Source organism: Blautia intestinihominis (assembly GCF_040096655.1).
Lineage (GTDB): Bacteria > Bacillota > Clostridia > Lachnospirales > Lachnospiraceae > Blautia_A > Blautia_A intestinihominis.
The window spans coordinates 1-57,671 of record NZ_JBBMEI010000016.1; the positions used below are offsets into that span (position 1 = coordinate 1).

47 protein-coding genes and 1 pseudogene (1 of these 48 running past the window's edge) are annotated in these 57,671 nt (G+C 43.4%); 35 read left to right on the forward strand and 13 right to left on the reverse strand.

Annotation, left to right across the window (positions count from 1 at the left end; translation table 11 throughout):
- Window positions 1–156: 156 nt before the first annotated feature.
- From WMO75_RS06675 to WMO75_RS06685, 3 genes are all read left to right on the forward strand, one after another.
- Complete coding sequence (locus tag WMO75_RS06675) at window positions 157–1,161, forward strand: DHH family phosphoesterase (protein ID WP_349077807.1); 1,005 nt, start codon at window positions 157–159, stop codon at window positions 1,159–1,161.
- Window positions 1,162–1,644: 483 nt separating this feature from the next.
- A complete protein-coding gene (locus WMO75_RS06680; protein ID WP_022213757.1) occupies window positions 1,645–2,124 on the forward strand; it encodes a DUF2284 domain-containing protein in 480 nt (159 codons plus the stop codon).
- Window positions 2,125–2,230: 106 nt separating this feature from the next.
- Window positions 2,231–2,878, forward strand: coding sequence for an L-rhamnose mutarotase (locus WMO75_RS06685; protein WP_118699063.1), 648 nt, complete (start codon window positions 2,231–2,233; stop codon window positions 2,876–2,878).
- Between the two features lie 92 nt (window positions 2,879–2,970).
- Here WMO75_RS06685 and WMO75_RS06690 read toward each other — a convergent pair whose 3' ends face one another.
- The gene (locus tag WMO75_RS06690; protein WP_349077810.1) at window positions 2,971–3,558 is read right to left on the reverse strand and encodes a TetR-like C-terminal domain-containing protein; all 588 of its coding nucleotides are present in this window, start codon (window positions 3,556–3,558) and stop codon (window positions 2,971–2,973) included.
- 311 nt (window positions 3,559–3,869) lie between these two features.
- On the opposite strand from WMO75_RS06690, the gene WMO75_RS06695 reads away from it, so the two are divergent.
- From WMO75_RS06695 to WMO75_RS06715, 5 genes are all read left to right on the forward strand, one after another.
- On the forward strand, window positions 3,870–5,378 hold the full coding sequence (locus WMO75_RS06695; RefSeq protein WP_349077811.1) for a YhgE/Pip domain-containing protein: 1,509 nt from the start codon (window positions 3,870–3,872) through the stop codon (window positions 5,376–5,378).
- Window positions 5,375–7,105 carry a YhgE/Pip family protein gene (locus WMO75_RS06700; RefSeq protein WP_349077813.1) on the forward strand — a complete coding sequence of 577 codons (1,731 nt, stop codon included), beginning with the start codon at window positions 5,375–5,377 and terminating at the stop codon, window positions 7,103–7,105. The genes WMO75_RS06695 and WMO75_RS06700 overlap by 4 nt, the downstream gene beginning before the upstream one ends.
- Window positions 7,074–7,496, forward strand: coding sequence for a GGDEF domain-containing protein (locus WMO75_RS06705; RefSeq protein ID WP_349077814.1), 423 nt, complete (start codon window positions 7,074–7,076; stop codon window positions 7,494–7,496). Before WMO75_RS06700 ends, WMO75_RS06705 begins: the two co-directional genes overlap by 32 nt.
- 192 nt (window positions 7,497–7,688) lie before the next feature.
- On the forward strand, window positions 7,689–9,194 hold the full coding sequence (locus tag WMO75_RS06710; RefSeq protein ID WP_022213752.1) for a S1C family serine protease: 1,506 nt from the start codon (window positions 7,689–7,691) through the stop codon (window positions 9,192–9,194).
- Between the two features lie 168 nt (window positions 9,195–9,362).
- Window positions 9,363–10,322: a 3'-5' exonuclease gene (locus WMO75_RS06715; protein ID WP_349077817.1), complete on the forward strand. Its 960-nt coding sequence runs from the start codon at window positions 9,363–9,365 to the stop codon at window positions 10,320–10,322.
- Here the strand turns inward: WMO75_RS06715 and WMO75_RS06720 are convergent.
- A complete protein-coding gene (locus WMO75_RS06720; protein WP_349077818.1) occupies window positions 10,305–11,585 on the reverse strand; it encodes a D-alanyl-D-alanine carboxypeptidase family protein in 1,281 nt (426 codons plus the stop codon). The two genes, WMO75_RS06715 and WMO75_RS06720, sit on opposite strands and share 18 nt — an antisense overlap.
- A 521-nt stretch (window positions 11,586–12,106) precedes the next feature.
- Here WMO75_RS06720 and ileS point away from each other — a divergent pair.
- Window positions 12,107–15,259 carry an isoleucine--tRNA ligase gene (gene ileS, locus WMO75_RS06725; RefSeq protein WP_303217495.1) on the forward strand — a complete coding sequence of 1,051 codons (3,153 nt, stop codon included), beginning with the start codon at window positions 12,107–12,109 and terminating at the stop codon, window positions 15,257–15,259.
- 96 nt (window positions 15,260–15,355) lie between these two features.
- On the forward strand, window positions 15,356–17,812 hold the full coding sequence (locus tag WMO75_RS06730) for a glycogen/starch/alpha-glucan phosphorylase (protein WP_118252583.1): 2,457 nt from the start codon (window positions 15,356–15,358) through the stop codon (window positions 17,810–17,812).
- A gap of 208 nt (window positions 17,813–18,020) precedes the next feature.
- Here WMO75_RS06730 and WMO75_RS06735 read toward each other — a convergent pair whose 3' ends face one another.
- Together WMO75_RS06735 and WMO75_RS06740 are read right to left on the reverse strand one after the other, a co-directional pair.
- Window positions 18,021–18,800, reverse strand: a complete 780-nt coding sequence (locus tag WMO75_RS06735; protein WP_298090207.1) for an HD domain-containing protein — start codon at window positions 18,798–18,800, stop codon at window positions 18,021–18,023.
- Entirely contained in the window at window positions 18,797–19,696 is a 900-nt protein-coding gene (locus WMO75_RS06740) for a helix-turn-helix transcriptional regulator (protein ID WP_022215670.1), read from the reverse strand. Before WMO75_RS06740 ends, WMO75_RS06735 begins: the two co-directional genes overlap by 4 nt.
- 264 nt (window positions 19,697–19,960) lie before the next feature.
- Here WMO75_RS06740 and WMO75_RS06745 point away from each other — a divergent pair, with 264 nt between their 5' ends.
- Complete coding sequence (locus WMO75_RS06745) at window positions 19,961–21,196, forward strand: galactokinase (protein WP_173907004.1); 1,236 nt, start codon at window positions 19,961–19,963, stop codon at window positions 21,194–21,196.
- A gap of 52 nt (window positions 21,197–21,248) precedes the next feature.
- Here WMO75_RS06745 and WMO75_RS06750 read toward each other — a convergent pair whose 3' ends face one another.
- Window positions 21,249–21,989: a lysophospholipid acyltransferase family protein gene (locus tag WMO75_RS06750; protein WP_022215672.1), complete on the reverse strand. Its 741-nt coding sequence runs from the start codon at window positions 21,987–21,989 to the stop codon at window positions 21,249–21,251.
- Window positions 21,990–22,139: 150 nt separating this feature from the next.
- Between WMO75_RS06750 and WMO75_RS06755 the strand changes: the two genes are divergently transcribed.
- From WMO75_RS06755 to WMO75_RS06795, 9 genes are all read left to right on the forward strand, one after another.
- Window positions 22,140–22,589 (forward strand): protease complex subunit PrcB family protein, encoded by a 450-nt coding sequence (locus WMO75_RS06755; RefSeq protein WP_227222566.1) that lies wholly within the window; start codon window positions 22,140–22,142, stop codon window positions 22,587–22,589.
- 20 nt (window positions 22,590–22,609) lie between these two features.
- Complete coding sequence (locus tag WMO75_RS06760; RefSeq protein WP_022215674.1) at window positions 22,610–24,166, forward strand: DUF3794 and LysM peptidoglycan-binding domain-containing protein; 1,557 nt, start codon at window positions 22,610–22,612, stop codon at window positions 24,164–24,166.
- A 109-nt stretch (window positions 24,167–24,275) separates the two neighbouring features.
- A complete protein-coding gene (ispE, locus tag WMO75_RS06765) occupies window positions 24,276–25,139 on the forward strand; it encodes a 4-(cytidine 5'-diphospho)-2-C-methyl-D-erythritol kinase (RefSeq protein WP_118252581.1) in 864 nt (287 codons plus the stop codon).
- Window positions 25,140–25,167: 28 nt separating this feature from the next.
- Complete coding sequence (locus WMO75_RS06770) at window positions 25,168–25,848, forward strand: GntR family transcriptional regulator (protein WP_118699059.1); 681 nt, start codon at window positions 25,168–25,170, stop codon at window positions 25,846–25,848.
- Between the two features lie 97 nt (window positions 25,849–25,945).
- Window positions 25,946–27,499 carry a spore germination protein gene (locus tag WMO75_RS06775; RefSeq protein WP_118252580.1) on the forward strand — a complete coding sequence of 518 codons (1,554 nt, stop codon included), beginning with the start codon at window positions 25,946–25,948 and terminating at the stop codon, window positions 27,497–27,499.
- Window positions 27,496–29,157 carry a GerAB/ArcD/ProY family transporter gene (locus tag WMO75_RS06780; protein WP_298090213.1) on the forward strand — a complete coding sequence of 554 codons (1,662 nt, stop codon included), beginning with the start codon at window positions 27,496–27,498 and terminating at the stop codon, window positions 29,155–29,157. Before WMO75_RS06775 ends, WMO75_RS06780 begins: the two co-directional genes overlap by 4 nt.
- A 68-nt stretch (window positions 29,158–29,225) precedes the next feature.
- The gene (locus WMO75_RS06785; protein WP_118252578.1) at window positions 29,226–29,471 is read left to right on the forward strand and encodes a hypothetical protein; all 246 of its coding nucleotides are present in this window, start codon (window positions 29,226–29,228) and stop codon (window positions 29,469–29,471) included.
- Between the two features lie 84 nt (window positions 29,472–29,555).
- Window positions 29,556–30,377: a glutamate racemase gene (murI, locus tag WMO75_RS06790; protein ID WP_022215680.1), complete on the forward strand. Its 822-nt coding sequence runs from the start codon at window positions 29,556–29,558 to the stop codon at window positions 30,375–30,377.
- A 14-nt stretch (window positions 30,378–30,391) separates the two neighbouring features.
- Window positions 30,392–30,838, forward strand: coding sequence for a YwiB family protein (locus WMO75_RS06795; RefSeq protein WP_022215681.1), 447 nt, complete (start codon window positions 30,392–30,394; stop codon window positions 30,836–30,838).
- Between the two features lie 56 nt (window positions 30,839–30,894).
- Here WMO75_RS06795 and WMO75_RS06800 read toward each other — a convergent pair whose 3' ends face one another.
- Entirely contained in the window at window positions 30,895–31,344 is a 450-nt protein-coding gene (locus WMO75_RS06800; RefSeq protein WP_022215682.1) for a hypothetical protein, read from the reverse strand.
- Window positions 31,345–31,573: 229 nt separating this feature from the next.
- Here WMO75_RS06800 and WMO75_RS06805 point away from each other — a divergent pair, with 229 nt between their 5' ends.
- The 11 genes from WMO75_RS06805 to WMO75_RS06855 all read left to right on the forward strand — a co-directional run bounded on the left by WMO75_RS06805 (window position 31,574) and on the right by WMO75_RS06855 (window position 47,805).
- Window positions 31,574–33,094 (forward strand): polysaccharide deacetylase family protein, encoded by a 1,521-nt coding sequence (locus WMO75_RS06805; protein WP_298090216.1) that lies wholly within the window; start codon window positions 31,574–31,576, stop codon window positions 33,092–33,094.
- 28 nt (window positions 33,095–33,122) lie between these two features.
- A complete protein-coding gene (locus WMO75_RS06810) occupies window positions 33,123–34,523 on the forward strand; it encodes a polysaccharide deacetylase family protein (protein ID WP_349077824.1) in 1,401 nt (466 codons plus the stop codon).
- A 30-nt stretch (window positions 34,524–34,553) separates the two neighbouring features.
- Entirely contained in the window at window positions 34,554–35,867 is a 1,314-nt protein-coding gene (locus WMO75_RS06815) for a trigger factor (protein WP_022215685.1), read from the forward strand.
- A 122-nt stretch (window positions 35,868–35,989) separates the two neighbouring features.
- Entirely contained in the window at window positions 35,990–37,489 is a 1,500-nt protein-coding gene (locus WMO75_RS06820) for a polysaccharide deacetylase family protein (RefSeq protein WP_118252575.1), read from the forward strand.
- 240 nt (window positions 37,490–37,729) lie between these two features.
- Window positions 37,730–39,616: a 1,4-alpha-glucan branching protein GlgB gene (gene glgB / locus WMO75_RS06825; protein ID WP_022215687.1), complete on the forward strand. Its 1,887-nt coding sequence runs from the start codon at window positions 37,730–37,732 to the stop codon at window positions 39,614–39,616.
- A gap of 105 nt (window positions 39,617–39,721) precedes the next feature.
- Window positions 39,722–39,955 carry a polya polymerase gene (locus WMO75_RS06830; protein WP_303217506.1) on the forward strand — a complete coding sequence of 78 codons (234 nt, stop codon included), beginning with the start codon at window positions 39,722–39,724 and terminating at the stop codon, window positions 39,953–39,955.
- A 155-nt stretch (window positions 39,956–40,110) separates the two neighbouring features.
- Complete coding sequence (locus WMO75_RS06835) at window positions 40,111–41,250, forward strand: CobW family GTP-binding protein (protein ID WP_349077827.1); 1,140 nt, start codon at window positions 40,111–40,113, stop codon at window positions 41,248–41,250.
- A 21-nt stretch (window positions 41,251–41,271) separates the two neighbouring features.
- A complete protein-coding gene (locus WMO75_RS06840; RefSeq protein WP_303218627.1) occupies window positions 41,272–42,225 on the forward strand; it encodes a TIGR03943 family putative permease subunit in 954 nt (317 codons plus the stop codon).
- A 14-nt stretch (window positions 42,226–42,239) separates the two neighbouring features.
- Window positions 42,240–42,818 (forward strand): aminoacyl-tRNA hydrolase, encoded by a 579-nt coding sequence (pth, locus tag WMO75_RS06845; protein WP_022215691.1) that lies wholly within the window; start codon window positions 42,240–42,242, stop codon window positions 42,816–42,818.
- Complete coding sequence (gene mfd / locus WMO75_RS06850) at window positions 42,815–46,135, forward strand: transcription-repair coupling factor (RefSeq protein WP_349077830.1); 3,321 nt, start codon at window positions 42,815–42,817, stop codon at window positions 46,133–46,135. Before pth ends, mfd begins: the two co-directional genes overlap by 4 nt.
- Window positions 46,136–46,260: 125 nt before the next feature.
- Window positions 46,261–47,805: a peptidylprolyl isomerase gene (locus WMO75_RS06855; RefSeq protein WP_022215693.1), complete on the forward strand. Its 1,545-nt coding sequence runs from the start codon at window positions 46,261–46,263 to the stop codon at window positions 47,803–47,805.
- 59 nt (window positions 47,806–47,864) lie between these two features.
- On the opposite strand, the gene WMO75_RS06860 is transcribed toward WMO75_RS06855, so the two are convergent.
- The 3 genes from WMO75_RS06860 to WMO75_RS06870 form a co-directional block, all read right to left on the reverse strand.
- On the reverse strand, window positions 47,865–49,016 hold the full coding sequence (locus tag WMO75_RS06860; RefSeq protein ID WP_349077833.1) for a DUF4317 domain-containing protein: 1,152 nt from the start codon (window positions 49,014–49,016) through the stop codon (window positions 47,865–47,867).
- A 77-nt stretch (window positions 49,017–49,093) separates the two neighbouring features.
- Window positions 49,094–49,735: a hypothetical protein gene (locus WMO75_RS06865; protein WP_022215695.1), complete on the reverse strand. Its 642-nt coding sequence runs from the start codon at window positions 49,733–49,735 to the stop codon at window positions 49,094–49,096.
- Window positions 49,736–49,757: 22 nt separating this feature from the next.
- Entirely contained in the window at window positions 49,758–50,144 is a 387-nt protein-coding gene (locus tag WMO75_RS06870) for a DUF6483 family protein (RefSeq protein WP_022215696.1), read from the reverse strand.
- Window positions 50,145–50,597: 453 nt separating this feature from the next.
- Between WMO75_RS06870 and WMO75_RS06875 the strand changes: the two genes are divergently transcribed.
- The 3 genes from WMO75_RS06875 (at window position 50,598) to WMO75_RS06885 (ending at window position 54,372) form a co-directional block, all read left to right on the forward strand.
- On the forward strand, window positions 50,598–51,692 hold the full coding sequence (locus tag WMO75_RS06875; RefSeq protein WP_227223025.1) for a D-alanyl-D-alanine carboxypeptidase family protein: 1,095 nt from the start codon (window positions 50,598–50,600) through the stop codon (window positions 51,690–51,692).
- Window positions 51,693–51,788: 96 nt separating this feature from the next.
- Window positions 51,789–53,909 carry a diguanylate cyclase gene (locus WMO75_RS06880; RefSeq protein WP_349077835.1) on the forward strand — a complete coding sequence of 707 codons (2,121 nt, stop codon included), beginning with the start codon at window positions 51,789–51,791 and terminating at the stop codon, window positions 53,907–53,909.
- Between the two features lie 112 nt (window positions 53,910–54,021).
- On the forward strand, window positions 54,022–54,372 hold the full coding sequence (locus WMO75_RS06885; protein WP_118252570.1) for an Hpt domain-containing protein: 351 nt from the start codon (window positions 54,022–54,024) through the stop codon (window positions 54,370–54,372).
- 64 nt (window positions 54,373–54,436) lie between these two features.
- On the opposite strand, the pseudogene WMO75_RS06890 reads toward WMO75_RS06885, so the two are convergent.
- The 4 genes and pseudogenes from WMO75_RS06890 to WMO75_RS06905 all read right to left on the reverse strand — a co-directional run.
- Window positions 54,437–55,468: pseudogene (locus tag WMO75_RS06890) on the reverse strand (iron-containing alcohol dehydrogenase family protein); the annotation flags it as partial.
- Window positions 55,469–55,698: 230 nt separating this feature from the next.
- Window positions 55,699–56,388, reverse strand: coding sequence for a FadR/GntR family transcriptional regulator (locus WMO75_RS06895; RefSeq protein WP_227223021.1), 690 nt, complete (start codon window positions 56,386–56,388; stop codon window positions 55,699–55,701).
- 28 nt (window positions 56,389–56,416) lie between these two features.
- Window positions 56,417–56,743 (reverse strand): branched-chain amino acid transporter permease, encoded by a 327-nt coding sequence (locus WMO75_RS06900; RefSeq protein ID WP_303223861.1) that lies wholly within the window; start codon window positions 56,741–56,743, stop codon window positions 56,417–56,419.
- 2 nt (window positions 56,744–56,745) lie between these two features.
- Complete coding sequence (locus WMO75_RS06905; RefSeq protein ID WP_227223019.1) at window positions 56,746–57,444, reverse strand: AzlC family ABC transporter permease; 699 nt, start codon at window positions 57,442–57,444, stop codon at window positions 56,746–56,748.
- A gap of 101 nt (window positions 57,445–57,545) precedes the next feature.
- On the opposite strand from WMO75_RS06905, the gene WMO75_RS06910 reads away from it, so the two are divergent.
- Window positions 57,546–57,671 carry the 5' portion of a PadR family transcriptional regulator gene (locus WMO75_RS06910; RefSeq protein ID WP_022215702.1) on the forward strand. Its footprint extends 192 nt past the window's final position, so only the first 126 of its 318 coding nucleotides appear in the window; its start codon is at window positions 57,546–57,548; the stop codon falls past the right edge of the window.

Below are 57,671 nucleotides of genomic sequence, written 5' to 3' on the forward strand. Positions count from 1 at the left end.
GTCACTTTCATTATACAACATAATCAGATTTAAGGTGTCTTTCTTTTATGCAAAATCACGAACTTGCTCATTTATAGTACTAAAGATAAAATCTGAGATACAGTAGTACTTGTGTCTTAGATTTTCTTTTTTACCGAAAAGAAGAGGAGGAGAAATATGCCAAAAGAATTTGATTTTGACAAAGAATTCGAAAACATGATGACCAGTAATAAACTGGATACAGTTGTATTACTGGGACATATAAATCCGGATGGGGATGCGGCAGGATCTGTCATGGGATTAGCACATTACATAAAGGTAAACTATCCTCAGTATGAAGTGCTTCCATATCTGGCGGATACAATAGATAAAGGCCCTAATAAGATCATAAAGACAGATAAAGTATTTAATCCATTTGAAAAACCGAACGTAGAAGGAAAAAAGTTTGCAGTTATTGTGTGCGATAATGCAGTGATCGTGCGTATGGCAGGAAGAGAATATTATGAAGCTGCTACGGCATCAATGGTTATTGATCACCATGCATCTAATGAAGGATATGGAAACATTAATTATACGAAAGTTTCAGAAGCCTGTGCAGAGAATGTTTTTTATATACTGGACAAAAATAGTCTAGAAAAAGCGACGACTTTAGAACTTCATCCAACAGCTGCTGATTATATCTACCTGGGAATCATACAGGATACAGGAGGTCTTGCCAGGGCAAAGGAAAGTACTCTGTATGCGGTAATGACATTGCAGGGAATTGGCGTAAAACACAGTGATATTATGAAAACGATGCATAATGATATGCTGGAAAGCTTACAGAAGAAAGCCCTTTTATTAAATAAGGCGTTTTGTGTACTGGATGGCAAAGTAGCGTATGTTTGTGTAGATCAGAAAGAGAGCAAAGAAAAAGAAATCCGTTATGAAGATATCCATCCAATTGCAGAAATTCTTCGGGATTGCGAGGATATAGAGCTGAGCTTTACCATGTATGAGGAAGCTGAGAATAAATGGAGATGTTCTTTCAGATCTGATGGTGAATGGATTGACGTCAATGAATTGCTGACTCCTTTTGGCGGTGGAGGACATGCCGCTGCCGCGGGACTGAAAAAGACAACGGATGATGTGGAAAAACTAAGGGAAGCTATTTTTGAACGGATCAAGGATTTGAGAGAATAAATGTGAAAAATAGTATAAGAAATGAAACGAGCCGGTGCTTATTGCTGCTGCGATAGGCACCGGCTTTTTTGCTCTCATAAATGACGGTTTAAGCTGAAAATACCAAAGATATCAAAAGAGTGAAAGAAAAACTTTGCACATGATTATAGTGAAAAAAATAACTGAGGCTTTTTTGAAAATTCGACAATAAAGTACTATAAATAGTATTATAAAAACTTATATGTACGATAAATGGGATGTAATATAAAAAATTATATATAAAAAAGAAAGACGAGAAAAGAAGTGCGATATAATGCACGCATAAAAGACGAGAAATAAAACGAAATACAAAATAATGCACAGACCCAAGAGCTTACTTTATCTGAATAGCTTATTTGATATATTTTATGTGGGATATAGTTGACCTATGACAGATATTGGGTATAATTACTTTAAATAATAAGAAAAAGTGAGAAATTACGATAATAACAGAAGGGAGATTTTATGATGGATCTTATGCAGGAAGCTATTCTTCTGGGATTTTCCGGGGCGGCTGTCATGGATACGAAAGAGCTTGTCTTTGTGCCGGAATACCGGACATTTTGTGAAGAAAATTTATGCGGCTGTTATAATGTAAATCCAGCCTGTCCACCCGAAAGTGGAACCGTGGAAGAGATGAAACAGCGTGCATTAAGTTATGAAAAAACACTGGTGCTGCAGACAATGCAGGAGGATCTGCACGATCCGGCGGAATACAAAAAAGCAAAACTGCTGCAGAATAAAATGACAGAAGAACTCGCAGAGAAGATGAAAGCAGACGGAAAGACAGATCTGCTGATCATGAGTGCCGGTCCGTATAAACATAATTCCTGTATGTCGGCATACTGTGTGGACGCACAGAAAATGGCAGATGCGGCGGGAATGCTTTGCTGGACAGATGACGGAATGGTGCGCTATTTTTCCCAGATCCTCTTTCATGAATAAAATTGTATTATAAATACAGATGTGATAGAATCAGTATCAGAAAATAAAAGCTTGCAGATGCAGACAGCAATGTCTGAAAAGCACAAATGACAGGAGGGTTTTTACCATGGAAAGACATGCATTTGCAATGAAAGTAAAAGAAGGCAGGATGAATGACTACCGCAAAAAACTTGGAGAGATCTGGCCGAAACTGACAGCATTTCTTGATCGTAATAAGGTAAAGAATTTCAGTATCTGGAATGCAGAGGATCTGATCTTTGGTTATTATGAGAACGAGGATGGAGCAGCTTTAAGCGCAGAGGAGAATGCAGCGAAAGATGCCATTACCGCGAAAATCCAGGATACTTTTGACTGGATCTCCACACCGGGAAAAGATATGCGGCTGATGTATCATAACTTTGGTGTTGTAAGAGAAAACAAAGAACTGATCCGTCACAGAATGTTTATGACTAAACTCAAAGATGGCTGTGAAGAAGAATACAAGAGACGCCATGACGGTCTGATCGAACAGAGAGGTGATACTGTTGATCCGGGTCCGGACAGCAACTTCAGCATCTGGAGTGCCGGTGGTTATATTTTTGGTTATGATGAGATCGATACTACCATGGAAGTAGAAGAAACGGTTGAAGAGAGAGAGCAGACTGTTGAATGGGAAATGCGTCAGCTTGGAATCATGGACTGGATCACGAATGATGTAGACTGGATGACAGGTGATGTTCATGCAGATGTAAAACGTCTGGCATGGCATAACTGATCAGAACAGAGAATAAAATAAAGTATAAAAGGAAGCCCTGGTTACTGCATGGATGAATGCGGCAGCCGGGGCTTCTGACATTAGAATAAAAATTATTTTTTGAGCATTTCCAGATATCCCTGGGTAGTGCTTTCGATCATTTTGTAGGTAAGCTCTGCCATGTGCTCCGCAGATTTCTGCTCTGGTTCTGTGAGCCATGTGCGGATCAGGCCGACACATCCGTTCAGGATAAAGGCATAAGCGTATTTGAGATTTGGGTCATCCTCTGGAAATTTTTCAGGAAGCTGGCTTAAGAAAGTTCCTGCGATCAGCTTTTCAATCCGTTCTACGAATGCCATATCTCCATGCAGTCCAAGGAGAGCAAGACAGAGTTCCTTATTGCTGTCCAGAATATTGAAAAACTGCACGATGAAGTAAAAAGCACCTTCTGTATTATTGGAATCGATCGTGTAATTTTGCATTACCTGAGTGATTTCTTCCAGAGCATCTTCCTCGATCTGCTGCAGCATCTGATAAATATCAGTATAATGAAGATAAAAAGTGGAACGGTTGATGTCAACTTCGTCAACAAGTTCTTTTACTGTAATTTCCTTAATACTTTTCTGAAGCATCAGGCGTGCAAGCCCTTCTCTGAGCTGTGCTTTGGTTTTGCGTACTCTCCGGTCAACTTTTCCGGCCATGTTAAATCCCCCTAATCTTTTGGTCAAAAATCGTCATCTTTTAGATAAAATGTCAATTTTTGACATGTGATAGACATTAATTAAAAATATGTCTATTAATATACATGACGATATTTTTTTGTTGGTTGTATCTGCTTTTCGTGTTTAGTATAATACACCTTGCCAAGAAAAGCAACATAATGTTGATTAATAGAAACTAAAACCATTAATAGAATATTGTCTATTGTTAAGATAATATTTATTTGATGGAGAGAGTTCGTTTAAATCAGCATGTTACAATTATATTTACATTACAGGAAAGGAACATATAAATGATCAAAAACGAGTGGAAAAGTTTATGGAACAACAAGATTTTGATCATCGTAGTCATGGCGATCATTATTATTCCAGTGATCTATGCCGGCTTGTTTCTGAAATCCATGTGGGATCCATATGGAAATCTGGATCAGCTTCCGGTGGCAGTGGTCAATAATGACAAATCCGTAGAATACGATGGCAAAACGCTGAGTGTAGGCTCAGATATGGTGGATGAGCTAAAGGACAATGATGCACTGGATTTTCATTTTGTAGACAGTGAGGAAGCAGAGCAGGGATTAAAGAATGGTACTTATTATATGGTAATCACCATTCCGGGGGATTTCTCCAAAGATGCTTCTACATTGATGGACGACAATCCGAAAAAAATGGAACTGAAGTATGAGACAAATCCGGGAACCAACTATATCGCGTCCAAGATGAGCGAGAGCGCTCTGTCCAAGATCCGTGAGGCAGTTGCTTCCAAGGTGACTGAAACTTATACACAGACGGTTTTTGACCAGATTGCAACGGTTGGAGATGGAATGCAGGAGGCAGCGGATGGTTCTGAGGAATTAAAAGACGGACTCAAAACTGCTTCTGATGGAAATAAGACGATCATCAAAAATCTTAAGAAACTTGCTGACAGCACACTGACGTTCAAGAGTGGTGCAGAAACTCTGACAGAAGGCCTGAAGGAATATACAGATGGCGTTTCTCAGGTTGACAGAGGTGCTTCCCAGCTTGATGAGGGTGTTGGAACTCTGACAGCAAAACTTCCTACACTGACAAGTGGTGTAAACAGTCTTGATGAAGGGGTTAAGAGTTATACAGATGGAGTTGCAAAACTGGATGCGAACTCTGCACAGCTTACTTCTGGAGCAAATAGTCTGAGCAAAGGGGCACAGAGCCTGAAAACAGGACTGGATACTCTGAAAAGTGGTACTACACAGTATGTAAGCGGTGCAAATACACTTGCTGATGGCGTGACACAGTATGTTGCCGGAGCAGAACAGCTTGCAGCCGGAGCGCAGCAGCTTTCTGCACTGGAAAATATCGGACAGGTATCCAGTGGAATTGCACAGCTGAATACAGCCGTTTCTGAGGGAAACAGTTCTCTCAAGAGTGGAACACAGCAGCTTGAAAGTGGGCTGGGACAGTTATCCGAACAGTTACATAGTCTTTCAGACAGTGCAACGGCAGACTCAATGAAAGAACTTGCCGCAGGTCTGAACAAAGCAAAGACAGGAATGGAAACCGCAAGTCAGGGAATGGATTCAGCGGCAGCAGGAATGAATCAGGCCGCAGCGGGCATGAACTCTGCAGCGGATACGATCCGTACTGCCAGCAGTGGAATCTCACAGGCTGCTTCTCAGCTCCAGGGTGTTTCCGCGCCGGTATCAAAGGCTGCAGACAGCATGGCAGGGGTGGTACAGCAGTGTGCCCAGGATGCAAATGCACAGATTAAGCAGCAAATGGACAGATCAGTGCAGCCAACCAGCAGACAGAAGCAGCAAATGCAGTGATTACAAATGCTTCTGCAGCACTTCAGGCAATCCAGGGACAGGCAGATGAAAATGGAATGATCTCCGCCGAAAGTCTCAGTGCAGTGATCGGTTCCCTTGCCGGAGCAGATGCAGGAGCGAGCGGAGTATCTGGTATTGATGCAGATGCGTATACTGGTCAGGCACAGCAGATCGCAGCTTCTGCAGCAGAACAGATCGCAGGAGCACAGAGTACGTTAAACAGTACAGCATCGCAGCTGGAGCAGGCAGCTTCCGGTTTGAACAGTGGAGCAGATACACTTGGAAACAAAGCCGGTGAAATGAGCAGCGGAGCATCACAGATGCAGGCTGGTGCAAATGAAATGGAAGAAGGCATTTCTTCCATGCCGGAAGTTCCTTCTGATCCGATCAATGCAGTATCAGCAGCGGTGGATCAGCTTTGTGCCGGATCACAGAAAGTAAATGCAGGAACAACTTCTGTAGCTTTTGCACTTTCCACTCTGGAAAGCGGAACGAAGAATTTTCCAAAAGCAGCAGCGGGAGTTAAAGCATTAAATGCAGGGTTTGAGACACTGACAGCAAACGACGAGACACTGACATCCGGTGCGGCAAGTCTCAAAGCGGCTGGAAGCAGCGTTACAGGCGGCATCAATCAGATTACAAATGGTGGAAAAACACTTGCAGATGGTATAAATACACTGAGTGCAGGATTAAATACGTACACAGATGGAGTTTCTACTCTGGCAGAAAACAACAGTGCTCTTACAGGTGGAACTTCACAGCTTGCAGAAGGTGCAAAAACTCTTGCAAGTGGAGCCGAACAGCTTGCGAGCGGAACCAAAACACTTCATGATGGAACAAGCAAACTGGTTTCCAATAATAATAAACTGAACAGCGGAGCCGAACAGCTCTCTGATGGCGCAGGCCAGATCCAGGACGGATCCTCACAGCTTTATGATGGTTCCAAAGAACTTGGTGATGGAATGACCAAACTGGAAGATGGTTCTGATACACTGGCAACAAGCCTTGGCGACGGGGCAGCGCAGGTGAAAGAAACAAAGGCAAGTGATGATACGATCAGTATGTTTGCAACACCGATCACAGACGAAGAGACAAAGATCACAACGGTAGAAAACAATGGACATGCAATGGCGCCGTATATGATGTCAGTTGGTCTTTGGGTAGGTTGCCTGGCATTCTGTCTGATGTATCCTCTGACAGAATACAAAGGTAAACTGAAATCCGGATTCGCATGGTGGGCAAGCAAGGCTTCTGTCCTTTATCCGGTGGCAATCCTTCAGGGTGTTCTTCTGATCCTTCTGCTTCATGTATTTGATGGATTTACACCAGTGGAAATGACAAAGACGATCCTGTTTGCGGCACTGACGGGAGCATGCTTTACATCGATCATGTATTTCTTCAATATTACATTTGGTAAAGTTGGAAGTTTCCTGATGCTGATCTTCATGGTAGTACAGCTTGCCGGTTCAGCGGGAACGTATCCGGTGGAGATTTCTCCAGATTTTGTGGCAAAGATTCATTATTATCTGCCGTTTACATACACAGTAAATGCTTTCCGAAGCACGATCTGCGGCGGTGAGAGCATCCATCAGTCTGTTGTGGTACTGATCGGACTTACGATTATTTTCTCAATATTGACGATCCTTCAGTTCAATCACATGGCACGAAGGAAGAAACAGGGCAAAATGCTTCTTCTTGACTGGCTGGAAGAAAAAGGAGTCGCATAAAATAGAGAGTCACATCATTATAGATGTTGATACCTTTAAATCTGTAAATGATACCTATGGTCATGCAATGGGAGATACTATTCTTCAGAAAGTAGCTACCCTCCTCAAGAGAACCTTCCGTAGCATCGACTATGTATGCAGAATCGGTGGAGATGAGTTTGCAATCATCATGGTTGAGATGACCAGCGATCTCAAATATACGATCGAGGAAAAGATCGAAGCTGTGAATGAAACACTTTCCAAGGAAGTGGATGGAGTTCCGGCGGTATCCTTAAGTGTCGGTGTTGCATTTTCTGACCGGGATAATGCAGAGGATGATATCTTTAAAGATGCGGATAAAGCTCTTTACTATATTAAAGAACATGGAAGACATGGATGTAAGATCTTCTGATGTAATAGGATTTTTGACAGGAATTCCCTGTACTGCCCTGTAGCGGCAGCAGGGAATTTTTGTTATTCATGGAGAACATTGGGGAAATTAACAGATTCGTCACATTTTTCCCACAAAGTCAACACAAATACCCCCTATACTTCTAACCATAAAAGAAAAGAAGTAAACAGAGATTCCAAGGAGGGGATTTTGATGACAGATATGAATAATAGATCAATGAATGATAACAATGAAAATAGAAATAACGATCCGAAAGAAAGAATGAGAAAGAAAGTAAAGAAAGCAGCAGGTATTGCATTATGCGCAGTTCTGGCAGGCGGACTTGCAGCAGGTTCTTTTGAGGGTGTGAATGCACTGACTGGATGGAACAGCAGCAGTGTAGAAGCTGCTTCTTCTAACAAAGAAAATACAACTCTTCTTCAGACAAAATCAGACAAGAAGGATAAATCTGACAGCAGTGATGAAAGCGATTCCAGCAAGACAAAAGGAAGCCTGGATGTATCTGATATCGCAGCAGAAGGAATGAAATCCGTAGTAGCGATCACAACGAAATCTGTTCAGGATGTTCAGAATTATCTTGGATATTATGGATTCGGTGGAAGCCAGGGATATACAACACAGCAGGAAGTTGAAGGAAGCGGTTCTGGTATCATCATCGGAAAGAATGATGACAGCCTTCTGATCGCAACAAACTATCATGTAGTAGACGGAGCAGATACCGTATCTGTTACCTGCATTGATGGCGAGACTTATGAGGCAACCGTCAATGGTTATGATGAGGACAAAGACCTTGCAGTTGTTTCTGTAGCACTGTCTGATATTTCTGATGATACAATGGATCAGATCCAGGTAGCAACCATGGGAAGTTCTGATGACCTTAAAGTAGGTGAGCAGGTAGTTGCCATTGGTAACGCTCTTGGATATGGACAGTCTGTAACAACAGGTATTGTAAGTGCAAAGAACCGTAAACTGAACTCTGATGGTTCTGAAGAATCAGAAGATTCAGATGCAGTAAACCTGATTCAGACTGATGCAGCAATTAACCCTGGTAACAGTGGTGGTGCACTTCTGAATATGGATGGTGAAGTAGTCGGAATCAACTCTGCGAAACTTGCATCTACAGAGGTTGAAGGTATGGGATATGCAATTTCTATCTCAGATGTTACGGATACTCTGGAGCAGCTGATGAACGAAACACCAAGAGATAAAGTTGATAATCACGGTGTACTTGGAATCACAGGTATGTCTGTAAGCGAGGAAGCTTCACAGTATTATGGAGTTCCGGAAGGTGTTCTTGTTTCTGAAGTTACAGAAGGCGGAGCAGCAGACAAAGCTGGAATCAAGGCAAAATCTATCATCACAGAATTCGATGGTAAGAGAGTACGCAGTATTGATGAACTGGTAAGCCGTCTGGAGTACTATGAGCCAGGTGAAGAAGTAGACGTTACCATCGAAGTTGCAAATGGTGATTCCTATAAAGAAAAAACAGTTACCGTAACTCTTGGAGAAAATCCGGATGCTGATAGCCAGGATTCCAAGGATGAGTCCAAAGACGATCAGGATCAGGGAAAACCGGATGATCAGGGTGATGGAAACCAGGATCAGGATGAAGAACAGTTTGGTGACAGTACAGACAGTCTGCTTCAGGATTTCCTCGAAAATGGAACTTCCTATGAACGTTACTACAACGTATGGTAAACCGCAAGTTGACATAAAACAGGCAGTAATAGATTAATTATTATAAATATTATAAGCCACGAAAGGAATCGGTGCAGTTGCATCGGTTCCTTTCTTTTGCTATACTAAATGACAGAGTGCAGAAATACATCAGGTATTTTACGGAAAAGAAAGAAAAGGAAACACGGTATGAACTATATTGTTTTTGATCTGGAATGGAATCAGAGTCCAGGCGGAAAGAAATATTCAAACAGTCGCCTGCCTTTTGAAATCATAGAGATCGGTGCTGTGAAGATGAATGAAAAAAGAGAACCTGTAGATGTTTTTCAGAGGCTGATAAAGCCGCAGGTATATAACTGGATCCATGACAGTATCCATGAGGTGATCCATGTGGATTATAAGGATCTTGCAGACGGACTTCCTTTTTCGGAGGCGGTGAGGGAATTTCTGGACTGGTGTGGAGATGACTTTGCATTTTTTACCTGGGGAAATCAGGATGTCATGGAATTGCAGAGAAATATGAAATATTATGATCTGCTGTTTCTTCTTCCGGGACCGGTGAAGTATTACGATGTGCAAAAAGTTTTTGGTATGTGCTGTAAGGAAGCCGGTGGACGCAGAAGTCTGGAATTCGCGATCGATCAGCTTGATATTCCGAAGGAGCAGACATTCCACAGGGCACTGACAGATGCGCGTTATACGGCGATGGTTCTGAAATGGGTAGATGAGAAGACTCTTTTTACAAACTATTCCATGGACGTATATCAGAACCCGAAAAAAAAGAAAGATGAGCTTTTTTTATCCTATCCGGATCATGACCAATATGTTTCAAGGGAATTCACAGACCGGGACAAGATTATGAGGGACAGGGAAGTGACCAGCACGAAATGCCCGATCTGTCATTTGCCGGCGAAACGTAAGATTCGATGGTTTATGAATAATTCGAAGGCATATGAGAGCATATCACTCTGTCAGAAGCATGGATACGTGAAAGGTAAGATAAGGATCCGTCATACAGAAGAAGACCGTTATTATGTAATTAAGACGCTTAAAAATGTAGGTAATGAAAAAGCGGAAGAAATCCGTGAAAAAAGGGATTCCCTCCGCAAGAAGAGACAGATCAAAAGAAAATCAGAGAAGCAGATCTGAGATTGGATTTTTTGGATAATATCTGGCAGTTCCAACCTGATGACCATTGAAAGAATAATTGATGGTCAGAAGGGGACGACCTGCCGGATTTTTTTTAATGGTGTAATTCTTTTTGAGGGAATCCGTATCTGTTCCATTTGGAAGTGCTACGGAAGGTGTCCGCATCGAATAAAAAAGAACACAGTGCTGGTAGTCTTTGATCAGATATTTTTCTGCAGGAAGACAGGAAAAAGAGATTTCTTTTTTTTCTTTTACAGCAGCTCTGGAAAAATTGTCAAATCCGTAATCCAGGAGGGATTTGGTATCGGAGTATGCACCATTGATGGACTGCATGACGACGGAGACAAGGTACATATTTCCGCGATGAGCAAAAGTAACGAGTGTATTTCCGGCTGCCTCTGTATAACCTGTTTTGCCGCCAAGAACACCGTCATAAGCATAGGTCTGTCCGGACATCATCTTGTGGTGATTCAGAAGGTAACGGGTTTCACTGAACTTGTTGGTTGCCGGGATTTCGTAATAAACAGTTGTACAGTATTTACGGAACATCGGATTGAACCAGGCTGCACGGGCGATTTTTGCCATATCATTGGCTGTAGTGTAATGTTTCTCATCCGGAAGACCGTTAGGATTGTTGAAATGCGTATTGGTGCATCCTATCTGACGGGCTTTCTGGTTCATCAGTTCGACAAATTTCTTGACGGAACCGGAAGTCTGTTCAGCTATGGCAAGAGTCATTTCATTGGCTGACTGGAGCATAACTGCCATCAGTGCCTGTTCTACGGTAAATTCTTCCCCGGTATCTGCGTAGATACTGGAACTCTGAGTATCTGTGATTCCATGAGCTGCGGTTTCAGACATGGTAAATTTGTCTGTGGCTTTCAGATTTTCACTGCCGAGAAGGGCAGTCATGATCTTGGTGATGCTGGCTGGATACTGAGCTTTGTCTGCGTTTTTTGAATAAAGGATGCTTCCTGTTATCATATCCATGAGTACAGCGGATTCTCCCTCTATCTGAGGTCCCTGAACCCATCCCTCAATGGAATCTGTATCTGCAGGCTGTGTATAATAGTCTGTATGATAGATTTCTTCAGGAACAGGCGTTGCTGTTACGATCGGATCACCATATTCATCGGTTGCAAGGACAGGAACTGTCTGGCAGACAATGAGAGCTGCACAGAGTACGCTGCCAAGAACGCGCTTTATTGCATTGCATGTCGAGCAGGTGGCAGTAGCACGTCTGCTGATTTTTTTATTTTTCATGTAATTACCTTTCTTTATTGAATATAATTTCTATATTATACCATTCTCAACAATTATACTGTAATCATTTTTTGTATACAAGGGTGTATTTCAGCGGGAGAAAACGTAAAACCTTAAAGCGGTTTGGGTAAAATAGCCGTAAATCCCTGAAAATATCGCAAAAAGACCTTGACATAAACAAAAACAGAACCGTATAATGAAACAGCACATATAATGAAATAAAAACTGTGATGGAGACAGTAGATCGATATGAAAACCGCAGAGAGCCGGGATGAGGTGGGAGCCTGGTGTCAGTAATTTCGATGGAAGATCACTCCGGAGTTTCTTTCCTGAAATCTTAAGTAAGGAGGGACGGTGTTTCCGCCGTTAAAGGGAACATGTATCGGCGTTTGATTACTACCAGCCCGTACAATGTAACAGGTGGTGCGAATGTGGAAATTGCTTTCGTCCTTTTACAGGACGGAAGTTTTTTTATTTTTATGGAAAAATTTTCCCGAGAGAATTTAAAGGAGGAATCTGTTGTGTATCAGAAAGTAGATACGAACCTGAATTTTGTAGACCGTGAAAAACAAGTAGAAAAATTCTGGAAAGAAAACCATATCTTCGAAAAAAGTATGGAGGACCGCAAAGACGATCCTACTTACATGTTCTATGATGGACCGCCGACAGCAAACGGCAAACCGCACATCGGTCATGTACTGACACGTGTTATCAAAGATATGATCCCGAGATACCGTACTATGAAAGGTTACATGGTACCTCGTAAAGCTGGATGGGATACCCACGGACTTCCGGTAGAGCTGGAAGTAGAGAAGAAACTTGGTCTGGACGGCAAAGAACAGATCGAGGAATATGGTATGGAACCATTTATCCAGCAGTGTAAAGAAAGTGTCTGGAAATACAAAGGAATGTGGGAAGACTTTTCCTCAACCGTTGGTTTCTGGGCTGATATGGAGAATCCATATGTTACTTACCATGATGACTATATTGAGTCTGAATGGTGGGCACTGAAAGAAATCTGGAACAAGAAACTCCTGTACAAAGGATTCAAGATCGTTCCTTACTGTCCGCGTTGTGGTACACCACTTTCCGCACAGGAAGTTTCACAGGGTTATAAAACAGTCAAAGAACGTTCTGCGATCGTTCGCTTCAAGGTTGTCGGAGAAGATGCATACTTCCTGGCATGGACCACAACACCGTGGACACTGCCATCCAACGTTGCACTCTGCGTAAACCCGACAGAGACTTACTGCAAAGTAAAAGCAGCAGATGGCTATACTTATTATATGGCAGAAGCACTGCTTGACAAAGTTCTCGGCAAACTTGGTTCCGAAGAGACACCGGCGTACGAAGTTCTTGAGAAATATGTCGGAAAAGATCTGGAATACAAAGAATATGAGCCGCTCTTCGCATGCGCAGGAGAGGCAGCAGCAAAACAGAAAAAGAAAGCTCATTTTGTTACAGCAGATAACTATGTAACGATGAGTGATGGTACCGGTATCGTTCATATCGCACCGGCATTCGGTGAAGACGACAGCCGTGTAGGACGCGACTATGACCTTCCGTTCGTACAGTTTGTAGACGGCAAAGGTGATATGACAGCAGAAACTCCATATGCCGGCGTTTTTGTTAAGAAAGCTGATCCGCTTGTACTTCAGGATCTGGATAAAGAGGGCAAACTCTTTGATGCTCCGAAATTCGAGCATGATTATCCGCACTGCTGGAGATGCGATACACCACTGATCTACTATGCACGTGAGTCCTGGTTCATCAAGATGACAGCAGTTAAGGATGATCTGATCCGTAACAACAATACTATCAACTGGATTCCGGAGAGCATCGGTAAGGGACGTTTCGGCGACTGGCTGGAAAACGTTCAGGACTGGGGTATTTCCAGAAACCGTTATTGGGGAACACCACTGAACATCTGGCAGTGTGAATGCGGACATATGCATTCTATCGGAAGCCGTCAGGAACTGTTTGAGATGAGCGGTGATGAAAGAGCCAAGACAGTAGAACTCCATCGTCCATACATCGATGAGATCACACTGAAATGCCCGGAATGTGGTGGAACCATGCATCGTGTACCGGAGGTTATTGACTGCTGGTTCGATTCAGGAGCAATGCCTTTTGCACAGCATCATTATCCATTTGAAAATAAAGAACTTTTTGAAAAACAGTTCCCGGCAGACTTTATCTCTGAGGCTGTTGACCAGACAAGAGGATGGTTCTATTCTCTGCTTGCTGAGTCCACGATCCTGTTCAAGCAGGCTCCATATAAGAATGTTATCGTTCTTGGACACGTACAGGATGAAAATGGCCAGAAAATGAGTAAATCCAAAGGAAATGCAGTTGATCCGTTCGATGCACTTGAGAAATACGGTGCAGATGCGATCCGCTGGTACTTCTATATCAACAGTGCTCCGTGGCTGCCGAACCGCTTCCATGGCAAGGCTGTTCAGGAAGGTCAGCGTAAGTTCATGGGTACTCTGTGGAACACTTATGCATTCTTTGTTCTTTATGCAAATATTGACAATTTTGACCCAACAAAATATACTTTAGATTATGACAATCTTCCTGTTATGGATAAATGGCTGTTAAGCAAGCTGAATTCTGTAGTGAAGACTGTCGATGACTGCCTTGCAAACTACAAGATCCCGGAAAGCGCAAGAGCTCTTCAGGAGTTTGTAGATGAGATGAGTAACTGGTATGTAAGAAGAAGCCGTGAGCGTTTCTGGGCTAAGGGCATGGAGCAGGATAAGATCAATGCTTACATGACTCTGTACACTGCTCTGGTAACAATTTCCAAAGCAGCAGCTCCGATGATCCCGTTCATGACAGAAGAAATCTACCAGAACCTTGTAAGAAGCGTTGACAAAGACGCAATTGAGAGTATTCATCTCTGTGATTTCCCGAAAGTCGAAGAAGCATGGATCAACAAAGAGCTGGAAGACGATATGGAAGAACTTCTCAAGATCGTTGTTCTTGGACGTGCAGCAAGAAATACTGCAAACATCAAGAACCGTCAGCCGATCGGAACAATGTATATCAAAGCTGACAAAGAAATGGGTCAGTTCTACACAGATATCATTGCAGACGAGCTGAATGTCAAAGAAGTGAAGTTCGCAAATGATGTAGAGTCCTTCATCTCCTACAGTTTCAAACCGCAGCTCCGTACAGTAGGACCGAAATACGGTAAACTTCTGAACGGCATCCGTACAGCACTTGCTGAGATCAACGGAACAGAAGCGATGAACGAGCTGAGATCCACAGGTCTTCTGACACTGGATATCAATGGAAACAAGGTAGAACTTTCTGAGGAAGACTTATTGATCGAGACCGCACAGACAGAAGGTTATGTAACAGAAGCAGACGGTGATATTTCTGTAGTTCTTGATACAAATCTGACACCAGAGCTGATCGAAGAAGGATTCGTCCGTGAGATTGTCAGCAAAGTACAGACAATGAGAAAAGAAGCCGGATTTGAAGTTATGGACAAGATCCATATCTATGCAAAAGATAATGACAGAATTCTTGAACTCATGAAGAACCACAAAGAAGAAATCATGTCTGAAGTACTGGCAGAGGATATGACTCTGGGCACAACCGACGGCTATGTAAAAGAATGGAATATTAACAAAGAGCCAGTTGTCCTTGGTGTTGCAAAGATGTAATTAACTCATGCCCGGTAAATATACCGGGCATGATTCGTAAAAATTGGGGTAATCAAAGCTGCACAGCTGTTGCTGTGCGATTAAGGAGGAAACGCGATGATCGACAAGCAGTTCAAAAAAGAAGCTTTCAAAGAGAGCGTAAAGGAAAACGTTAAATTCCTTTATCGTAAAAAACTCGAAGAAGCTACACAGGAGCAGATTTTCCAGGCTGTATGCTACACTGTAAAAGACGTTATCATTGATAACTGGCTTGAGACACAGAACGCATACAAAGAGCAGGATCCGAAAACTGTTTACTATATGTCAATGGAATTCCTGATGGGTCGTGCACTTGGAAATAACCTGATCAACCTGACTGCATACAAAGAAGTCAAAGAAGCTCTGGATGAGCTCGGACTTGATATCAACGCAATTGAGGATCAGGAGCCGGACCCGGCCCTTGGAAACGGTGGTCTGGGACGTCTGGCAGCATGCTTCCTGGATTCTCTTGCAACTCTTAACTACAGCGCATATGGATGTGGTATCCGCTATCGTTATGGTATGTTCAAACAGCAGATCAAAGACGGATATCAGGTAGAAGTACCGGATAACTGGCTCAAAGACGGATATCCGTTCGAACTTCGCCGTCCGGAATATGCAAAAGAAGTTCACTTCGGTGGATATGTTGATGTTGAATATGATCCGGCAACAGGATCCAACAAATTCGTACACAAGGGATATCAGGCAGTAAAAGCTGTTCCGTTTGATATGCCGATCGTAGGATATAACAACAAGATCGTAAACACTTTAAGAATCTGGGATGCAGAGCCAATCGTAGACTTTGAGCTTGATTCCTTTGACAAAGGTGATTACAAAAAAGCAGTTGAGCAGGAAAACCTTGCCCGCAATATCGTAGAAGTTCTTTATCCGAATGATAACCATATGGCAGGTAAAGAGCTGCGTCTGAAACAGCAGTACTTCTTCGTATCTGCAAGTCTCCAGGCTGCTATCGACAAATATAAGAAGAACCACAAAGATATCATGAAACTGCACGAAAAAGTTACTTTCCAGATGAACGATACTCATCCGACAGTAGCAGTAGCAGAACTTATGCGTATCCTTATGGATGAAGAAGGTCTTGGATGGGATGATGCATGGTCTGTAACAACCAAAGCTGTTGCTTATACAAACCATACAATCATGGCAGAGGCTCTTGAGAAATGGCCGGTTGAACTGTTCTCCAGACTGCTTCCACGTGTATACCAGATCATCGAAGAGATCAACCGTCGTTTTGTTCTTGAGATTCAGGAAAAATATCCTGGAAACTATGACAAGATCAAGAAAATGGCAATCCTCTATGATGGACAGGTAAAAATGGCTCATCTTGCAATCGTTGCAGGCTACTCTGTAAACGGTGTTGCAAAACTTCATACAGAGATCCTTAAGAAACAGGAACTGAAAGATTTCTACGAAATGATGCCGGAGAAATTCAACAACAAGACAAACGGTATTACTCAGAGACGTTTCCTGCTTCACGGAAACCAGCTTCTTGCAGACTGGGTAACAGATCATATCGGACCGGAATGGATCACAGACCTGTCTCAGATCAGCAAACTGAAAGTTTATGTTGATGATGAAAAAGCACAGCAGGAATTCATGAACATCAAATACCAGAACAAAGTTCGTCTGGCAAAATACATCCTGGAGCACAACGGAGTAGAGGTAAATCCACGTTCTATCTTCGATGTACAGGTTAAGAGACTTCATGAGTACAAACGTCAGCTTCTGAACATTCTGCATGTAATCTATCTGTATGATCAGATCAAGAAACATCCGGAAATGGATTTCTATCCAAGAACATTCATCTTCGGTGCAAAAGCATCTGCAGGTTATGCACGTGCCAAGAAGATCATCAAACTGATCAACTCTGTAGCAGATGTTGTAAACAATGATGCTTCTATCGAAGGCAAACTGAAAGTTGTATTCATCGAGAACTATCGTGTATCCAACGCTGAGATGATCTTTGCAGCAGCAGATGTTTCTGAGCAGATCTCTACTGCAAGTAAAGAGGCTTCCGGTACAGGTAACATGAAGTTCATGCTGAACGGTGCACCGACTCTGGGAACCATGGATGGTGCTAACGTTGAGATCGTTGATGAAGTTGGTAAAGAAAACGCATTTATCTTCGGTCTGAGTGCAGATGAAGTTATTAATTACGAAAACAATGGCGGATATGATCCGAGAGTCATCTACAACACAGATGATGAGATCCGTCAGGTACTGACAGAGCTTGTAAATGGAACATTCTCCGCTGATACAGAACTGTTCCGTGATCTGTACAACTCACTCCTCAACCAGAATGGTGGAGAGAGAGCAGACCAGTACTTCATCCTTGCTGACTTCCGCTCCTATGCAGCAGCACAGAAGAAAGTAGAAGAAGCATACAAAGATGAAAAAGGCTGGGCTCGTATGGCTATGCTGAACACAGCATGCGCAGGTAAATTTACATCTGACAGAACAATTGAAGAGTATGTAGATGATATCTGGCATCTGGACAAAGTATTTATTAAATAAATTCCGCAAAGTGGACTTAGCAGTCCCCTCTGCACACCCCTGGCTTAGTCGAAACATGGCTATAGGTTATGATGAGATGAAGTGAGTTAGTGGGGGAATGTATTCCTAGTTTTTGTGTGGGGTAGATTTCCTGTGTGGAGAATGATTGTGGGTAAATAAAAAGGATCTGGCTTAGGTAAGTCAGGTCCTTTTTTGTAGGAAATGTGGATTAGTTCCAGGTATATCCTGGGCTGGTGTGGATAAATTCAGCCAGATGTGTGCGGATGTCTTCCATTTTCTGGCGGGTGTCCGGGTTGGAGTAAGGAATGCGGTCGATGATCTTGTTGAGGTAGTCGTGTTCTTCGATGATATCGAGGGTTGCACGATAATTGATGTCAAGGAAGTAAGCGACGTAGGAGACCCAGTAATCCATTCTGGTGACGCGGTCAGGGGAGTAGACACACTGGTTTTTGAAAACAGTATCGTAAATGACAGGAGTAATTGCCTGTGCACCGATTTCTTCTCCAGATGCCCCCATGAAGACCAGAAGATCATCCTCTAATTTTACGCGACAGTTGTCCAGTTTGTCTGCATCGCGGATCAGGCGGGCGTGAAGGAGGGTGAGTGGATCTGTGATCCCCTCAAGTTTGAAATCACTGTGTCTGGCGATAGCAGTGTGGATGATATCGTCCCAGGTGGATTCCGGGACAAACTGGCGGATCATGCTTTCTTCAAATAAAACCTGCACACCATAAGCTGCGTGATCCATGGTGGTCGGTTCGAAGCTGTCAAAACGTTTCAACTGTTCAAAACGACCAATGTCGTGCAGTAGGGCAATGATTCTGGCGAGTTCAGTGTCTTCATCAGATAACTGCATACGTTTACAGATTTCTGTCATATCATGCACTACGCCGTAGGTATGAATGATCTTGAGACGGACTTTACCATTATCACGGTCATAGCTGTTCAGATATTTCTCAAATTGTTCTTTTGCATTGTTGTAGTTCATGCGTGATCCTCCTGTGATATAAGATTTTTGCGGTATTCTCTCGGACTACAGCCTTTGATCTTGCTGAAGACTTTGGAGTAGTAGTTGGAGTCGGAGAAGCCGGTCTTTCCGGCGATGTTGCTGATGGATTCGTGGGTGCTCAGGTATTCCAGGCTTCGTTCGATCCGGTACTCCTGCAGGAAAGAGAAGAGTGTAGTATTCATATGGCGTTTAAACAGGCGCGTACATTCACTTTCACAGAGATGAATGTGTTCAGCGACTTCTGCCAGTGTGATCGGGTTCATGTAATTCTGTTCTATGTAAGAGAGGATTTTGCGGATCCGTTCATATTCTGTGAGATCAGATGCGGCAGGAAGCGGCTGATGTGGGAGATGTTCTACGAGCAGCCGCCACATGATCTGCATCCGGATCGATATGTCCAGTTCGTAGAAATCAGGCTTTTCTTTATCAAGGGCGATGACTTCCAACATTTTTTTGCGGAAAGTTTCATGCCAGCTTTCTGTATAGTCGATGTGCATCGCACAGACAGCAAGATTCTGGATCACAGGTTCTACATATTTCGTACAGATGGTGCTCTGGAAAAATCCATAGATCAGCTTTGGGTCAAAAGTGATCGGTATATAGGAACAATCCTCCTGGTGCTCCATTTCGCCGCTGTGGAGGGCGTTGGAATTGCAGAAAATAATGTCCCCTTCTTTCAGGTGGAAGGACTGATTATTTACACGATAGTGCATGGAGCCTTTTTTTATATAAGTGATCTCGATTTCCGGATGGTAGTGCCACATAAAGGAATTGGAATCATATTCTGACAGCCGCTGATAACTGACCAGAAACGGGAAATGGTCGCTGCCATGTTTCTTTAATTCTTTTTGAAACTGGTTTGTGATGATCTGCATGAGAGACTGTCTCTCCTCCTTTTTTCGAAGATTTGCTGAACGCAGGAAATTACCTTTATTATAAACAAAAAAATATGAATAACGCAAGATTTTACTTTTTTTTCGCAGATTAATTAAGGTATTTTACAGAAAAAGATATATAATGGATTTATCAGATGTGCACAGGAGAATAATGTGCATGATGAAAGAGCGTAACGAAACAACATAATGAAACAAAAACTACATGGGATGCATCAAAATAAAATGTAAAAGGAGAACAGGAACATGAATTTACCAGAAACAGCAAAACTTCAGGAAATCTATGGAGAAACAGAGAAGAGCAGCGCACGTTTCCAGAAACTTGCAGATAATTTTGCAAAAACATACAAACATGACAAAGCAGAATACTTCACATCAGCAGGAAGAACTGAGATCATTGGAAACCATACAGACCACAATGGCGGCAAGGTGATTGCAGGAAGCATCAACCTGGATACCATCGGAGCGGCTTATCCGAACGGAACACAGACTATCCATATCACCAGTGAAGGATACAGAGATGAGATCGTTGTAGACCTTACCAAACTGAGCAAGGCAAACTACAAGAAGGGAACACCGGCACTCGTTGCAGGTATGATGGAAGGTGCACAGAAGAACGGCTTTAAGACAGCAGGATTCGATGCATATGTAAGCACAAACGTTATCGCAGCAGCAGGTGTAAGTTCTTCTGCTTCTTTCGAGATGCTGATCTGCACTATCATTGATTACTTCTTTAACGAAAGCAAAATGACATATAATGATTATGCAAAAGTTGGCCAGTATGCAGAGAATGTTTACTGGGACAAAGCTTCCGGAATGATGGACCAGATGGCATGTGCAGTAGGCGGACCGGTTCTTTTTGATTTCGCTGACAGCAATAACCTCAAATACAGCAAACTGGATTTCTCCTTCGGAAAATTCGGATACAAGCTTGTTATCGTAAATACAGGAAAAGGTCATGCAGATCTGAGCCAGGAATACTCTGAGATCCCGGGTGAAATGAAAGCTGTTGCCAAAGTACTTGGCGTGAACCTTCTTCATGAGACAAACGTAGATGCACTTCTTGAGCATTGCAATGAGATTGAGGATGACAGAGCAATTCTCCGTGCACTTCATTTCTTTGGAGAGACTACCCGTGTAGAGGAAGCGGCAGATGCGATCCACAATGATGATTATGATAAATTCCTTGAACTGATCGACGAGTCCGGAAAATCTTCCTGGGAACTCCTTCAGAACTGCTACACTATGAAAGATTTCCACGAGCAGAAGATCACAAGAACTCTTGCACTGACACAGCTTTTCCTCAAGAAGATTGGCGCAGGCGTATGCCGTGTTCACGGTGGTGGATTTGCAGGCGTTATCGCAGCGATCATTCCGGAAAAAGAGCAGGAGAACTATGTAGAATATATTTCTAAATTTGTTGGAAAAGAAAATGTATATCCAATGGACATCCGTGCAGTCGGAGCAGCACATATCGGATAAGCAACTACTGTCTATTAAAAAAAATATAAAATCACAAAAATAAACCCCTGGATCATACCAGAGGTTTATTTTTTTCGAGCATATCGTGAATGATGTTCTGAGTGTATGCACCGAGATGTTTCTGATCTTCTTTCGGAAGGTCCTTGACATAGATTGGTTTACCGTATTCCAAAACGACATGAGTTGATTTGATCTTTGGCATATGTGCCTCAAAGATTTCTACGGTGTTGTTAAGTGCCATTGGAATGATCGCACAGCCTGTCTTGGAAGCAATCTTGAAGCTTCCGTCGTGGAAAGGAAGAAGCTCCAGGTCATCTGCATTCTTGTTACGTGTACCTTCAGGGAAGATACAGATGGAAATGCCGGATTTGATCTTGTCGATGGCTGCGAGGATGGTCTTGAGTCCCTGTTTGATATCCTTACGGTCAAGAAACAGACAGTGAAGATATTTCATCCAGTTGGAAAGAAGCGGATAACGCTCCATTTCTTTCTTGGCAATGTAGCCGGTACGGATCGGACAGCGGCTGTAAGTAAGCACGATGTCAAAATAACTTCTGTGATTGCCAATGTAGAGAACCGGAGTATCCTTGGGAACATTTTCTTCGCCGATGATCGTAACTTTGGTTCCGGCTTCCCAGAGAATGAATTTAAATACTCCCTGGACAATTCGAAGAGAACTGATTTCCTTGGTCCTTGGTGAAAATTTTCCGATGATCCATTCGATCAGAAGAATCGGAATGGAAAGGATCAAAAACCCGATGACCGTAATGGCAACAATGATAAAACGAATCATAACGAATTCCTCTTTCTGTTAAATTTGCATGGGTTTCGCGTGTTCGAAACTCTGCTATCAGTATAAGGGATATTTGAAATAGTTGCAATAAATCTTTTGGTTTTGGCATAGAATACATATTGAAAAAGAGCGGACAGGAGAATTGTGCCTATGCAGATACCACTGTCTGCAGGAATCAGACAAAATCGGTCAAAACGATATATGACGGTTGTCTGGTGCATATTGCTGGCTTTTTTGCTGAGTGCAGGAGGATGCAGCCTGGTAAAGATAGAGGAAGGGGAGAGGACACCTCTTGAATATACGGTGGTGGATACAGCAGAACTTCCGCAGAGTGCACAGGAACTGATTCAGGAAAAGAAAGCGGACGATTTTCAGATGACTTATCAGAAGGGAGATACCCTGTATCTGATCCGGGGATATGGAAAGCAGATGAGCGGAGGATACAGTATTCAGGTGGCTGAACTTTCGGCTTCGTCTACGACGATTTTTTTCAAAACGAGACTGATCGGACCGGAGAAAGAAAATCAGAGCGGAGCGCCATCTTATCCGTATATTGCAGTAAAGACCGATTACAGAGAAGAACCTGTTGTGTTTGAATAGTATGAGAGGAGCGGTCAGCGATGGAATTAAGAAAAGAAGATATTCAGGTGCTGCGGACAAAGAGCAGAGCGACCAGCCAGGTGACTTTTGATGTGGATTATAATGTGCCGGATGTAAAACCGGATATCGGACGGATGGTCCAGAACAAGGGCGATGTTTCGGTAGAAGAAGTCCGATTAAGCGACGGTCATGCTTTTCTGAAAGGAAGCCTGCAGGTGGATCTTCTCTATGTAGGAGAAGAAGAGGGCAAAGTTTACAGTCTCTCAGCCAAACTGCCGGTGGAAGAGACGATGAACCTTGAGGGGATCGTAAGTGGCGATAAGATGTGTCTTCGGTGGGAAATAGAGGATCTGAGCCTGCACCTGATCCATTCAAGAAAACTGAACATCAAAGCAGTAGTGACTTTTTATGCAGTTGTAGATGAACTCTCAGGAATCCGTCTGCCGGTTTCACTGGATGATGAAACAGTTTCTGTGCAGAAAAAACAGATGCGTCTTCTCAGTCTTGCCATACATAAAAAAGACACCCTGCGGCTCAAAGAAGAAGTAGAACTGGTATCCAATAAACCGAATATCGCAGAGCTTCTCTGGTATACGCTTGAAGTCAGAGGACTGGACTTAAGACCGGAAGAAAATGTAGTAAAAGCCAAAGGAGAACTTTTTTTGTTTGCTTTGTATAAAGGGGATGATGAGGACGGTACCCTGCAGTGGCTGGAGCATTCTATACCATTTACCGGAGAAGTGGAATGCAGCGGATGTACTTTTGACATGGTTCCAAATCTGGAAGCTTCGGTCATCAATCAGAGCGTGGAGGTGAAACCGGATTCCGACGGAGAGGAACGCATCTTTGTAACAGATATCGTACTGGAGTTGGATATCCGTCTTTACAGGGAAGAAGACCATGAAATACTTATGGATGTCTATACTCCGTTTCGTCAGTGCATCCCAAAATGCAAAAATGAAGTTCTGGAAAGTCTTCTGGTGAGGAATTTTTCCAAATGCCGCGTGTCTGATCGGATTGAGATCAAGGAGACACAGGGGAAAATCCTCCAGATTTGCCACAGCCAGGGAAAAGTAAAAATAGATAAAACAAAAATTGTCAAAGATGGGATCCAGGTAGACGGGATAGTTCAGATGAAAGTTCTCTATATCGTGGGGAATGACGACATGCCGTTCTATTCCATGGAAGTGATGATGCCGTTCAGTCATGTGGTGGAGGCAAGGGGGATCACAGAGGACAGCGTCTACTATTTCCATACGGATCTGGAACAGCTTTCGACAAGCATGGTCGACAGTAACGAGATTGAAGTCAGAGCGGCGGTGAGCCTGAATGTTCTTGTGATCCAGTGCATAGAGGAAAAGATCATTGAAAGTGTGGAAGAACAGCCACTCGATACAGAAAAGATCCGAAGTATGCCGGGAATTACGGTATATATGGTGAAGCAGGGAGATACACTCTGGGACATCGCAAAAAAATTCTATACGACTATGGAGGAGATCATTTCCATGAACAGTCTCGAAAATGATCAGCTGACCCTGGGACAGCCGCTTTTATTGGTAAAAAAAGTTGAAAGCTGATACTTGAAATCCTGAAAAAAATCATTTAAAATAGATACAATCATATTGTATACAAAGTACAAAAGAAATGAAAAAAGAAACAAAATCACAAAGGACAGAGGGGATATTTATGCGTTTGCGAGCAATGGCGAAAATTAATCTGGGACTGGATATCCTGGGTAAAAGAGACGATGGTTACCATGAAGTTCGTATGCTGATGCAGACGATCCAGATGTATGATCTTCTGGATATCCGGCGGAAATCTTCACCGGGGATCACATTGACTACGAATCTTCTTTATGTTCCGTCAGATGAGAGAAATCTGGTATATAAGGCAGCGAAACTTCTCATGGATGAATTTGATATCCAGGAGGGAATTTCCATGAAGCTTACCAAGTCCATTCCGGTGGCAGCAGGTATGGCAGGCGGAAGTTCCGATGCAGCGGCAGCGTTTGTCGGTGTAAACAAGATGTTTCATCTTGGCTTAAGTGAGCAGGAACTCATGGAGCGTGCTGTGCAGATCGGGGCAGATGTGCCGTACTGCATTATGCGTGGAACAGCACTGGCTGAGGGAATCGGTGAGAAACTGACCAGACTTCCGCAGCTTCCGAAATGTTATATTCTGGTTGGCAAACCGGCGGTCAATGTTTCTACGAAACTGGCTTATGAAAATCTGGATCTTCAGAATATGGGAGCACATCCTGATATTGATGGTATGATCTCTGATATTGAGAATGGAGATCTTTATACTATGGTTTCCCGAATGGGAAATGTATTTGAACCGGGGATCATCGGCAAATATCCGGTGATCCAGGAGATCAAGGATCTCATGGAGGCACATGGTGCACTCAAGGCAATGATGAGCGGAAGCGGTCCGACTGTCTTTGGTATTTTTGATGATAAGAACAAGATGAAAGCAGCAGCCAGGGTTCTGCGAAGCAGTCATCTGGCCAAGACAGTATTTGCTACAGAAGTTTTTAACCGCAAAGACTGAGGGGAATTTTTTACAGGAGGTACTTAAGATGAATGATTTTTCTGTTGATATGAATGAATATCTGCCGTTAAGAGATGTGGTATTTAACACACTGCGTAAAGCGATTCTGAAGGGTGAGCTGAAACCCGGAGAACGACTGATGGAGATCGCGCTGGCGGAGAAACTTGGAGTCAGCAGGACTCCTGTTCGTGAGGCGATGCGTAAGCTGGAACTGGAAGGTCTGGTCGTGATGATCCCGCGCCGCGGTGCACAGGTGGCGAACATTACAGAGAAGGATCTGAATGATGTACTGGAAGTCCGTATGGCACTTGAAAATCTGTCGATCGAGAATGCATGCGCGCGCATGACCGAGGAGCAGCTTGATGATCTCTGGAAAGCAGCCAAGAACTTTGAGGATACGATGGCAGAGGGAAATCTTGTTAAGCTGGCAGAAGCCGATGTAGCTTTTCATGAAGTGATCTACAAATCTTCCGACAACCGCAGACTGAATCAGGTACTGAATAATCTTCGTGAGCAGATCTACAGATATCGTGTGGAATATCTCAAGGATGAAGAAACAAGAAACCTTCTTGTTAAGGAACATGAGGAGATCTACGAGGCGATCAAGAATCGTGACCTCAAGAAAGCCAAGGAGATTTCTTATCAGCATATCGAGAACCAGAGAGAGGCGATCATCCGCTCTATCAGGGAAGAAACAAAAAATCGCTGAACTGTAAATAAAATTGTATAATCCGGTTATTCTAAAAGAGATACATATTGTGTGTATCTCTTTTTTTTATGGATTACGATTACAACAGGAGGATGCAATGGATCAAAAGACCAAAATCCACAGTGAACTGAGAAAAAATGAATCCTACATCAGAGAAAAATTCGAGAACTGTGCAGATATCCTGATCCGCCCCATGCGTCTGGGAAGCGAAAGCAAAATAGACTGTCTGATGGTCTATATCGAAGTGGCAGTTTCAAATATGATGCTGGATGATTCTGCACTGGGCAAGATGATCAATCATTTCTGGGAGATCTCACCGGGGCAGATACAGGAATTTATGCGGAACAACAGTCTGGGGATCGCAGATGTGCAGAAACTGGCGGATATGGAAGAAGTCCTGTCAGCAGTTCTTGCAGGAAATGCAGTTTTTTTTATAGACGGATATGACAAGGCGATGAAAATATCCAGCAAGGGATACCCGGACATGGGAGTTTCCGAAGCGAAATCAGAAAAAGTCCTGCGCGGTTCCAAAGAAGGATTTTCGGATTCTGTAAAAACAAACTCCGCACTGGTCAGAAAGCGGATCCGGAACAGCAGAATGAAGGTCGAGGAAAAAACAACAGGTGTCCGATCAAAGACAGTCCTGCAGCTTCTCTACATGGAAGATCTCGTTCAGGAAGATCTTCTGGAGAATATCAAAACCAGTCTGGATGAATACAGGATAGATGGAATCTTTGACAGTGGAATGCTTGAACAGCTTACAGACAGAACATGGTATTCACCGTTTCCACAGTATCAGACAACGGAACGTCCCGACCGGGCGGCGATGGAGATCCTGAATGGAAAGATCGTGGTGCTCTGTGACAATTCTCCGTCCGCACTGATCCTTCCAAGTTCCTTTAATGGCTTTATGGAGAGCAGCGAGGACTGGTTTCATCATTTTGAAATGGCATCGTTTCTGCGGGCACTTCGTTATCTTGCACTGCTTGTGGCGACACTGCTCCCGGGGCTTTACCTTGCAGTGATCCGCTTTCACACACAGATACTTCCGGCAAATCTGATCCTGTCTTTTGCAAAAGCACGGGAGGGAGTACCTTTTTCCAGCGTGGTCGAACTGATCTTTCTGGAACTCTCGTTTGAACTGATCCGGGAGGCAGGAGTGCGGGTCCCCGGGGCATTGGGGAATGCGATCGGAATCGTGGGAGGCCTGATCATTGGTCAGGCGGCAGTCAGTGCAAATCTGGTCAGTCCTATCGTTGTTATGATCGTTGCATTGACCGCACTGGGATCGATGGTGATCCCGGAGGAAGAGTTTGCCGCAGCATTCCGACTTTTGAAATATGTATTTCTGTTTCTGGGTGGATATCTTGGAATCTTTGGAATCGTTCTGGGGATCTATCTGACAGTGGCACATCTCTCCGGGCTTCTGAGTTGCGGCATGCCGTACCTTCTTCCGTTTATAAAAAAAGAACCCTGCCGCGATGCTGGCGAAGGAATCCTGCGGATCCCGTTCAGGAAGAGATGGCAGAGGCCGCTCTATGCAAGATGGGAACAGAAAATCCGTCTGCGGAAAAATGATTCCGATGATTCCGGAGAAAGCCGCCGGGAAGATTCCCGGAAAGTTCAGGAACAGGAGGAGAAAGACTCATGAAATTTGCGGAGAATAACAGGATTTCGCACAGACAGCTTTATCGCCAGATGATCCTGACGTTTCTGGCTCCTTTCCTGATCTGTCTTCCTGGGAAAAACGGGATTCAGGGAATGACGGGAATCGCAGGTGCTCTGGCGGCAGTGATCCTGCTGGTCATTTATGTTTTTGTGCTTTTGAGAGTGACCAGCGGATATTCGGATATGGTACGTTTTTTTGGAAGGTTCTGGGGACGGATAGCAGGACTCTTTTTTCTGGCGTATATTATCCTGACGGCAGTTTATATCTTGAAGATACTGGAGCAGATCGTGCCAAGGTGGCTGATCCTGGGAGTGCCGGCGGGCTGGATCTCTTTTCTGGTAGTCGTTATATGCAGTGTGGGAACAGAACGAGGAATCCAGAGACGGGGACGGATGGCAGAAGTTTCCGGAGGTTTGCTTTTGGTTGGAATCCTTTTGATGATGGTACTGTGCCTTGGACAGACACGTGTTGATTATCTTCAGGAGATGTTTGAAACAGAGCGAGTGAGCGGGAGTGGAGTCATTCAGAGCAGTTATCTTTTTCTGTGTGGATTTTCCGGGATCGGACTTCTGCCGTTTATCATGCGTGATGTAGAGAAGCGGGGAAGTGCAGGCAAGACGATCATAGCGTCTGTCCTCACTGTAGGTGGAATCTTTGCAGGAGTTCTTATTTTATTGCCGGCAGTATTTGGGTGGAGACGGCTTCTTACAGAAACATATCCAATCCTGCCTCTTCTTGCAGGGGCAGATCTTCCGGGAAATGTCCTTGCGAGATTTGATGTTCTCTGGATGGGATTTCTTCTGTATGGATTGTTGTTTGCAATGGGAAGTCTTTTTTACTATGGCTATCAGATCACGGAGAAATGCCATCTGGGAACGGCGAAATACTGGCTGGCAATTCTGATCTTCGGATTGTCATTGGTGGAAGTACCAGGTATGGATGTGGTGATATTCTACAGAAACTATCTGAGAAGTATTTTTGTCCCGGGACTTCTGCTCATACAGATGGCGATCCTTTTTCATGGACAGAAAAAGAAAATAAGAAAAACGACTACAGTTGTTTTGCTGATCTGCGCGTTGACACTGAGCGGATGTGCGGGAATTGAACCGGAAAAGAGAATGTATCCACTTGCACTCGGCGTAGAGCAGTCGGAAAATGGGTGGAAATTTATTTATGGACTGCCGGAACTTCCAAGTGCAGAAGGACAGGAAAAAGAAGAGACAGGAAATTCTGCACTGGCGATAACAGGTGTGGATTTTGAAACGATAGAAAAAATATATGACCGTTCACAGGAAAAATATCTGGACATGGGACATCTGCAGGTGCTGATCCTTAAGAATGATCTGACACAGTCAGACAGATGGAGTGAACTGTTATCTTATCTGGAAAAAGAACCGCTGATCGGTGAAAATGTATATGTATTCCGGACAGAAAATCTGACAGAGCTTATGGACTGGAACAAGGAAGGAACCTCGATAGGGGAATACCTGCCGGGACTTCTTGAAAACAGGATTCCGGATCAGGAGAAAAACGGTACTACGCTGCGCCAGGTATATCATCAGTGGTATGAGAATGGCACGTTACCAGGAATTCCTGAGATCATCCTGCAGAATGGAGAAATTCAGGTATATCTGGAATAAATTTGCAGAAAAACGTCCATACTCCAGACAGAAGACGATTTTATTTTCATAGATTCGGAGGTACCCAAATGGACTGGTTAAGGAACTGGAAAAAAAGACTTCTGTTGTCTGTGATGACAGGCATGCTGGCAGTAACACTTTTGTTCGGAGGCACGAAAAATGTCGAGGATTGCAGTATTATGGCGTGGTGGGGAACCCTGTATCCACAGTTTTGCTTTGAGAGAGGATCACAGAACAGCGCTAATTATGAAAATACTGTAAAACAGCCGCCAAAGCTTTCCTTCTGGCTTGCGAAAGCCCTGGAGAGGTGGTAAGATTAAAGAACGATTCAGAGAGGCTGTGGCTTTTTCTGAGTCTTACATAGCAAACAGAACATAAAGGACTGGAGAAATAGATTTATGAAAATAGACAGAGATGCACCGATCGGTGTATTTGATTCCGGAGTAGGCGGTCTTACCGTAGCCAGGGAGATCATGAGAAATCTTCCATCGGAGAAGATCGTTTATTTTGGCGATACGGCGAGAGTTCCTTATGGAAGTAAATCCAAGGATACAGTCATCCGCTATTCCAGACAGATCATTCATTTTCTGGAGGAGCAGCAGGTCAAGGCAATCGTGATCGCCTGCAACACGGCAAGTGCATTTGCCCTGGATGCAGTGAAGGATGAACTGGATATCCCTGTACTTGGAGTGATCGAAGCAGGAGCCAAGGTTGCTGCAAAGGAGACACGCAATAAGCGAGTCGGCGTGATCGGAACGCTTGGAACTGTCGGAAGCGGTATTCATGAGGCGTATCTTAAACAGCTTGATCCGGAGATCACAGTGATAGGCAAGGCATGTCCGTTGTTTGTTCCGCTGGTCGAGGAAGGATGGCTTCATGATCCTGTAACTACGGAGATTGTGTCCAGATACCTTCAGGAACTGAAGGATAAAGAAATTGACACACTGATCCTCGGCTGTACACATTATCCGCTGATCCGTTCTACGATCAGAGAAGTCATGGGTGAGGGCGTGCGACTGGTTAATCCGGCATACGAGACAGCCTTACAGCTGAAGGCACTTCTTGCAGAGATGGATATTTCCAGCAGTGGAACAGGTGAAGAGGATTTTCCGTATCGTTTTTATGTCAGTGACCTGGCAGATGAGTTTAAGGATTTTGCAAATTCTATCTTGCCATATGATGTTTCAATGGCAAAGAAGATCGACATAGAGAAGTATTAAAGAGGAGTAAACATATGAATAAAGATGTACTGATACATGTACGCGGGCTCCAGATGATGGAAACAGATGATGCACAGGAGCCGATCGAGATCGTAGTTCCGGGACAGTATTATTTCCGAAACGGAAGTCATTATCTCCGTTACGAAGAAATGCTGGATGATACCGCAGAGACTACAGTAAATTATATCAAGATGTCACCGAACGGAGTAGAAGTCCGCAAGCAGGGACAGGTAAATGTACATATGGTTTTTGAGGAAGGCAAGAAAAACAAGACTTTTTACAATACGCCATATGGTACGCTGCAGATGGGAATCTCAGCGACAGGACTGGAACTCAAGGAGAGTGAAGACGGCATTCAGATGAAGGTGGATTATGCTCTGGATATGAACGAAGAGCATGTCGCTGACTGTTATCTGACCGTACAGGCACAGTCCAAGGATTCCGCGGATTTTGTTTTATAAAATCAAATTAAAATGCCCGTAAAGCTGAAATACTTTACGGGCATTGTCTTTCGATCTTATTTGTCTTTGCTGAACATTCTTTTGAAAAATCCCTTTTTCTTAGGTGCCGGTGCTTCAAGAGAACCACGGATTCCTTTAACTCCAACGATGTATAAACCGCTTACTTCGGCTTTTACTTCTTTTTTGACAGGGATCAGGTCAAAAACCTTCTCATCTGCGATCAGTATGGAGATCTTCGGACCAACCTTAGCCTTAACGATCGGCAGTTTGGAACGGCGCATCAGCTTAGGAGCCTGGTCAATGACCATCTGCGGCAGACCGGATTCTTTGAGTGGAAGTCGTTTCTTATCGATGATCAGCATGGAAACAGTCTGTTTTGCAGCTTCAATCTGTGCCTGCTGTTCTTCTTGCTTCTTCTGAGCTTTCTTTCCGAAGAAATAAAGTGCAACCAGGGCAATGATCAGAATGACCAAGATAACAAGAAGGACGATGCTAAGTGTACTCATAGATACCCTCCTCAGTGTGTATATTACAAATATTTATGCGAAATATATTCTATCATTATTTATTACAAAAGGCAAATAAATTCACGAAAATTCCGTGAAGAAAAAGGAAAACGGTGGAAATTATATAGTTAAACAGGTATAATGAAAAGAGCGAAATCTAAAGACAGGGATAAATACAGAAATCCCGGGTATACTGGGGATTACAGAAAAAAAAGACTAAGGAGTTAGTATGGAGAAGGATAATGGTAAAAGTCGGAACAGGCGCCAATACAGGGAAAGAACGACTGATTCTGTAAGAAAAGAAGATCTGACCGAGGAAGAGCGGATTCGGGAACGCCGGCGCAGGAGACGGGCGCTGCAGAGGAAACGGCAGCGTCAGAGAAGGATGATCCTGATAGTTATGGCGTTGGCAGCAGTAGTTATTATAACTGCGGCAGTCCGTGGAATTGCAGGACATTTTTCTTCGTCGAAGCCGTCAGCCAGCGGCACAGATAAAGAAACGACGGCAGATGCTTCCGGGGGAGACAAGACAGAGCAGGAAACCGCCAGCAGCAAAAGTTCACCGAAAGATACACTCAAAGCTGCTGAACTTAAAGCGACACAGTATGATTATGACGGTGCGATAGAGCTTCTTAAGGCAGATACATCATATAGCAGCGATTCAGATATGCAGAGTGCCGTTAAGAAATACGAAGAGGCCAAAGCTTCCTGTAAATCATGGCCACTGGAAGAAGTGACACATGTTTTTTATCACATTCTTATCAAAGATCCGAGCAAAGCTTTTGACGGTGATTACAAGGAAGCAGATTATAATCAGGTCATGACCACGATCGATGAATTCAACAAGATCACACAGACCATGTATGATAAGGGGTATGTGATGGTAAGCATCAAGGACATGGCTACTGTAAATGAGGATGGAACCATGTCACCGGGAGAGATCCTTCTTCCGGAAGGTAAGATCCCGTTTGTACTTTCTCAGGATGATGTCTGTTATTACCATTATATGGATGGTGATGGATTTGCCTCCAAACTGGTTGTAGATGATGAAGGCAAGATTCGAAATGAATATATTGAGGATGATGGAAGTGTATCAGTAGGTGACTATGATATGGTTCCATTGATCGATCGTTTCGTAGAAGAACATCCTGATTTTTCTTACAGAGGAGCCAAGGGAATCGTTGCATTGACCGGATATAATGGAATTCTGGGATATCGAACAGATATCAGCTATGAAACACGTCCGGCAGATCTGGATGATAACAAAGTTGAATGGCTGGATGCACACCCGGATTTCAGTCTGGACAAAGAACGGGAAGAAGCAAAGAAAGTTGCTGATGCTATGAAAGAGGATGGATGGTTGTTTGCCAGTCATACCTGGGGTCATCAAAACATCGGACAGATTTCTCTGGAACAGCTTCAGGCAGATACACAGAAGTTCAAGGATAATGTGGATCCCCTGATCGGAGGAACGGATATTATTATTTTTGCATTTGGTACGGATCTGACCACTCAGGAGGACTATTCCGGTGATAAATTTGAATATCTCAAGAGTGTCGGATATAATTATTATTGTAATGTAGATTCCAGCAAATATTTTGTGCAGATCCGGGATCGCTATTTCCGTCAGGGAAGACGAAATCTGGACGGATATCGTATGTACTATAATCCGGATCTTCTGGAAGACCTGTTCAATGCAAAAGATGTTTTTGATCCAAGCAGACCGACTCCGGTTCCACCGATGGGTTAAACAAATAAGAAAGAAGGAGTTACTAACTATGAAGAAAAGAGCTGTGATACTTACATGTATTTTGTCAGCTTCGATACTTCTGAGCGGCAGTTATATTCTGCCGCTTTTGAATCATATAGCAGAAAAAGAAACCAAAACAGTAAAAACTTACCAGACTGCTTCTCAGGATGAAGCAGAGACAGACAGCAGTGAGGCAGATGCCGGAGACACAGAGGACACTGATTCTGAGAAATCCAGTAAGGATCAGACAGTTCTCGATCAGGCAACGATCATGTACGAACAGTATAATTACGATGAGGCGATCAAACTTCTGAAGGGTCAGAAAGATTTTACGAAAAACAAGGACTATATGGACCTGGCAGCCAAGTGCCAGATTGCAAAGTCTTCACTTGTAGAGTATCCACTGGAACAGATCACACATGTATTTTTTCACACACTGATCGAGGACACTTCCAGGGCTTTTGACGGAGATTCCAAATCCGGAAACTACAATCAGGTTATGACGACTGTCAGTGAGTTCAATAAGATCATTCAGATCATGTATGATAAGGGCTATGTTCTGGTAAGCCCGCATGACATGGCAACAGTGAACAAGGATGGTACGATGAGCCGCGGCAAGATCATGGTGCCGGAGGGCAAGATCCCGTTTGTGCTTTCTCAGGACGATGTCAGCTATTATCATTATATGGATGATGATGGATGTGCATCCAAACTTGTACTCGATGAAAATGGAGATGTAAAAACAGAATACATTGATGCAGATGGAAATGTTCTGGTAGGAGATTATGATCTTGTTCCGCTGTTGGATTCTTTTATCAAAGAACATCCGGATTTTTCCTATCATGGACGCAAGGGAATCCTTGCGATGACAGGTTATAACGGAGTACTGGGATACAGAACTGATATAGCCTACAAGACCAAAGAAAATCTTCAGGATGACCAGAAGAAATTCCTGGATGACAATCCTGATTTTGATTATGACCAGGATGTTAAGGATGCAACGAAGGTAGCAGATGCCATGAAAGCAGAGGGATGGGAATTTGCGAGCCATACCTGGGGACACATGAATGCAACAGAGCGTTCCGCAGAGGATCTTGAGACTGATGATAAGAAATGGAAAGCTTATGTGGCTCCGATCCTTGGTGATACAGATATGGTCATCTTTGCGTTTGGCGCGGATATTGGTGACTGGGAGGGATATTCTTCTGATAATCCGAAGTTCCAGTATTACAAGAGCGCGGGATACAATTATTTCTGCAACGTAGATTCCAGTCAGTATTTTGTTCAGATCACAGATCAGTATTTCCGCCAGGGAAGAAGAAACCTGGATGGATATAGAATGTACTATAACCCGGATATGCTCAGTGACCTTTTTAATGTTTCTGATGTATGGGATTCTTCCCGGCCGACTCCGGTTCCGGAAATGTAAATAATAACCAGATTTGAAAGGAGATTTTTCATGAAGAAAAAAGTAGTAGCAGCAATGTTAGTAACTTGTATGGCGGTATCTCTTACTGCGTGTGGAAGCAAGGACAGTTCTGATAAGACTGATAAGACTACCGCCAAAACAGAAACGGCTTCTGACAATTCTGATACGGACAAGACAGATTCCAAGACTTCTGATTCCAAGAAGGAAGAGACAAGAATTATTTCGGTAAAAGATGTTTCTGATTATGTTACAATTGGAGATTACAAAGGACTTACACTGGATCGTTATACACAGGCAGTAACAGATGATGATGTGGATGCAGAAATCAACTATGAATTACAGGACAAGGGAACAGAGGTTACAGATGGAACTGTTGAATATGGAGATATTGTGACCATTAATTTTACAGGTACTGTAGACGGTAAAGAGTTTGACGGAAGTTCTGCCGATGACTATGAACTTGTTGTCGGTGAAGGAGATATGGGAATCGATGGTTTTGAAGATGGTCTGGTTGGAATGAAAAAGGGAGAAACCAAAGAACTGACTCTTACTTTACCGGAAGGTTACAGCGAGGATGATTCTCTTTCCGGTAAGGAAGCTGTTTTTAAGGTGACTCTTCAGAAATTTACAAGAGCATCTGAACTGACAGATGAATGGGTTGCTTCCAATACAGATTACAAAACTGTAGATGACTATAAGAAATCTGTAAGAGAGGAACTGGAAAAACAGGCATCCACGACAGCAGATAATGAATTGTATGCAACAGCATGGTCTGAGGTACTTGATACATCTGAGATTAAGAAATACCCGGAAGAAGATGTCAAAAAAGCAGAAGAAAGCTATAAAGCACTCAATGAACAGACTGCAAAAGACAATGGAATGGAACTGAGTGATCTGCTGGAAACATGGGATCTGACAGAAGATGAATTTAATGAAGAATGCAAAAATTATGCAGAATCCAAAGTTGAACAGAATCTGATCGTTCAGGGAATCATTGATGCTGAGGGACTGAGTCTGAGTGATGCAGAGACAGAAGAATTAAAGAATAACCTGATTCTGGACTATGGAGTGGCAAGCATTGATGAGCTGATTGAAACATATGGAGAGGATGAAGTAAATGAATCACTGGCACTTCTTCGTGTGGAGAAATTTATTGTAGACCAGTCTACTGTCAACGAAAAGACAGGAAGTGCAGAGGATTCTATTGAAAACGAAGATGCATATACTGAAGCAGAAGATACCGGTTCAGACCTCACTGAATATGATGGAAGTGAGGAAACACAGGATGAAACGGAAGAGAATATGTCAGAAGAGTCAATTGAGGACAATACAGTAGAAGAGTAATGAATAAATAAGAAAAGACAATTGTATTTCCATAATAAATGCGTTATGATAATAAAATGAATGCGTTTCTGAAGTACAGGCAACAGTAACGCCAGAGATATAAAATACAGCAGGTGGAAATCATGGATAAGAAAGTATTGCGTGAACGAATACGCAAAAAGCAGCAACAGATGAGAAGACGTAAGATGATGCGCCTGGGCGCATATGTCATTGCAGTCATTCTCGTAGTTATATTTGTTATAAGGGGAATTCTGATCCCCGTTGTCAACAGAATCGGTGGAAAGAGTGTTGATAAACCGGCACAGGTTCAGGCAGAAACTGATCAGACGAATGTGAATTCCGATACAGTTTCAGACGGAACAGACAGCACGGCGGATACAACGACGACATCAGCAGTCAATTCAGCGGCAAGATATCCACTCAAGAATGATCTGGCAAAGGCATCGCAGATGTCTATTGGATGGAATGAAAATGAAAATGGTAAATGGTATCAGAATGCAGATGGCACTTATTTTGCCGGAGGTATGCAGGAAATAGATGGTTCCACCTATTATTTTGATGAGAATGGTTACATTCAGACAGGATGGATAAGCGTTGGATTTGATGATTATTACTTCAATGATGACGGTACATATGATCCAAATACACATAAACCACGAATTGCACTTACCTTTGATGATGGTCCTGGAGAATATACAGATGAACTTTTGGATTGTCTGGAAGCGAATAATGCACATGCGACATTCTTCATGGTAGGACAGAATGTAGGTTCCTGGGAATCAACCGTACAGAGGATGGTCGATCTTGGATGTGAGATCGGTAACCATACCTGGGATCATCCAAGTCAGACTTTAACAAATATGTCGATTGATGATGTTGTCACAGAATTCCAGAAGACAGACGATGCACTTGTACAGGCCTGCGGACAGGCAGCAACGGTAGCCAGGGCACCTTATGGAGCAGCCAATCAGGATATCTATGATGCAGTACAGAAGCCGTTCTTCATGTGGTCTCTTGATACAGAAGACTGGAAGCTGATGGATGCAACAGCAGATTATGATGCCGTTATGAATGGCGATCTGACAGATGGTACAATCGTACTGATGCATGATATTCATGAACCTTCCGTTCAGGCAGCATTGAAACTGATACCGGATCTGGTTTCACAGGGCTATAAACTGATGACAGTCAGTGAACTGGCAGCAGCCAAGAATGTAACATTACAGAATACGACATACTCACAGTTCTGGGACAGCCAGCTTCAGGCAGGAACGGTTCCGGGATATAACGGTAATACGGATTCTACAGATGGAAGCGATGCATCAGATGGATCTGAGAGTTCTGCGGACACTGAATCTACAGACGACAGTTCTACAGACAGTACTGATGTCAGTGACGGAAGTTCTTCCGATGGAGATTCTTCTGATGGCAGCAGTGACAGCAGTTCTGGGGATTCCGGCGGAGACGGCTCTTCAGGAGATGGAAGTGATTCAGAAGATTATGACTCTGGCGATGACAGCTCCAGTTATGATGACTCGGGAGACAGTGGAGACTCTGGATACGATGATTCCGGAGACTACTATGATGAGGATTCCGGCGACGATTCGTACGATACATACTAAATAAGAAATACAAATGAGGACAGAACAGAAATAACAGTTCTGCCCTCATTTTTTGTAGGGAGATTGTAGTAACAGGACATACTTTTAATTGACGTAAACAGTCTGGATTGGTATAATATGTCTATAAATCGGCTTGAATAAGAGGAGTAAAATGTGCAGATTACCGATAATCATATACTGCACAGACAGGACTCTATATTTTCAGCCTGCTCAATTTTGAATTAAGGGAGGAATTTCTGGATGGGAGAGAAAATGCAGTTTACAGAACTGGATCAGTATCTGTTCGGGCAGGGAACTCATTACGACATCTATAAGAAATTAGGAGCTCATCCTACCACACAGCATCGCAAGAAGGGTGTCTATTTTGCAGTCTGGGCACCGAATGCAAGATATGTTTCTGTAATCGGTGATTTTAATAACTGGGATAATCAGGCAAATCCAATGAACAGAGTCGGTGAGATCGGAGTATATGAGATCTTTGTTCCGGGTGCCAAAGTTGGAGATCTGTACAAATTCTTTATTGTCGGATATCATGGAGAAGAACTTTATAAGGCAGATCCATACGCAAATGAAGCAGAACTCAGACCGGGAACGGCATCAAGAATTACAGACATTACGGATTACAAATGGAAAGATACCACCTGGATGAAGAAGCGTCCGGAATTTGACGAGAAACGTGAACCGATGGCAATCTATGAAGTACATCCGGGTTCCTGGAAGAAACATCCGGCAGAGAATGAGGATGATCCGGGATTTTATAATTACCGTGAATTTGCACATGAACTGGCGGCCTATGTCAAAGAGATGGGATATACTCATGTAGAACTTATGGGAATTGCAGAGCATCCATTTGACGGATCCTGGGGATATCAGGTAACAGGATATTATGCACCGACTTCCAGGTATGGTACTGCACAGGATTTCAAATATATGGTGGATTACCTGCACAGAAACAAGATCGGTGTTATACTCGACTGGGTTCCGGCTCATTTCCCGAAGGATGCACATGGACTTGCCAATTTCGATGGAACTGCTGTCTATGAGCATGAAGACCCGAGACAGGGTGAGCATCCTGACTGGGGAACCAAGATCTACAATTACGGACGTCCGGAAGTCAAGAACTTCCTGATCGCCAACGCACTGTACTGGATCGAGGAATGCCATGTAGACGGCCTCCGTGTAGATGCAGTTGCATCTATGCTCTATCTGGATTATGGCAAGAAAGATGGCGAGTGGGTTGCCAATAAGTACGGTGATAACAAGAACCTTGAAGCAATAGAATTCTTCAAACATCTGAATACCGTTGTACTTGGAAGAAACCACGGTACGGTTATGATCGCAGAGGAGTCTACCGCATGGCCGCAGGTTACAGGTAAAGCAGAGGACAATGGTCTTGGATTCTCACTGAAATGGAACATGGGCTGGATGAATGATTTCCTGGAATACATGAAACTGGATCCATATTTCCGTAAGGGCGATCACAATAAGATGACTTTCTCAATGACATATGCATACAGTGAGAGATATGTACTTGTCATTTCACATGATGAGGTCGTACATCTTAAGTGTTCCATGCTGAACAAGATGCCGGGATATCCGGATGACAAATTCAAGAACCTTAAGGCAGCATATGCGTTTATGATCTTCCATCCGGGCAAGAAACTTCTGTTTATGGGTCAGGACTTCGGACAGCTTCGTGAGTGGAGTGAGGAGAGAGAACTTGACTGGTATCTTCTTAAAGAGGACAACCACAAGGATCTCCAGAATTTTGTCAAGACATTGTTTCATATGTATAAGAAATATCCTGCACTGTATGCAGGTGACAATGATCCAGAAGGATTTGAATGGATCAATGCAGACGATGCAGACAGAAGCATTTTCAGCCTGGTTCGTAAATCACCAACCAAGAGAAATAACCTCCTGTTTGTAGTAAACTATACACCGGTAGAACGTCCGGATTATCGTGTTGGCGTTCCGAAGAAAAAACAGTACAAACTTATCATGGATGAGCATGGACTTCTGGACAAACCGAAGGTATTCAAGGCAGAAGCACAGGAGTGCGACCACAGAGAATTCTCTTTTGCATATCCGCTTCCTGCATATGGAATTGCTGTTTTTACATACTAAATTTTGTTGTAAAAGGTCTTGCAATTTCAGGAAATATGGTTTATACTGAGCGCGAATTACAAAGTAAATAGGAATTGATAATAAGATCTCGAAAGGAGAACTAAGATGAAAGTATCCAATATTAAAGACGTTGAGAAATTTTTCGAAGTAGTAGATAGCTGCGCAGGTAGAGTAGAACTTGTAACAGGTGAGGGAGACAGACTGAACCTCAAATCCAAATTATCCCAGTATGTATCTCTGGCAAACATCTTCTCAGGCGGAGAGATCCCGGAACTTGAGATCGTTGCTTACGAGAAAGAAGACATTGATAAACTTCTGAACTTCATGATCAACGGCTGATCAGACAATAAATGCAGTGGGGGCGTGACTGGTTCATGTCCCCATTACCATATTAAAAGGTAAATTTAACCAGGGGGTGCATGCACTTCCTGGTCAAGCTACGTTATGAGTTAGCTTAATGAAACAATCGAAATAAGAAAGGACATGCATATATCATGGAAAGAACAAAAATTGATATTATCTCCGGTTTCCTTGGAGCCGGTAAAACAACACTGATCAAAAAACTTCTCAAAGATGCTTTCAAAGGTGAGCAGGTTGTACTGATCGAGAACGAATTTGGTGAAATCGGTATTGACGGTGGATTCCTTAAAGAAGCAGGAATTGAGATCCGTGAGATGAACTCCGGCTGTATCTGCTGCTCACTGGTTGGCGATTTTGGTGCATCCCTTAAGGAAGTTATCAGCAAATATCATCCGGATAGAATCCTGATCGAGCCATCAGGTGTCGGCAAACTGTCAGATGTTATCAAAGCAGTTCAGGGTGTTGCAGAAGAGACAGGACTGGTTCTTAACAGCTACACAACTGTTGTAGATGCAAAGAAATGCAAAATGTATATGAGAAACTTTGGTGAATTTTTCAATAACCAGGTTGAATATGCAGGTGCGATCATCATGAGCCGTACCGATATCGTAGATGAAGCAAAAGCACAGGCTGCAATGGAGCTTCTTCGTGAGATCAACCCGAAGGCAGCAATCATCACCACACCGATCGAGAAACTGGAAGGTGCAAAGATCCTGGAAGTTATGGAACATCCGGTATCTCTGGAGCAGGAAATGATGGAAGAAGAAGTTTGCCCGGAATGCGGACATGTTCACGAGCATGGACATCACCATCATGACCATGATCACGAGGAGCATGAACATCATCATGACCACGATCATGAGGAACATGAGCACCATCATCACGACCATGACCATGAAGAGTGTGGCTGCGGACATGATCATGACCACGATCATCATCACGATCACGACCATGAAGAATGCGGCTGCGGACATGACCATCATCACCATCATCATGCAGACGAAGTTTTCACAAGCTGGGGCCGTGAGACAATTAAGAAATACACAAGAGAAAATCTTGAAAAGATCCTTGAGACACTGTCTGAGACAGAAGAATATGGAATCATCCTTCGTGCGAAAGGAATGCTTCCGGCAGAAGACGGAACATGGATCTACTTTGATATGGTTCCGGAAGAAACAGAGATCCGCAGCGGGGCACCGGAATATACAGGACGTCTCTGCGTAATCGGTTCCAAACTCAACGAGGACAAACTGGCTGAGCTTTTTGGCCTGTAATAACGGAGGATCATACAGACTATGGAAGAAATCAAAGTGCCGATTTATTTAATGACAGGTTTCCTTGAAAGTGGAAAGACTTCTTTCCTGAATTTTACTCTTCAGCAGGATTATTTCCACATTGATGGAAAGACCCTTCTGATCCTCTGCGAAGAAGGAGAAGAAGAATACGATGAGGCTGCACTCAAAAAAAATAATACAGTTGTAGAGATCATCGAAAGTGAAGAAGAATTCACTACTGAGAGACTGGTAGCAATGAGTATCCTTCATCAGCCTGAACGTGTTATCATCGAATATAATGGAATGTGGCTGGTAAGCAATTTCGAAAAAATGCAGCTTCCGGAAGGATGGGGCGTAGAACAGCAGATCACCTGCGTAGATGCCAGCACTTTCCAGATGTATATGGCAAACATGAAATCCATTTTTATGGACATGATAAAAAATACTGACATGGTTATTTTCAACCGCTGCAAAGAAGACGATCCGCTGCCGACTTACCGTCGTGGGATCAAGGTTGCGAACCAGAGAGCAGAAGTCATCTTTGAGGATGAAGAAGGCGAGATGGGAGATATTTTCCAGGATGAGATGCCATTCGATATGGATGCACCGGTCATTGACATCCTGCCGGAAGATTATGGTATCTGGTTTGTAGATGCAATGGACCATCCGGAAAATTACGAAGGAAAAACCGTCAAATTCAAAGCAAGAGTCATGAAACCGCGCGGAATGGGAAGCAAATTCTTTGTTCCGGGACGTACCGCAATGACCTGCTGTGCAGATGACACAACATTCCTTGGCTATGTATGCAAGAGTGCTTATGCGCCGAAACTGGCCCCGGGATCATGGATAGAAGTCACTGCAAAAGTTGCTATAGAGAAGAGAAACGAGTACCAGGGAGAAGAAGGTGTCGTTCTCTACGCAGATCATGTAGAAATCTGCGAGCCACTGGCAGATGAAATGGTTTACTTTAATTAAGCGAGGAAATTTGAATGTACTTGATCGTAGGTTTGGGAAATCCCGGAAGGCAGTATGAAGCGACACGCCACAACATGGGATTTGATGTGATTGACAAACTGGTAGAAGAATACCAGATCCCACAGGGCGGTGTGAAGTTTAATGCCATGTACGGCAAGGGGATCATCGGAGGGCAGCCTGCTCTCCTGATGAAACCTCTGTCCTATATGAATCTCAGCGGAGGTCCGGTCCGGGAGATGGCAAACTACTTCAAAATTGACCCGGAAACAGAGATGATCGTGATCTATGATGACATCGATCTGGATCCGGGCCAGCTTCGTATCCGCAAGAAGGGAAGTGCCGGAGGGCATAATGGAATCAAAAATATCATTCAGGAGCTCGGTACACAGAAATTTGTGCGTATCAAAGTCGGTGTAGGTGCCAAGCCGCAGGGCTGGGATCTTGCGGATTATGTTCTTGGAAGATTTGGAAGTGAAGACCGCAAACTCGTTGATGAGGCGCAGGACCGTGCATGCAAGGCAGTGGAACTGATCCTGTCCGATGGCCCGGATGCCGCCATGAATGAATTCAACAAGAAACCGGGGGTTGTATGAAAACATTTTTGCATCCTCTGCAAAATCTTGCAGAGATGGAAGCAATTTATACAAAAGCAAAAAGTAATCGTGGAATACTGGAGATAAGTGGTTGTATGGAGTCCCAGAAAGCTCATTTAATATATGGGCTTTCCGGGCTTTTTACATCTCACCTGATTTTGGCAGAAGATGAGAAAGCTGCGAAGGAACTGTACGAGGATTATCGTTTTTATGATAAGAATGTATATTACTATCCGGCGAAAGATCTGCTCTTTTTTCAGGCAGATATTCATGGAAACCTTCTGATCCGCCAGAGAATGCGTGTGATCAAAGCTCTGCTGGAACAGAAAGAAAACATCACTGTTGTCACGAGTATAGACGGATGTATGGATTATCTTCAGCCGTTTGACAAAATAGAAAAACAGCTGATCCATTTTCGAAATGACAGTACGCTGGATATGGATAAACTCAAAGATGCGCTTGTGCATATGGGTTATGAGCGTGTAGGTCAGGTGGAAATGCCGGGACAGTTTTCTGTCCGGGGCGGCATTGTGGATATTTATTCCCTTACCGAAGAAAATCCGTGGAGGATCGAACTCTGGGGAGATGAGATCGACTCGATCCGTACGTTTGACTCACAGAGCCAGCGTTCCCTGGAAAATCTTGACGAGATCATGATCTATCCGGCGACAGAACAGCCGGCAGAAAAGGGCGGCGTTTCTTTTCTTGATTATTTTGCAGAAAAAAACAGTCTTGTTTTTCTTGATGAGCCGAACCGCCTGGAGGAAAATGCCAGAGCAGTAGAAGAGGAATTTCGTCAGAGCTGTGAAAACCGTCAGCAGAAAGGTGAAGAAAATATTTCCCAGAACTGGATGTGCAGATGGGAAGATCTGAATCACAAGCTGAATAATCGAAACTGCATTTCTGTATCACTGATGGAACCAAAGAGGGCAGACTGGAAGATTACAGAGCAGTTTAACCTGACAGTCAAATCCATGAGTTCTTATCAGAGTAGTTTTGAACTTCTCGTCAAAGATCTCCGACAGTACAAGAAACAGGGATATCAGATCGTGCTTCTTTCCGGTTCAAGGACAAGAGCGGAGCGTCTTGCGAAGGATCTGCAGGATGAGGGATTAAGTGCTTTTTACGGGCAGGATTTTGACCGTGTGCTGGAACCGGGCGAGATCATGGTCGCTTATGGTCATGCACGTAAGGGATTTGAATATCCGTTTATCAAATTTGCGATTATCACAGAAACTGACATTTTTGGAAAAGAGCAGAAGAAGCGTAAGAAAAAGAAAGAATACAATGGAAAACGTATTCAGGATTTCTCGGAACTTTCGATTGGAGATTTTGTAGTTCATGAAAAACATGGGCTGGGAATCTACCGTGGTATTGAGAAGGTTGCGGTGGATAAAGTTGCAAAAGATTATATCAAGATCGAATACCGCAACGGCAGTAATCTGTATATCCTTGCAACACAGCTTGATGCGCTTCAGAAATATGCGGGATCGGAGACTGCAAAACCGCCGAAGCTGAACCGTCTTGGCGGTCAGGAATGGAAAAAGACAAAATCCAGAGTGAAAGGTGCAGTCCAGAATATCGCGAAAGAACTGGTGGAACTTTATGCGGTCCGCCAGGAAAAAGAAGGGTATGTATGCGGTCCGGATACTGTATGGCAGAGAGAGTTTGAAGAAATGTTCCCGTATGAGGAAACTGAAGATCAGCTTGCTGCGATTGAGGACACCAAGAAAGATATGGAAAGTACCAAGATCATGGATCGTCTTGTGTGCGGAGACGTTGGATATGGCAAGACAGAGGTTGCGCTTCGTGCGGCGTTTAAAGCCGTGCAGGAGAGCCGGCAGGTCGTTTACCTGGTACCTACTACCATTCTTGCACAGCAGGTCTATAACACCTTTGTACAGCGTATGAATGAGTTTCCGGTACGTGTGGATCTTCTGTGCCGTTTTCGTACACCTTCTCAGCAGCAGAAGACGATCAGTGATCTCAAAAAAGGACAGGTTGACATAATTGTAGGAACACACAGAGTCCTGTCAAAAGATGTCACTTTCAAAAACCTTGGTCTGCTGATCATTGACGAGGAACAGCGTTTTGGCGTTGTCCATAAGGAAAAGATCAAGCAGCTCAAGAAAGACGTTGATGTACTGACACTGACGGCAACGCCGATTCCACGAACACTTCATATGAGTATGATAGGGATCCGTGACATGAGTGTTCTGGAGGAGCCGCCGATGGACCGCGTTCCGATCCAGACTTATGTTATGGAGTACGATGAAGAGACTGTCCGTGAGGCAATCAACCGAGAGCTCCGAAGGGGCGGTCAGGTTTATTATGTATACAACAGAGTCAATGATATTGCGGATGTGGCGGCGCGTCTTTCCAAACTGATCCCGGATGCGCGGATTGATTTTGCGCATGGACAGATGAGTGAGAGAGAACTGGAAGCGGTTATGTATGCGTTTATCAATGGTGAGATCGATGTGCTTGTTTCCACAACGATCATAGAGACGGGGCTTGATATTTCAAATGTAAATACCATGATCATCCATGACTCAGACCGTTATGGATTGTCACAGCTGTATCAGCTTCGAGGAAGGATCGGACGTTCCAACCGTACCGCATATGCATTTCTGATGTACCGAAGGAATACGATGCTCAAAGAGACAGCAGAGAAACGACTGTCTGCGATCCGTGAGTATACAGACCTCGGAAGTGGATTCAAGATCGCGATGAGGGACCTGGAACTTCGTGGTGCAGGTAATCTTCTTGGTGCGGAGCAGCACGGACATATGAATGCTGTCGGATATGATCTCTACTGCAAGATGCTCAGTGAGGCGGTCAAGGAGGCAAAGGGAATCCACACGATGGAGGACTTTGAAACAACGATCGATCTGAATATGGATGCCTTTATTCCGGATACCTATATCAGCAATGAGTACCAGAAACTGGACATCTACAAGAGGACAGCAGGGATTGAGACAACGCAGGATTATGATGATATGCTGGAGGAACTTCTGGATCGATTTGGAGAGCCGCCGAAGGCAGTGCTGAACCTTCTGACGATTGCCCGGATCAAAGCTCTTGCACACAGAAGCTATGTGACGGAGATCAAGCAGATGGGCAAAGATCTGAAGATCACTTTGTATGAGCGTGCGAAACTGAATCCGGCAGGCTTCCCGGAACTGATGCAGAAATACAGACGCGGACTTCAGTTCAAGAATGAGCAGGAACCGAAATTTATTCTGACACTGGTCGGAAATCTTCTGACAGCACTTACGGATTTTCTGAATGAACTGGAGAAACTGGTGGAGGAGTAAAGTCAGTCAGGAACGAAACGTGTCTATTTTGTGAAAAAACAGCGTTTCTTATGGATAATCCTTGCCCTGAAGGGGAAAAAAGTTTATACTCATACTATTGAATTCAGGTAATCATGGAGGAAAATATGAAGGAAATGACAAAAAAAACAGCCGTTGTTGCTATGGCAGGCATTATGGCTGCAGGAATGCTTACCGGATGCGGTGAGAAGAAATTAGACGGAAGCAAGACGGTTGCTACAGTAGATGGAACAGAGATCCCGCTGGGCGTTGTAAGCCTTTCTGTCAGAGACGGTCAGATGCAGACAGAAGCTATGTACAGAAGTTATATGGGCGGCTCTGATTTTGATATCTGGGATACAGAAGCAGAGAAAGGCAAGACCTATGGTGAACAGCTTGTAGAACAGGCCCTCGAAGACGTAGAACTTATGTACATCATGAAAGAAAAAGCAGCTGATTATGATGTAGAACTGACAGATGATGATGAGAAAGCAATCGAAGAAGCAGCCGCTTCCTTTATGGAAGCAAACTCTGATGAGGCAATTGCAGACCTGGCAGTTACAGAAGATCAGGTCAAAACCTTCCTGGAACTTGAGACATACAAACAGAGAATTCATGATCCGATCATTGCAGATGTAGACAAGGATGTTTCTGATGAGGAAGCACAGCAGTCTTCTTTCAGTTATGTAAGTATCAGCACAGCAGATTTAAGCGATGATGAGATTAAGCAGAAGAAAGAAGATGCACAGAAGATCCAGGATGAACTGACCAAGGATCCAGAGGGAGATTTCGATGAGATCGCCAAATCTGTAGATGATTCTTATTCTTCACTGGAAGGTACTTTTGATGCAAATGATACCAGTGATGATGAAGATTCCGAGAATGAGGATTCTGAGGAAGACAGCAGTACATCCAGCAGTACTTATCCGGATGAAGTGATCAAAGTCCTCAGAACACTCGATGATGGAGAAGTTGCTCCGGACGTGATCGAAACAGATACAGCATACTATGTTGTAAAACTGAATCAGAAAAACGATGAAGAAGCAACAGAGACCAAGAAAGAGTCTATCATTTCTACAAGAGAGCAGGATCTGTATACAGAGACTACTGACAAGTGGATGGAAGATGCAGATATCAAAGAAGAGAAGAAAGTTCTCAAGACTCTCAAAGTAACAGATAACCATAAATATAATCAGCCAACCGCAACACCGGAGCCGACCGAGGAAGCTGCTGATACAACAGAAGATACTGAGGTAACAGAGACACCGGAGGCAGACGCTACTGAGACTCCAGAAGTTACAGAGGCAGCAAGTGCTACAACAACACCGGAAGCTACTGAGGCAGCAAGTGCTACAACAACACCAGAAGCTACGGAAGCACCTTCCTACAGCACAGACACATCTCTGACAGTCAAAGACGGAGATACTGTAAACATTGATTATGTTGGTAAGATCGATGGTACAGCATTCGATCGTGGAAGCACTGATGGAAAGGGAACAGACCTTGTGATCGGTTCTGGAAGCTATATTGATAACTTTGAAGATCAGCTCGTAGGTGCTCACCCAGGAGATGAAGTAGAAGTAACCGTAACCTTCCCGGATGATTATGGTGTGGATGAGCTTAATGGAAAAGAAGCAGTATTTGATGTTACTGTGAATGGAATTTACGAATAAAAAATCGTAAAAATCGGAGCCCCGCAGCATTCGCTGCGGGGCTCTATTATGTAAGGATATTAAATTTCCTCCGCATTATCCTCAGAAAAACTTCCCGTCACATGGATACCATTGATCTCAACATCACCCTCCATCGGAATCACGATACATTTACGTCCATCAATAATCTGGGTTTCAATTAACGCCGCGCGGTCCGGGTCTACGTGGATGACGACATCCGGGGTTTTGATCTCGGTCCGGCGGGTGTTGGTAATGTTGGATACCATCAGGGATGCATTCTCACCGGCGGTGGCTTCGTAGCACTGGTCGAAAGTTTCCATTTTTTCTTCTTCGACACCGCATTCCTCGAAGAGACGTTTCACTTCTGGTTTGGTGAGAACAGCGGGTTCAGGAGAATCCTTCTGTGCTTCAACCCATTCGTTCAGTTTTTCGTGGATATTCATGACGGTATCGTAAGCACAGTCCTCGCCCAGAGTTTCTTCTACAAGGGCATTAAAAGAATCCCTTTGGCTTCCGGCAGACAGCGGTGTATCGCAGCCAAACAGTTCATCTACGAAAGTACTGCGGAGCTGTTCTGCGTTCTTGGAGTAGTAGAGAAGTCCGTGGATATCTGTACTGCGGTCATTAAATACCGGGAACAGGAATCCAAGATCCGGCATTTCTACGATCCAGTCACGGATGCGGTCCTCGATATTGTTGGTTTCTGCATTGTAGCAGAGACCTGCTTTGGAAAGGTTTACAGGGCAGATGCTGCACAGAATATGATCATAGATCTCATCGGAAGCATCAAACATTTCCTGACCATCAGAAGATTTACCAGGGATATCGTATACAGCGTGGATCAGGATGATATAATAATTCTCACCGTAATCGTAAGATTCGATCACTTTGTCATAGAATTCATCCAGGATAGCATCATCCTGTAACTTACTGCCGCGCAGACGAAGAAGGAATTCCTGTGTGCCGCCTTCTTTTTCCTGCTCGAGAGGAAATTCCATATTGATCAGGTTCTTGCCGACAGTACCGGAAAGAGTTTTCTTGAAGATTTCAAAGTATTTGAACATTTCTTCTTCGGAGAGAGAAAGAAATGCTTCTTTCAGCTTGGTCTTTTTGTTTTTTTCTCCGTCAACGTAGCAGCCGCAGATTCGTGTGATGGCGCAGTTGTTGGGGGTAAACTGTTTCTTGATTTCTGATATTTCTTTTTTATTCATAATAAAACTCCTCGTGTTTGAAAGTATAGAAGGTATTTTTGCCAGAAAAAAAGGGCCTTGCGGCCCTTTTTAACAGCTTAGATCTTGGAATAACCGAAGCCATTTACCAATGCATCCAGTTTCTGTTTCTGGGCACATAAAGGACAGGTGGAAGCAGGATACGAACCATAATTTGGAAGATCCCTGTGATCAAAAATACTATAAACAGGCAGTCCGGCAATATTGGTAGCTGCACTGAAAATTGCAGCGATACCACGGATCGTGCCGCCGTAGTACAAGATACTCTCGATCGCACGGGACAGAGTTTCGCCTGTTGTGATAGAACCATCCAGGATCAGGATGTTCTTGTTCTTGATCATTGGCTGGATATTGTCACGGAAAATGATCTGACCAGAGTTATTGTATTCCGGAGCAGTGATATAAATAGTCTGGTGTGAGTTCATAGAATATACACCAGCTCTGGTAAGTGTCTCTGCCAGGTATGCACCGACAACCTCCAGTCCGCTCATACAGATGATCGTATCAACAGGAATACTTGTTTCATAGTTGGCAGCCAGTGCCTCTGCGACACGAAGTGCCTCTGAACTTCTGGAACGCATAGTGGTAAGGTCCAGATAATGGGTGATGTGAGACTGCGGTGTTGCAAAATGTCCAGGAATTACCTTAAGCTGAATTTTCTTGTCGCCGCGTGCACTGATTTTGGTCATTCTTGATTCCATAAAAATCCCTCCCTTATAAGCATTATAAGATTTCTGTGCGGAATGCTTCCGCAATTCCACTGAGCTGATAACGGTCAGCAAGATCCTGAATTCCGGTCATGATCTCTTCACGGCTGAAATTGTGGACTTCCAGGAAGTCATCGTCCTTTCCATTAAGATTATAATAAAAAAGAAGACCGATCTCCAGATTCTGGCGGTCACCATCACAGGTCATTTCGTATAACTGGTTCTCTGCCTCGTCAATCTTACCCTCATCGGTCAGAGCGATCAGATTCTCAAGAGTCGTTCTGGCAGTACTGTCTTCGATCACTTCCGGGGTAAGCTCGGATGCGCTTACCTGAAACAGCATTTTCATAACAGCATGAACCATTTCACGGATCTGGCGCAGTATAAAATCATCCTGAAGCATATGGATTCTCCCTTCTGAATCAAAATTTATTGCAACCATTATCACGTGAACAGTTACAATTTTTTATAAAATATCTATTCTTAGATTACCACAAACGACACCATTCTACCAGTGAAAATTTATTCACAATATTGTGAATTGAACGACAAATGTAACTGTTCACAGGTAGTATCCCGCGAGGTGTTTTGCAATGAATAATGGCAAAATCCCGAGACATACGGGGCAAAATGCCATCACCGAAGGTGATTTGGAATGCATTTTGACCAAGTTGCTGTGAACGGAGTGAACAGTAACCGACAAATTAAAAATGCTGTTTCCACGGGTCTGATGTATTTTTGGGCAGTTATTGCAGAATACTATATTATATACATGTTACAATTGTTAAAAAAATATTTCGTAATAATTAAGAAAATATGATATAATCAGATAAAAAAATAATTGCAGGATGGAAACATGAGAAAAGGAATTCATTTGACAATAGGCATTTTATCAGGGATTCTGTTTACACAGAATATCTGGGCACAGACATTGAAAGAACCGGTGATCGAATCACAGGCTGTAGTTGTAATGGATATGGACAGTGGAGATATTTTGTATGAGAAGAATGGAAAAGAAAAATTATATCCCGCAAGTATTGTAAAACTTCTGACAGCACTGGTGACAGCGGAGGAAGGAAAGCTGGATGATATCGTTATTTTTTCGTACGATGCTGTCTATGGAGTGGAAGAAGGGAGTGGAAATGCACTTCAGTTAGAAACGGGCGATAAACTGACAGTAGAAGACTGTATGTATGCAATGCTGTTGAAATCTTCCAATCAGGCGGCTAATGCGCTTGCGGAATATGTTGCCGGAAGTAATGAGAAATTTGCAGAACATATGAATGAAAAGGCACAGGAACTGGGATGCACAGACAGTAATTTTGTGAACCCTTCCGGACTAAATGCAGAAGAGCAGAAGGTTACAGCGGAAGATATGGCCAAGATCGCAGCAGCCGCTTTTTCTAATGACACTGTAAGGGAAATTGCATCGGCAAAGACATACCAGCTTCCGGTAACTTTGAATAATCCGAACGGCTGTATCGTTGAAATGGAACATCAACTTTTGAATGGGACAGACTATTTTTATAAGTATGCCTATGCAGGAAAAACCGGTTACACGGATGCTGCAGGAAATACCTTAGTAACAGCGGCCAGGAAAAACGACAAAAATCTGATTGCAGTAGTATTAAAAAGTGAGATGACGCATTATACAGATACGATCAAGCTTTTTAATTATGGATTTGCATATCTGGAACAGCAGACACAGGAGACGGAAGCAGAGGAAGAATCTGTCGACACGGAAAAAGTGAAGACAGTTCCGGAAGAGCAGAAGAAAACGACACCAGATCATACAGTTATAAATGTAGTGAAAGGGATATTTTTCCTGATAATACTCTATGGCGCAAGTCTGATATTCAGACGTAAAAAAAGCAGACTTCAAAAAAAGAGAAAAAATATCAAGAAAGCTGGAAATGGCAGTAAAAAAAGCAAAAAGAAAAGCAGAAAATAATAAGAAGATTCCTTAAATTTCTTTACGGGCAAAATTGAGAATGGTATAATATAATCTTATAGGAGACGCAAAGAAGTATGCAAAAGGAAGGATGCCATGGAAGCACAAAACGAAAATGATATAACCAGGCATGAATGGGAAGTCATGCTCAAAGAACTGAAGAAGGTATTTTCAATTGTACGCCTTCTTAACGAGGAGGAACTGCGGACCGGAAGGCTTCAGGGAAGTACAGATATGGCAGAGGGATGTGAATGCTATGCACTCTGGAATAAGAATTCCCGTTGTGATAACTGCATTTCCAGGGCGGCCTTTGCAGAAAAAGGTAAGAGAACAAAACTTGAATTTATAGATGATGGCATTTTCCAGGTAGTGTCCAAATATATTAAGATTGATGGCGTTCCATACGTGGCAGAACTGGTAAACAAACTGGACGGAGATGCGCTGGTAAGCAAGCAAGAGCGCGATGAGATGCTCAAGAAACTGATCCGGTATGACAGAGAGCTGTATATGGATGCATTGACAGGTGCATATAACAGGCGTTACTATGAGGATCAGCTCAAATCTGTTGATATGGTCGCCGGGGTTGCAATGATCGACCTGGATGACTTTAAGTTTTATAATGATACTTATGGACATAATGCAGGAGATCTTGTCCTGGAGACGGTTGTCAAGATCATACGAAACAATATCCGTAAGACAGATATGCTGGTTCGATTTGGCGGTGATGAATTTCTTCTGGTAATGCCGGATATTCTGGAATCCTCTTTCCGCAAGAAACTGAAACAGATACAGGAAGCAATACATATCGCAGAAGTACCCGGGTATTTACAGCTTCGTATGTCTGTCAGCATAGGCGGAGTATTGTCTACACGCGGGACAATAGAGTCAGCGATACGCAGGGCAGACCAGTATATGTATCAGGCAAAGACAACCAAAAACATGGTAGTGACTGAGGGAGACCTGCTGCACGAAACACCGGCACTGACAAATACCTCATCCATTCATAAATATAAGATTCTGATCGTCGATGACTCAGAGATGAACCGAGAGATCCTGTCAGCAATTCTCGGAGATGAATTTGAGATCCTGGAGGCAGAGAATGGGGAGGAATGTATTTCTATCATCAGGAAATATGGAACCAGTATCTCGCTTGTGCTTCTCGATATTGTGATGCCTGTCATGGATGGATTTGAAGTTCTGGAGTTCCTGAATAAATATCAGTGGATCGATGATATTCCGGTGATCATGATCTCCAGTGAGGATTCTGCGACCAGTGTCAAAAAGGCCTACGCGATGGGGGTATCGGATTACATCAACAGACCATTCGATGCAGAAGTTGTTCATCGGAGAGTATTTAATACGATCAAACTTTATGCGAAGCAGCGCAAGCTGATCGCCCTGATCACCAATCAGGTATATGAGAAAGAGAAGAATAACCGTATCCTGATCGAGATTTTAAGCCAGATCGTAGAATTCCGAAATGGAGAAAGTGGACGACATGTCCTGAATGTAAATATCCTGACAGGAATCCTTCTGGAACAGCTGGTTCAGGTTACGGATAAGTACAATGTTTCATGGTCAGACAGACTGATGATCACGACAGCAGCTTCTCTTCACGATATCGGAAAAATCGGCATTGATGACAAGATACTGAACAAGGCAGGTAAGCTGACACCAGAGGAGACAGAGATCGTCAGGGAACATACAGTGATCGGTGCATCCATGCTGGAAAACATGGAAATCTTCAAGGACGAAGAATTTGTCAAGATTGCTTATCAGATATGCAGATGGCATCATGAGAGATATGACGGTAAAGGCTATCCAGACGGATTGAAGGGAGATGATATTCCTCTTTCCGCACAGGTCGTTGCACTGGCAGATGTTTATGATGCGCTTGTCAGCAGGCGGGTTTATAAGAAGAAGTATACGCACAGAGAAGCAATGCGAATGATTCTTAACGGCGAATGTGGAGCCTTCAATCCGATCCTTCTGAAGTGTCTTGTAGAAGCACAGGAGAAGGTAAGGGACAGCATCGTAGTAAGTGAAGATTACAATGCTTCTTATAAACGCAATATAATGAGAGAATTGGAAGAATATGAAAGTACCAAAGAACATCTGATGGAATCTATCACACAGGATATCCAGAAAGAATGTTCAGAAATTGAAAATGATACAGACCTTGATTTTATTGGGGGGGGGGGCAAAACGGAAATATGATTGACAAACACGTAAACTCTTACCTCAGAAAATGTCTGACTGATAAAGATCACAGGGGTATTAATTAATCATAATGCATTTTACCAATAAGAATTAAAGGAGAATATACAGAATGACAGTTAGAGAAAGTTATGAAAAAATGGGCGCAAATTATGACGGAGTTTTATCCAGACTTGGAAATGAAATGCTGATCAAGAAATTTGCTGTAAAATTCCTCAAAGACCCAAGCTTCCAGGATCTTACAGATGCAATCGAGCAGGGGGACGCAGAACGCGCATTCCGTGCTGCACATACACTGAAAGGCATATGTTTGAACCTTGGCTTTGACAATCTTTACAAACCAGGTGAAGCACTGACAGAGAAACTTCGCGGAAGAGAACTGAATGGATATGAGGCATTATACGCAGAAGTAAAAAATCAGTACAACAAAACAGTAGAAGCGATCAATGAGATTGCTGAGTAAATACAAAAATCGGTATCGACCGGACACAGAATGTTCGATCGGTACCGATTTTTTTGTAATAATTTTACTGCATCTGTTTCATGGCCTCATGTAGAAGCGCAAGGCTCTCGGGAGATGGATCTACATAAGGTGAGTCGATCAGATAATCTTCCAGAGTTTTCAGATTCTTTTCTGTACATGGAACACCAAGTTCTTCGAGTGTAAGCGGCATATCCATTCCGCGCATGAATTCTTTGAGTTGTTCTTTCTGCTCACTGAGTTTGTTGTAATATAACTGTGTGAACAGAGCGACGGCTACGATTTCACCGTGGAGCGCATCTTTGGCTTCCTGTGTAAAGAAGGTACGGACACCGTCATACATCATGTGTCCAAGTGCGGACTGGCTGAAACTTTTGGTGATATTGGCGATCACGCCGGTAACTGCAATGTTGATGAAAGTGACATCTTCCAGTGCTTTTGTTACTTTGTGATGGCGGTTGTCTTCAACAGCAGCAGGACCGTATTTTTTAAGAACATCATAAGTATATTCTGCCATTTTGTAGGCAGTAAAAAGATCGAATTTGTTGTCATCAAGTGTCATGACAGGCTTGCCGTTTTGGATCTCGATCTTTTTGGCCATGGCATCGAGGATTCCGGCAGCAGTGTAGCGAATCGGACATTTGGCGATGACATCCATATCCACCAGAACGGCATCAATTTCATGTTCGAATCTCCAGCAGGTTTTCTTGGCACCTTCCGGAGTGTACATGACACTCATGCTTGTAAAGGCTGCGCAGGTGGCGATGGAGGTAGGAATATTGACAGTTCCCAGACCGGCTGTCTCCGCGACTGCTTTGGAAAAGTCCATGATCTTGCCGCCGCCGATGCCGACAACTTCATCACAGTCGGCAGAGAGGCATCTGTCCGCATATTCTTTTGCTGCCTCAAAACTGCATACGCCTGTGTATATATCTACAACATAATCTACACCAGCAGCGTCCAAACTCGGGAGCAGCTTTTCTTTTACAGCATCAAAAGCTCTCGGTCCCGCAACAAGAAATGCTTTTTTGCTGAATCTTGCAATCTCCTTTCCACATTCTTCCAGAAGTCCTTTTTCCTGGCGGTAACGTCCTGCTCAGAATTTAATAGCACTGTCCAATATGATCTTTTCCATGATAAGTCATCCTTTCTCTATATAAAAAAATAAGTGTTTTCTTTGGATGACAACATCATAGCAAGCGCAAAATCACGCCGCAATAAGACCTGTGTTTTTAGAATCAATTACACCCTGAATAACAAAAAAACAGACAAATTTGTCTGCTTTTTTTGGAGTGTATAGAAGTAAATTTATTTATCTTTCAAAATTCTCTTCCTGATACTTAGAAGATGATATTCCATCGCATTTCGTGCATCAATTCCTCTGTGTTCTGAAATGGCAAATGCGATCTCACGATGTTCCGGGACGGTTTCTTTGGGGCGGCGTGTGCCGGAGACGCTGTCGTATAATGCCTGCATCTGATGGATGTATGGAATCAGGTTGTGAACAGCTGTATTGCCGCTGCAGTTAGCTACTGCCTGGTGGAATTCCATGTCCTTTTTTATGTAGTTTTTGCCGGATCTTACGATGGCATCAAGTTCGTCACATAATGTGAAAAGAAGTTCGTGATCTCTGCGGGTAGCATTCTGGGCTGCCAGGGCTGCCGCATTTGGTTCGATCATGATACGAAGTTCCAACAGATCTCTTGCCAGTTTCTGCTTATCATAGATCAACGAGAAGCCAAGTGGATCATCAGAGACACCAAGCTTGTGGGAAACAAAAGTTCCGGCGCCTCTCTGAATATCCAGGATATCTCTGTCTGCCAGAAGCCTTTCGGCCAGACGGATGGTAGAGCGGCTGACTTCGAAACGCTGAGCCATCTGGATTTCATTTGGAAGTTTGGCACCAGCTTTGTAGTTTTCCATATGGAGCATGGCGACGATTGCGTCCGCGGTACGCTCCGGGAGAGATTTTTGATTTACGGTATTTATTTCTTTCATATTGAACTTCCTTTCAGTTGAAGTTCTCCTAGCGAAAAACAGTCTGGATCAGTACCATATACAGGACAGTGCCGCCGCCGATACTCAGAAGAGTGCTCTTTTTCCATTTGTGGAGCAGTACGATAAAAACAATTGCAATTGCTTCAGGAAGTCCATGTGTACTGCTTGCAGGGACGTCTTTCAGACAATAGATAACGAGAAGCCCGATTGCTGCATATGGGAGTACCGTTCCAAGGTACTTGATGAATTCCGGTGGATTTTTGCCCTCCGGGAAAATAATGAATGGGATAAAACGTGTTGCCATTGTTCCAAGGACAACTGCCGCAATGGTGCTGATCGCCTGTGTTGTTGTCATTGTCATTTCGCAGCCACCTCCGGTTTCTTTGAGAGTTTACGTTCTGCTGTAAAGCATACGATGATGAAGATCATGGACGGAACGATGAAATTGCTGCTTCGGAAGATCAGAAGGCAGACAGCGGAGCAGATCAGCCCTACCAGAGCAGGACGATGATCTTTGGCTTCTTCCCACTGGTTCAGGAACATTACAACAAACAGGGCGGTCATGACAAAATCAATTCCTGTTGTATCGAATTGGACCACATATCCGAGAAGTGCTCCCGCTGTAGCAGCAGATACCCAGTAGATCTGATTTAACAGATTGACAAAGAACATGAACCATCCCCTGTCTACATCATCCGGCGGCGTTACTGTACAGTTGACGGTGAAAGATTCATCACACATGCCGAAGATCAGGTAGAACTTTTTCCAGCCGGTATTTTTGTACTTATCCAGCATGGAAAGTCCGTAAAATAAATGTCTGGCATTGACCATCAGTGCCAGAAAGAAAGCTGCGATCGGACTGAATGCCGACAGCAGAAGATTGGCTGTCACGAATTCCATGGAGCCCGCAAAGATAAACATACTCATAAAGAATGGATACCATACGGAAAATCCCTTGCTCTGCATCATAAATCCGTAGGACATTCCCAGAAAAAGGAAACCTATACCGATAGGGATCGTGTATGGGAACGCGGCTTTAAATGCTTTTTTCTTCATTGGTTAAAAAACTCCTTGACTTTTAGTATGAATATGTATATATTTTATATATAAAATTTTTATATATAATTATTTTACATATTATTTATGGAGGTGATCGGATGTATTATCCCGTATCAGCATTACTTATAGAGTTTCTGATCCTGTCTGTTGTAGAATCACAGGATTCCTACGGATATGAGATCAGCCAGACCGTCAAGATCGTGGCTGATATCAAAGAATCTACT

Excerpts from the sequence above, each read along its gene's own strand:
- WMO75_RS06675 (WP_349077807.1), top strand. The coding sequence starts at position 157 with ATGCCAAAAGAATTTGATTTTGACAAAGAATTCGAAAACATGATGACC.
- WMO75_RS06680 (WP_022213757.1), top strand. The coding sequence starts at position 1,645 with ATGATGGATCTTATGCAGGAAGCTATTCTTCTGGGATTTTCCGGGGCG.
- WMO75_RS06685 (WP_118699063.1), top strand. The coding sequence starts at position 2,231 with ATGGAAAGACATGCATTTGCAATGAAAGTAAAAGAAGGCAGGATGAAT.
- WMO75_RS06690 (WP_349077810.1), bottom strand. The coding sequence starts at position 3,558 with ATGGCCGGAAAAGTTGACCGGAGAGTACGCAAAACCAAAGCACAGCTC.
- WMO75_RS06695 (WP_349077811.1), top strand. The coding sequence starts at position 3,870 with ATGATCAAAAACGAGTGGAAAAGTTTATGGAACAACAAGATTTTGATC.
- WMO75_RS06710 (WP_022213752.1), top strand. The coding sequence starts at position 7,689 with ATGACAGATATGAATAATAGATCAATGAATGATAACAATGAAAATAGA.
- WMO75_RS06715 (WP_349077817.1), top strand. The coding sequence starts at position 9,363 with ATGAACTATATTGTTTTTGATCTGGAATGGAATCAGAGTCCAGGCGGA.
- WMO75_RS06720 (WP_349077818.1), bottom strand. The coding sequence starts at position 11,585 with ATGAAAAATAAAAAAATCAGCAGACGTGCTACTGCCACCTGCTCGACA.
- WMO75_RS06730 (WP_118252583.1), top strand. The coding sequence starts at position 15,356 with ATGATCGACAAGCAGTTCAAAAAAGAAGCTTTCAAAGAGAGCGTAAAG.
- WMO75_RS06735 (WP_298090207.1), bottom strand. The coding sequence starts at position 18,800 with ATGAACTACAACAATGCAAAAGAACAATTTGAGAAATATCTGAACAGC.
- WMO75_RS06740 (WP_022215670.1), bottom strand. The coding sequence starts at position 19,696 with ATGCAGATCATCACAAACCAGTTTCAAAAAGAATTAAAGAAACATGGC.
- WMO75_RS06745 (WP_173907004.1), top strand. The coding sequence starts at position 19,961 with ATGAATTTACCAGAAACAGCAAAACTTCAGGAAATCTATGGAGAAACA.
- WMO75_RS06750 (WP_022215672.1), bottom strand. The coding sequence starts at position 21,989 with ATGATTCGTTTTATCATTGTTGCCATTACGGTCATCGGGTTTTTGATC.
- WMO75_RS06755 (WP_227222566.1), top strand. The coding sequence starts at position 22,140 with ATGCAGATACCACTGTCTGCAGGAATCAGACAAAATCGGTCAAAACGA.
- WMO75_RS06760 (WP_022215674.1), top strand. The coding sequence starts at position 22,610 with ATGGAATTAAGAAAAGAAGATATTCAGGTGCTGCGGACAAAGAGCAGA.
- ispE (WP_118252581.1), top strand. The coding sequence starts at position 24,276 with ATGCGTTTGCGAGCAATGGCGAAAATTAATCTGGGACTGGATATCCTG.
- WMO75_RS06770 (WP_118699059.1), top strand. The coding sequence starts at position 25,168 with ATGAATGATTTTTCTGTTGATATGAATGAATATCTGCCGTTAAGAGAT.
- WMO75_RS06775 (WP_118252580.1), top strand. The coding sequence starts at position 25,946 with ATGGATCAAAAGACCAAAATCCACAGTGAACTGAGAAAAAATGAATCC.
- WMO75_RS06780 (WP_298090213.1), top strand. The coding sequence starts at position 27,496 with ATGAAATTTGCGGAGAATAACAGGATTTCGCACAGACAGCTTTATCGC.
- WMO75_RS06785 (WP_118252578.1), top strand. The coding sequence starts at position 29,226 with ATGGACTGGTTAAGGAACTGGAAAAAAAGACTTCTGTTGTCTGTGATG.
- murI (WP_022215680.1), top strand. The coding sequence starts at position 29,556 with ATGAAAATAGACAGAGATGCACCGATCGGTGTATTTGATTCCGGAGTA.
- WMO75_RS06795 (WP_022215681.1), top strand. The coding sequence starts at position 30,392 with ATGAATAAAGATGTACTGATACATGTACGCGGGCTCCAGATGATGGAA.
- WMO75_RS06800 (WP_022215682.1), bottom strand. The coding sequence starts at position 31,344 with ATGAGTACACTTAGCATCGTCCTTCTTGTTATCTTGGTCATTCTGATC.
- WMO75_RS06805 (WP_298090216.1), top strand. The coding sequence starts at position 31,574 with ATGGAGAAGGATAATGGTAAAAGTCGGAACAGGCGCCAATACAGGGAA.
- WMO75_RS06810 (WP_349077824.1), top strand. The coding sequence starts at position 33,123 with ATGAAGAAAAGAGCTGTGATACTTACATGTATTTTGTCAGCTTCGATA.
- WMO75_RS06815 (WP_022215685.1), top strand. The coding sequence starts at position 34,554 with ATGAAGAAAAAAGTAGTAGCAGCAATGTTAGTAACTTGTATGGCGGTA.
- WMO75_RS06820 (WP_118252575.1), top strand. The coding sequence starts at position 35,990 with ATGGATAAGAAAGTATTGCGTGAACGAATACGCAAAAAGCAGCAACAG.
- glgB (WP_022215687.1), top strand. The coding sequence starts at position 37,730 with ATGGGAGAGAAAATGCAGTTTACAGAACTGGATCAGTATCTGTTCGGG.
- WMO75_RS06830 (WP_303217506.1), top strand. The coding sequence starts at position 39,722 with ATGAAAGTATCCAATATTAAAGACGTTGAGAAATTTTTCGAAGTAGTA.
- WMO75_RS06835 (WP_349077827.1), top strand. The coding sequence starts at position 40,111 with ATGGAAAGAACAAAAATTGATATTATCTCCGGTTTCCTTGGAGCCGGT.
- WMO75_RS06840 (WP_303218627.1), top strand. The coding sequence starts at position 41,272 with ATGGAAGAAATCAAAGTGCCGATTTATTTAATGACAGGTTTCCTTGAA.
- pth (WP_022215691.1), top strand. The coding sequence starts at position 42,240 with ATGTACTTGATCGTAGGTTTGGGAAATCCCGGAAGGCAGTATGAAGCG.
- mfd (WP_349077830.1), top strand. The coding sequence starts at position 42,815 with ATGAAAACATTTTTGCATCCTCTGCAAAATCTTGCAGAGATGGAAGCA.
- WMO75_RS06855 (WP_022215693.1), top strand. The coding sequence starts at position 46,261 with ATGAAGGAAATGACAAAAAAAACAGCCGTTGTTGCTATGGCAGGCATT.
- WMO75_RS06860 (WP_349077833.1), bottom strand. The coding sequence starts at position 49,016 with ATGAATAAAAAAGAAATATCAGAAATCAAGAAACAGTTTACCCCCAAC.
- WMO75_RS06865 (WP_022215695.1), bottom strand. The coding sequence starts at position 49,735 with ATGGAATCAAGAATGACCAAAATCAGTGCACGCGGCGACAAGAAAATT.
- WMO75_RS06870 (WP_022215696.1), bottom strand. The coding sequence starts at position 50,144 with ATGCTTCAGGATGATTTTATACTGCGCCAGATCCGTGAAATGGTTCAT.
- WMO75_RS06875 (WP_227223025.1), top strand. The coding sequence starts at position 50,598 with ATGAGAAAAGGAATTCATTTGACAATAGGCATTTTATCAGGGATTCTG.
- WMO75_RS06880 (WP_349077835.1), top strand. The coding sequence starts at position 51,789 with ATGGAAGCACAAAACGAAAATGATATAACCAGGCATGAATGGGAAGTC.
- WMO75_RS06885 (WP_118252570.1), top strand. The coding sequence starts at position 54,022 with ATGACAGTTAGAGAAAGTTATGAAAAAATGGGCGCAAATTATGACGGA.
- WMO75_RS06895 (WP_227223021.1), bottom strand. The coding sequence starts at position 56,388 with ATGAAAGAAATAAATACCGTAAATCAAAAATCTCTCCCGGAGCGTACC.
- WMO75_RS06900 (WP_303223861.1), bottom strand. The coding sequence starts at position 56,743 with ATGACAACAACACAGGCGATCAGCACCATTGCGGCAGTTGTCCTTGGA.
- WMO75_RS06905 (WP_227223019.1), bottom strand. The coding sequence starts at position 57,444 with ATGAAGAAAAAAGCATTTAAAGCCGCGTTCCCATACACGATCCCTATC.